The sequence below is a fragment of the Sphingomonas sanguinis genome, assembly GCF_019297835.1.
In the GTDB taxonomy this organism is placed as follows: domain Bacteria; phylum Pseudomonadota; class Alphaproteobacteria; order Sphingomonadales; family Sphingomonadaceae; genus Sphingomonas; species Sphingomonas sanguinis_D.
In genome coordinates this window covers 288356-340000 of the sequence record NZ_CP079203.1, presented here as the reverse complement: position 1 = coordinate 340000, position 51645 = coordinate 288356, and the positions used below count along the sequence as shown (strand labels likewise).

Genomic DNA, 51645 nt, shown 5'->3' with positions numbered 1-51645 from the left:
AGAATGCCGATCTGGCCCTCTACCGCGCCAAGGAGAGCGGCCGCGGCCAAGTCCTACTGTATGAGCCGGTCATGGACGAGAAGATCGAACGCCGCCGCCAGCTCGCCGCCGCGATGAGTGGCGCGCTGGAGCGGGGCGAGTTTCATCTGTTGTTCCAGCCGATCTTCAGGCTGGCGACAGGCGCAATAACATCGTGCGAAGCGCTGCTGCGGTGGAACAGTCCGCAATTCGGCCCCGTATCCCCCGCCGAGTTCATCCCGATCGCCGAGGAAAATGGTCTGATCGTACCCATCGGTGCCTGGGTGCTGGATCAGGCGTGCCGCGCGGCGAGCAGCTGGCCGTCGCAAGTGACGGTCGCGGTCAATCTGTCGCCGGTGCAATTGCGAACCGACGACCTCACCGTCACGGTCGAGCGCGCGCTGAAGGACAGCGGCCTGCCCGCAAAACGTCTGACGTTGGAGGTGACGGAGACGGTGCTGCTCGACGATGTCGAACGGTCGCTTGCGGCGCTGACCGCGCTGAACGAGATCGATGTGTGCACGACGCTGGACGATTTCGGGACCGGCTATTCCTCGCTGAGCTATCTGACCCAATTTCCGTTCCAGACGCTCAAGATCGATCGATCCTTCGTCATGGACCTGGAGCATAACAGCGCCTCGATCGCGATCGTCCAGACCATCGTCGAGCTCGCCGCCAAGCTGGGCATGAGGACGGTCGCGGAGGGGGTCGAAACCCCTGCCCAGCTCGAACAGCTGCGGCGGACGCGCTGCGATTCCGTGCAGGGCTATCTGCTGGCCCGGCCGATGCCCGCCGAGGAGGTGGCCGCGCTCTTCGCCCATACCGCAGCCCGCGAGGAAAGCCTCGGGCAGGCTGGTCCCCTGCCCGAGGCCGGTTGATTACGCCTGCATCTTGTCGCGCAGACGGCTTTGCGCCGCGACCAACCGTTCCATCCGCTTGAGATCGCCCTCCGTCAGGCGCAGTGCGGCGTCCGCCCAAAGATCGACCACACCCTCCAGTTCCTCCAGCGGCAGCGGATTGACCGCGCGTGACGCCTCATAGATGGCGCAATGCGCGCTGTGCCGCCGATCGTTCTGGCGAATATAGTCGGCGACCATCTGCCGCCCCCCGCCCCGCTCGGCCAGACCGTGGACGAGGCCCATCTCGTACAGTTCCTCGGCGCTATAGGTCCGACCGCTCAGGATCATCTGCTCGGCCCGCGCCGCGCCCAGCCGCCGCGACAGGAAGCAATGCGCCCCCATGCCGGGGAACAGACCGAACATCGTCTCGGGGAGCCCGAAGCTGGTGCCCCGCTCGGCAATGACGACGTGGAAGGACAAGAGCGCCTCGAACCCGCCGCCCAGCGCATCGCCCTCGACCAGACCGATGGTGACGATCGGCCGCTCCAGGCCACGCATGTTGCGGTAGAGGATATGGACGCAGCGATGCCCGTAATGGGCGAGCGCATCATGGTTGCGGTCCCGGATCGCCTGCGCGAACAGGTCCAGGTCGCCGCCCAGCGAGAAGACGCCGGGAAAGCGCGAGCCGAGCACCAGATAACGGATCGGCAGCTCGCCCGTATCGACCGCCTGGACGATACCGTCCTGCCAGCGTTCGAAGTCCCGCAACAGGTCGGGGTTGAAGCTGGGCCGGGTGCGCGGCCGCATGTCGGTCCAGAGAGTCTGCGTCCGGCCGTCATAGCGCGAGACGAGCTGATCGAAGCTCAGGGCGTGGGCGGCTTGGGACAGGGACGTGGCGCGATCGTCGCGAAGGTCTTTCACCAGGTTGGGGTCATAAGCGGTCATCGGTGATACTCTCAACATGCAGCACCATGCTGCCTGTCGAAGATAGCCCCGACGCCGGGCACGCCCTTTGCCGAAACTGGCACAAAGCCCCCATTTCGGCTTTATACTAAGTTAGTTAGTGGGCCATCGGCTTCTCTCTACCGTGCAAGGGGATCATGCGATGCTGTCCTCGACCACGCGTATTCCGCGCGCGTCGAGCTTCGCCAGCCGCGCGGGCAAAGCCTTGCTGATCGCCAGCAGTTTTGGTCGAGGTGCCTTCTTCCACTCGCGGCATTCCGGCAGGGTCCGTCCACATGCGACGCACCAGCCGGTGCGGCCGTCGAAACGGCATATGCTGATGCACGGGCTTTTCATCGCGATGCCTTTATCGTTCGGGACGCCCGAACGAAATGCCTGAGGCGTCGGCCCACGGAAATTTCGGTAATAGGCCTGCCTATACGACATGGTCCCCGGTGAAGGCGTCACCGGGGACCATGCTATTCATCATCCATGGCATGCGAATGGACGATCGCAGGCCATGGCATCGGTCATCAGAAATTGGTGGTGACCGAGAACTGGATATAACGGCCGTAGATATCGTAGAAATTGACGGGCGAGTTCTGCCACCCGTTGATCGAATATTGGCCGTAACCGCCTCGTGCCGGGATGATCGGCGGATCCTTGTCGAGCAGGTTGTTGATGGTAACACCCAGCGTCATCCGCTTGGCGATGTTCACGTTCGCCGCCAGATCGAAATAGCTGTAGGCAGGGATATGCGCGAACGTCTTCTGGACCTTGGTCGGATCGCGTAGCGTGCCGCTTGTGGTGCCAGAGATGTAACGCCAGTTCAGCGAGACTTGGAACACGCCCTCCGCCCCGGTGAAGGTGCCGCGCAGATTGTGGCGCCACTTCGGAATGGGATTGCCCACGCCGTCTCCGAAATAGCCGACATTGCCCGACTGGTTGGAAACCGACGCCGCGCTGTTGACGATGCCGCCGTTGAAGTCGGTGGCAAAGGTGCCCGAAGCGACCGGCAGGTCGTAATGCGCCTGGAAGTCGTAACCGGTCGTGCCGGTCTGGTTGGGCACATTGAGCACCAGCGAACTGACGAAGCCGGAATTCGGACTGTTGATGTTGCCGAACAGCCTGCCATCGCCGTTGCGCACGAATTGCTGGCAGGAGATGCGGTTCAGCTCGGTCGGATCGGTGGCATAGCCGATGCAGTTGCCGACGATGCTGTCCTGATCCAGACCGACGATCTGATTGGTATAGCGGATCTCGTAATGATCCACCGAGAAGCTGAACCGTGGCAGGAAGCGGGGCGTCAGCACCAGACCATAGGTCAGGGTATTGGCAGTCTGCGGGCCCAGCTTGGGATCCACGGCGCCGAAGCGATAGATACAGCCTTCCTGCGGGCAGTTCAGATAGGCACTGCCATAGGTCGACGCCTGGAAGCCGGGCTGCAACTGGCACGCCTGAAGGCTGGCGAGCGGCGCGGCGCCGTTCTCGCCGGGGCCGCACGGGTCGCGGAAGTTGATGTTGCGGCCGAAGTTGATGTTCTGCGTCGCCTCGAAGACATTGGGTGCGCGCGAGGCGAAATTGCGCGCCACGCGGAACCGGATATCCCGCACCGGCGCCCAGGTGCCTTCCAGCTTCCAGGTGCTGAAGAAGGTCCGCGACGAGGTATCGTAGTTCGACGCGCGATAGCCGCCGCTGACGCCGAGCAGATTGGTCCAGGGCTTGTCCTGCACCAGCGGGACCTGGATTTCGGCCGCCAGTTCCTTGGCCGTCTGCGTCCCCCGCGCCGACGAGGAGGGGTTGGGGGTGTTCTGGATGATGCTGTTATAGTCGGCGCTGGTGAAATTGTTCGCGATGTCATGCCGGATTTCAGCCCCGAAGCTGACCTGCACGCCATCGGCCGCCAGCGGTGAGCGAATGCCATAATGGCCTAGATCGCCGCTGATATTGGCCTGACCGTCCAGGAAATAACTGACGTTCCGGGTGGGTCCGTTCGGTGCGTATTGGAAGATATAGTTATAGGACGCCAGATCGCTGTTGCCGCCCTGGAAGATGTCGAGCGGGACGCAGTTGGGATCGGTCCCGTTGACCTTCGACACGCAGGTCGGCACGCCGTTCACGTTGACGACGTTCAGCGCCTTTGCGATGTTGTCGAGCGAAGGGTCCCAGTTGCGGTTGATCGAACTCTTGATCAGCGCCTTGGCCCAGACGCCGCCGACATCGTAATGCCAGGCTCCCCCAAAATCGCCACGCACCCCCAGGGTCGCCCGGTGGTAGAATTGCTGATAGTCGATGGTCTGGGTCGCAAGCTTCGCGAAGCGATAGCCGAAATCGATCGGCACCGTCGCCGAGGTGCCGGCCGCCGCGCCGCACAGAATCTGGGCCTGCTGCGCCGACATCAGCGGGTTGTTGCAGTTGAGCTGATAGCCGTTGTCCGTCGCGAAGATGGGCGCGGTCGCTGGGCTGTACGTACCCTGGCTGGTGTTCTTCGTGTACATATAGCTACCGTACAGCTCGGCCCAGTCGGTCATCTTGAACGACAGGAAACCGCCCGCATTGTAGCGCTCGTTGCCGCGCAGCATCTGATAGCTGCTGTCCATCCGGTTCTGCCGGTCGGTCGTCGCATCCTGCGTGTTGCGGTAGGGACTGAAGTTACGGCTGCCGTCGCGGGCGTTGGTGAACAGCGCGCCGTCGCTCAGCCTCTGGATGACGCCGTTGACCGAATAGAGCGTGCTGTCGCAGTTCAGCGGCTGGTCGATCCCCGCCTGGATCAGGTGACAGGCCTGGGTCGAACGCGAGGTATAGGGCAGGTTGTCGGTATGGCGATAGCTGGCATAGCCGGAGAGCGACAGTCGGTCGTCGAGCAGGCTGGTCCCCGCCGTCACGTTGATGGTCGCCCGACCGCCGTCATTGGTCATGCCCAGCGGCACCGCGAAGCCGCGCGACTGGGCGGTGTCGGTCACGACATTGCGGCGGTTGAGGTGGTTGAAGAAGCCGTAATTGGCGTCGACCTGCAGCCCCTTGAAATTCTTCTTCAGGACGAAATTCACCACGCCGGTCAGCGCGTCCGGGCCATAGACGGCCGCAGCGCCGCCGGTCAGAACGTCGATCCGCTGGATCAGCGCAGGCGGGATCGAATTGACGTCGGTCGCCACCTGGCCACCGAGACGCTGACCATCCACCAGCACCAGCGCCGCGCCGCCCGATCCACCGATGTTGCGCAGCCTGACCTTGGCGGTGCCGTTGCCCTCGTCATCCGCCTGGGGCGCGTAGGGAACGATCTGCGGCAATCGGTTCAGCACGTCCTCGACGTTCACCGCGCCGCTCAGCTTGATTTCCTGGGCGGAAATCGCCTGGATTGGCGCGGCCGAGGCGAGGTTCGGATTGACGATGCGAGAGCCGGTGACGACGACGTCGTTCGATCCGGTTTCCGACGCCTTGCCCTGATCGCCGCCATCCAAACGCGCATTCTGTTGCTCGGCGCGCTTCTGGCTCTCGCTCTTGGCCTTGTCGGTGTCGGCGCCAGACGTGATTTGCCCGATCTGCGCGGCCACCGGCATTGCCCATATCGCGGCAACGCAGCTGGTGGCGAGTAGAATTCCAATGCTTCTCATATAGTTACTCCCCCTTATATGGTAATATCTCTTACCATTCCCCGGGGCGGGCTAGCGCCTTTTGCCGCTTCCCCCGCCGCCAAACCTTTTGGATCATGTTTTTTTAGGTTTCGCAATGGTACGATACCACTTGTCACACTTCGTGGGCAGATCGATGATACGCCTTTTCAATGTTCATGATAGATCAACAACTTAGCCGATGGTTTTTGGCAAGTATTGATAGCGTTATCATTCATTATTCTTTGAAGCATATCGAGCATGAGACAACACAATGCTCGGAAGTCATCGGACTGGCCATGTCTTAAGCCGGACAGTATGGCCCTAGTCCGAAATATATTAACCATATGAAGTAAAAAGACAAAACTCGTCGAGTTAGCTGCTTCGGATGGGAAGCATGAGGAGAAGCGGCGACTCGCTATGCCTCGAGGCGATCGCTCCGGCACATCTCGACTCAGCCGCCATTCGTTCAGCGGTCGACCAGCGCCCCATTCCAGAAACGAAAGGACCAGCTATCGGACCCGCGCAGTCCGGCGAGACCATGTAAAGACCAATCACGCCCGTCAGTCGAAGGCTGTGCCAGCCGCAGATTATATCCCGGCCGTCGCCGCCCGCCGACTCAACGCAATTTCATGAAGGCGGCCACCGCGTTGCGCACGCCGTCGGCCAACCGGTCATAGATCATGCGCGACACTTCGGCGATGACGGGCTGGCGGTCGCGCCCTCCCCTCGCGAAGACGGCGATCGCGACGCGGCGGCCATCCGGCATGGTGATGAAACCGACATCGTTGGTGATGCCGTCGAGCGTGCCTGTCTTGTCCTCCACCCGCGTTCCGACGGGAAGCAGCGCGCGGATGCGCCGGGTGCCCGTCCGGCACTGGCTCATCAACCCCAGCAGATAGGCGCGGCTCTGCGCCGACAGCGCGGTTCCCCGGTCAAGCGTCCGGAGCAACTCGACCATTGCGACCGGCGTCGCCACATCCTTGATATCGGCCAGATGGCCCCGCTCGCGAAGCAGCTGCGCGATCGTCCTATCGATCCGCATTCCACTGATATTGTGCGACAACACCCATTGCTGGACCTTGGCCGGGCCCCCGAGCGTGGCGAACAGCTGATCGGCGGCGAGATTGTCGCTGCGCACGATCATCGCCTCCATGGCTCTGGCGGCGGTACGGCCGTTGACGATATCGTTCAGGCTACGGCGTCCCTGATCCACCTCCGCCAGATAGGCGCCCGCAATGGCCAGCTTCACCGTGCTTGCCATCGGAAAGGCGATCTGGCCGTTGACCGCAGCGGTCGAGCCATCGTCCAGGTCGATCGCCGCGATGCCATATTCGCCGGAACGGTTCGCCAGCAGCGCATTCATCTCCCTTTGCAGCTCGACCAGTTCGAAAGACCGGGCGGCGGCCGGGGCGGGGATGGCGCAGATTGTCGCGACACCCATCAGAAGCAGATGGGATAACGGGATAATACGCATACAGACTACTCGATCACGGACGGAATCAGCGAGCGGAACGCTAACCAAAAAAGTCGGGCACGTCGCGCAGAATGTGCGGCCCGACCTCCCCCCTGCCGCCCGGCCATGTTCGGCGACGCGGATATTGCTTTCCGCGCCCGACCCAGTAGCGTTCGGCCCGCAGGGGGAGTGCGCATGGGTCTGTTCGATTTTCTGAGCAAACAGTTCATCGACGTCATCGACTGGGTCGAGGCGCCGGACGACCTAGCGCTGCGCTATCCCATGCGCGACCATGCGATCCAGAATGGCGCATCGCTGACCGTTCGAGACGGACAGATCGCCTTTTTCTATGAGGAGGGGCGGATCGCCGACGCCTTCGAGCCCGGTCGCCATACGCTGGAGACCGATAACCTGCCGGTGCTGACCGCGCTGATGAACTGGGACAAGGGCTTCGTATCGCCGTTCAAGGCCGATCTCTATTTCTTCACCGTGCGCGAACATGCGGGCCTCAAATGGGGCACGGCGCAGCCAATCACCGTGCGCGACAAGGATTACGGACCGATCCGGGTGCGCACCTTCGGCAGCTATTCGTTCCGCATCGCCGACGTCCCACGGTTCAAGGCGACCGTGATGGGCACGCTGGAGCATGTTCGCGTTGGCGATCTGGAACCGCAGCTGCGTGGTGCGATCGCCACCGCCATCGCCAGTGAGCTGGGCCGCAGCGAGATCGCGTTCGTCGACCTCGCTGGCGACCAGCAGGCGCTGTCGGACCGCCTGCGTCTCGCGGTCGCGCCCGCCTTTGCGCAATGGGGGCTGGAGATGGCCAGCTTCTTCGTCGAAAGCGTGTCGTTGCCCGACGAGGTTCAGGCGCATTTCGACAAGGCGAGCGCGATGCGGGTCATCGGCAACCTCGACGATTATGTCCGCTTCCAGGCCGCCGACGCGATCGACGCGGCGGCGGGGCAGAATGGCGGCATGGCGTCTCTGGGCGCAGGTGCCGCTGCGGGGGCGGCGCTGGGTCAGGCGATGGCATCGGGTCTGGCGGGCGGAACGAGCGCCGCCCCCTCCCCGCCCGCCCCCTCCCCGCCTGCCGAAGACCCGTTCGCACTGATCGAGAAGCTCCACAAACTCCACGTCGCGGGAGCATTGAGCCAGGAGGAGTTCGAGGCGAAGAAGGCAGCGTTGCTCGCCAAGATCGGCTGACATGGACCAGCCTGCCTGTCCCCAATGCGGTGCGCCGGTCGCGTTCCGTTCCGCGCTGCCGAGCCGGGTTTGCGACTATTGCCGAAGCCTGCTGGTCCGGGATGGCGAAGCGCTGCGCCGTGTCGGCCAGGTCGCGGCGGTGCCCGACGACGTCAGCCCGTTGCAACTGGGCGCGCGGGGGCATTTCGACGGCCATCGCTTCGAACTGGTCGGGCGGGTGCGCTGGCGCTGGACGGACGGTGCGTGGAACGAATGGTATGCTGCCGTCGATACGGGCGGCTTTTGGTGGCTCGGCGAGGCGATGGGCCGCTATATGCTGCTCGCCGCCGCCGGAGAGGACGCCAAGCTGGCGAGTGTCTGGCGGAAGATCGCGGCGGGCGGCACGCCGTCGATCGGGGAGCAGGCGCAGATTGCGGGCGCCAATTACCGGGTCACGGATGTCCGCCACGTCGAATGCGTCGCCAGCGAAGGCGAATTGCCGACCCCATTGCCGAGCGGCGGCCAGGCACTGAGCATCGACCTGACGGGCGGCGGCGGCCGCTGCGCCAGCATCCAGCGGGATGGCGTGGGAACCAGCCTCTTTACGGGCCGATACGTGACCCTGGCCGATATCGCGGCCACGGGGCTGCGCCGGTTCGACGGCTGGCCGATGCCCGACTATGCGGCATGAGGACGCGTCGATGACCGACACCGTTCGCGCCCTTATCTGCCCGCAATGCGGCGGGACGATCGCGCTACGCGCGGGCGGCCTGACGGTGTCGCTGATCTGCGAGCATTGCGGCGCGACGCTGGACACCACGCGCGACGATGTCCGGGTCATCGCCGCCGCCCATCGGGCGATGCTCCGCCCCCAGATCCCCCTCGGAACCCGAGGGACCCTGCGGGGCGAGACGTGGGAGGTCATCGGCTATCTGGAGCGGACCGACGGATATGCGGGATGGCAGGAATATCTGCTGTTCAATCCCTATGCCGGTTATCGCTTTCTGGTCGACGATGGTCGCTGCTTCAGCCTGGGGCAGGTCGTCGATCGCACGCCGGATTGGGCATTCAAGGGCTGCACGCTCGATGGCCTGGGCTATCACAATTTCGGCGCGGCCTATGATGCGTCGGTGAACTTCGTCGTTGGCGAGTTCTATTGGCGTGTCGCGATGGGCGAACGGGTCAAGGCGAGCGACCATGTCCGCCCCGGCGCGATGCTGACATGCGAGCAGAACGAGCATGAGCGAACCTGGACGCTGCTGACGTTGCTCGACATGGGTGAAGCGGAGAAGGCGTTCGGTATCGAGCAGCGAGCGCGGCCATCCCACGGCACCCCGTCGCCGCACGAGCCCTCGCCCCATATGCGACCGCTCCGCGAGGCGGGTGTCGTCTTCGCCGCCGCGATGCTGGCGCTGATTGCCGTCCTGGTGGCCCTAGGTCCGGCGCGGCGGACGCTGCTGACCGATACCTTCGCGCTGACGGTGGACGCGGCCCCGATCGAACGCGTTGTAGCCCAGGTGTCGCTGCCCGCGCCCTATAATCGGGTGACGATCGCGGCAGAGGCGCGTGAGCTCGATAATGGCTGGGTCGATCTGGATTACGCACTGGTCGGCCGCAACACGCAGCGCCGTTTCGACGCTTATGCACTGGCCGAACGCTATAGCGGCAGCGACTCCGACGGCAGCTGGTCGGAAGGCGATCGCTCTCCCAACATCGCCTTCGCCAGCGTTCCGGGCGGCACCTATGATCTGGTGGTCGAGGCATCCTTCCATGGCTGGACGGGGGCGCAGGCGCCGCCTGCAACGGGTCAGGTGGTCCCCGTCACGCTGAGGCTGGCGACTGGGGGCAGCTTCGTCGGGCCGATGGTCCTCGCCATCCTCGCGCTGGCGCTTTGGCCGGTGCTGCTGGCGATCCGTCACCTCCGGTTCGAACATCGGCGGCTCGCGCCTGTCAGGGACGACGATTGATGCGCCTCGCAACGATCCTCTATGCGCTGTTCTGCTTGGCCGTCGTGGCGCTGTTCGCCCTCGCCACGATGCGCGGCTATTCGCCCTTCGCCGAGAGCGGAACGGGCACGTCCCATGGCGGAGGCGGCGTTCGTGGCGCTCATGGTCCCACCCACAAATGATGGAGCAAGGAATGCTGTCCACCACCGTGCTGCTCGCGACCCTGCTCTATGCCGGGCTGGGCATCCTCATCTTCGCGGTCGGTTTCTGGATCTGGGACCGGCTGACCCCGGCCGATCTCTGGGGCGAGATTTGTCGCGGTAACCAGGCGGTCGCGATCTTCGGCGGCGCGATCGCCATCGCCATCGCGATCATCATCGGCGCCGCGATCCACGGCTGATCGCATGTCCAGTCCCATGCCGACCGGCGCGCCGCCACCGCGCGCGGATGCGGCCCTGTTGCTGTCCGCGTTCGTGGTCGCGACCTGCGGCCTCGTCTATGAACTCTTGGCGGGAACGCTGGCGAGCTACCTGCTCGGCGACAGCGTCACGCAGTTTTCGACGGTCATCGGCACCTATCTGTTTGCGATGGGCATCGGGTCCTGGTGCTCGCGCTATGTCCGTCGCGACGAGTTGGCGGTGTTCGTCCGGGTCGAGATACTGGTTGCGGTGATCGGCGGGACCTCGGCGGCCCTGCTCTTCCTGTTGTTCGACCGGGTGGCGGATTTTCGCCTGCCCCTATACGGCATCGTCGTCGCAATCGGGACGCTGGTCGGGCTGGAAATCCCGCTGCTCATGCGGATCCTGAAGGACCGGCTGGAGTTCGGCGACCTCGTCTCGCGCGTTCTCACCTTCGACTATGTCGGCGCGCTGGCCGCGTCGCTGCTGTTCCCGTTGCTGCTGGTGCCGAAGCTGGGGCTGATCCGCACCGGATTCCTGTTCGGACTGTTCAACGTCGCGGTCGCCATCGCGCTGATCCTGCGTCTGCCGGGCCGCAGGCTGCGCGGCGAGCTGATGGTCGCGATCGCCGTTGCGGTCGGGCTGCTCGCCGGTCTTATCTGGTCGGAGAGGCTGCAACGCACCGCCGAGATCGCCGCCTATGGCGACCCGATCATCTATGCCGCCTCCACCCCCTATCAGCGGATCGTCGTGACCAAGCGACGCGACGACCTGCGCCTGTTCCTGAGCGGCAACCTGCAATTCTCGTCGCGCGACGAGTATCGCTATCACGAGGCGCTGGTACATCCGGCGCTGAGCCGTGTCGCGACCCCGCGCGACGTGCTGGTACTGGGCGGCGGCGACGGGCTGGCGGTGCGCGAAATCCTGAAATATCCCGCTGTGCGATCGGTCACCCTCGTCGACCTCGATCCCGCCATGACGGCGCTGTTCCGCAACAGCCCCATGCTGTCGGCGCTGAACGCCCATGCCTTCACCTCGCCCAAGGTGCATGTCGTCAATGCCGACGCGTTCAGCTGGCTACGCGGCAACCGGCGGCGTTTCGATGCGGCGATCGTCGATTTCCCCGACCCCACCAATTTCTCGCTGGGCAAACTCTATACCGTCAGCCTCTATCGCGAGCTGGCGCGCGGACTGGCCCCCGGCGCGGTCGTGAGCGTCCAGAGCACGTCGCCGCTGATCGCCCCCAACGCCTTCTGGACGGTGGCGACGACGATGGAGGCGGCGGGTTTCACAACGCGCGGCTATCATGTCTATGTGCCGAGTTTCGGCGAGTGGGGCTTCGTGCTGGCCGGTATAGGCCCCCTCCCCGCCCAGGGTCGGCTGCCCGGCGGTCTGCGCTTCCTCGATCCGGTGACCGAGCGGCTGGCCTTTGCCTTTCCGCGCGACATGGCACGGCGGCCGGTCAGCGTGAACCGGCTCGACAATCAGGTGCTGGTCCGCCGCTTCGAGGAAGAATGGGCGAAGGTAGAGGGATGAGGCTGACCCGCCGCACCCTGATCGCGGGCGCCGCGGCCGGTCTGCTCGACGGCTGTTCGCATCCGGCCATGCCGGGGACGCTCGGCGGGACGGATATGACGCGCGGACACCGATTGCGCGACGGCGGCTTTCCGAAGCCGTCCGAGGAGCGGCGCACCGATGTCGTGATCGTCGGCGGTGGCGTCGCAGGGCTGTCGGCGGCCTGGGCGCTGGCCGATGCCGGGATCGGCTTTCGTCTTCTCGAATTGGAGGACTCGACCGGCGGCAATGCGCGGGGCGGACGCAATGCCGTCTCCGCCTATCCGCTCGGTGCACATTATCTGCCCATTCCGAACCCGGAAGCGACGCGCATCATCGCGCTGCTCGAACGGCTTGGCATCATCACCGGCTGGCAGGGCGGAAAGCCCCTGTTCGATCCCTATCAGGTCGTCTCCAACCCCGAGGAGCGGCTGCTCCGTCTCGGTCGCTGGCAGGAGGGGTTGGTGCCGCGCGTCGCGCTGGGCGAGCGGGATCGCCACGACCTCACCGCCTTTTTCGCCGCGATGAAGGCGTTTCGCGATCGCCGCGACGACGGCAAGCCCGCCTTTGCCATTCCGATCGCGCTCAGCTCATCAGCGGCGGATCTGCGGGCGCTCGACCGGATCAGCATGACCGAGTGGCTGGACCGGCAGGGATGGCGTTCGCCCGTGCTGCGCGCGCATGTCCGCTATGCCTGTCGCGACGATTACGGCACCGAGCCGGATCAGGTATCGGCCTGGGCGGGCATCCACTATTTTGCGGGACGGCGTGGGGCCGCCGCCGATGTCGACGGCGAACTGGTGCTGACCTGGCCCGATGGCAACGCTCATCTGACCCGCGCCATGGCCGCGCGCGTTCGCAGTTCGATCGACACCGGGCGGATCGTCTGGCGGGTGGCGCGCGAAGGCGATGGGGTCGTGGTCGACAGTTACGACGTAGCGAGCGGACATTCGACCCGTTGGCACGCGAGAGCCGCGATCCTGGCGACGCCGCGCTTCGTGACGGCGCGTCTGGTGGATGGGGTCGACGCGACCGGTTTCCGATACGCGCCGTGGGTGGTGGCCAATGTCACCGTCGACCGACCGCCGGGTGGTCCCGGCTTCGATCTGGCATGGGACAATGTCTCGGCGACCAGCGAGTCTCTCGGCTATGTCGTGGCGAACCACCAGTCGCTGGACACGGCGCCGGGGCCGACCGTCCTGACTTGGTATATGCCGCTATCGAAAATGGCACCGGCCTCCGCCCGGCGGCTGATGCTGGAACGCTCGTTGGCCGAGTGGCAGAGGTTCGTGCGTGACGACCTGCTGGCGACCAATCCCGACCTGGACGGCGCCATCCGGCGGATCGACCTCTGGCGCTGGGGACATGCCATGATCCGGCCCGAACCCGGCTTCGTCTGGGGTGAAGCGCGCACGAAGGCCGCCGAGCCGCGACCGCCCCTGTTCTTCGCCCATTCCGACCTCAGCGGCATCTCGATCTTCGAGGAAGCGCATCACCATGGCGCGGTCGCCGCCGAACAGGCGCTGGCATGGCTGCAAGGCGGCCGGGCATGAACCAGGCGGGGACCCATCTGATCGCCGACCTCTATGGCTGTAGCGGGCTGGACGATGCGGCGCTGATCGAGGACACGCTGCGCGCCGCCGTTCTGGCCATCGGGGCGACGCTGATCGGACTGCACCTGCACCCCTTCGGCGAAGGACAAGGCATCACCGGCGTCGCGATGCTGGCGGAATCGCACATGTCGATCCATTCCTGGCCCGAGACGGGCTATGCCGCGATCGATATTTTCGTGTGCGGCACGGGTCAAGACCTCGACCAGGGACTGGCGATCATCGCGCAGGCGCTGAACGCCGAACGGCAGGAGATCCACTCCATCCGTCGCGGAATCCCACATAAATAAACCGCTGTAATCCAGATACATGGGCATGAGGCGCGACGGTTCTGTTCCGTATCGACAGCGCAGATGGACCACGCGCCTTCGCCCAGGCCTATGCCGCCGACCACGTCACAGAAAGCTCGTAAACGCCGATCGCTTCTCACGGCACCGCCCCGCGTTCCCCTTCCGGGGTTGCGCCTGCAAACGACTCTCGTTACTGCGAGCCAATAGCATTAAGGGGTCGATCGTGAATTCGTTGAACTATGCTGCCGGTCTGGCGGCGATGATGCTCTGTACGCCCGCCATGGCGGAAACGGCGAACGATCCGGTCGAGGGCGATGTGCAGACTGCCGACATCATCGTGACCGGCCGGGCACAGCATCTCTACCGCGTCGACACGACGACCGTCGGCAAGGCCCCCGAAGATCCGCTCAACATCCCGCAGGCGTTGCAGGTCATCAACGAAGAGCTGTTCACCGATCAGGGTGCTCGCGATGCGACCGATATCTATCGCAACATCTCCGGGGTCAGCGCCTTCAGCTATGCTGGCATCACCTTTCGCGGGTTCCGGCAGGACCAGTCCTTCTACGACGGCCAGCGCGGCAATCCGTTTATCGGCTTTTCCGTGCCGCAGCTGTTCACTGTCAGTCGGGTCGAAGTGCTGAAGGGACCGGCGGGCCTGTTCTTCGGCCCCGGCTCGCCCGGCGGCATTATCAACTACGTCTCGAAGACGCCCAGCGAGATCAGCAGCCTGCGCACGGTCGCGACGCTCGGCTCCTATGATCGCGCGGGGATCTCGTCGCAGGCAACGGGCAAGGTCGATGCGGACGGCGTCGTCGCCTATCGCCTGGGCGGCTTTTACGAGGCGATGTCGCCGTTCCGCTACAACACGCAAAGCAAATCGCTGATCGGCGATGGCGGCCTGTCGTTCCGTACCAATGAGGGCGGCAAGTTGACCGTCCAGGCCACGATCTACGACAATTTCCTGCGCGGCAATCGGCTGCGCGGCGTGCCGGTCGACAATGACGGCAATTTCCTGGCCGACATACGCTGGAACGCCAACGAGCCGACCGACTTCCTCCACCTGAAATCGCAGGCCTATCAGGCGCGCTATGCCACCAGCATCGGCGAGGCGGTGACGTTCGATGCGGGCGCGCGCTATTTCAAGGCCCGGGAAACGCAGCAATATCATGAAGCACGCGGCTTCGTCCCCAGCAGTTCCGACCTGATCGCGCGCGAGTTCCGCGACCAGATCCGCGACGTGGACGGCCTGTCCTTCATGGCGAACGCCACGGTAAAAGCCCGGCTGCTCGGGCTGGCCCATAAGTTTCAGCTGGGCGCCGACTGGTATGACGAGACGAGCATCTTGAACTCCCGCATCCTCCGGTCCGGCGTCACCCCGCTGAGCCTGAGCAAGCCGGTCTATACCGTCACGGGCCGCGACGTGGCGCGCGTCGCCGCCCTGCCCTTCGCCAAGACCGACACGCGCAGCAAGCGCAAGGGCGCCTATCTTCAAGATCAGATCAGCATCACCGATGCCCTGCTGCTGGTCGGCGGCGTCCGCTACGACAGGTTCGATGACGGGGTGACGACCAGCACCGCCGGGCGCATTGCGGCGAACCCGTCCTATGGCGACGGGCGCTTCACCTATCGCGCCGGAGCGATCGTCAAGCCGCGGCCGGACGTGTCGCTCTACGCCAGCTGGTCGGGGAGTTTCGAGCCACAAAGCGCCGCCAGCCAGAATAGCGATGCAGGCGGCCCCTTCGCCCCCGTGACGGGCGGGCAGATCGAGGGCGGGGTGAAATCGGTCCTGCTCGGCGGACGGCTTCAGGCCAATGCCGCCATCTATCGGATCATCCGCCGCAACCTGCTGCAGGTCGACCCCAGCCTCGCCCCCGTCAACGGGCAGGATCAGCTCCGCCCCATCGGCGAGGTGACGAGCAAGGGCTTTGAGATCGACCTGGCAACCGATCTGACGCCCAATTGGGTACTGCTCGCCAATTACGCCTATAACGACACGCGGATCACCGGCACGGTCGCCGGCCAGTCGCTGACCAATGCGGTCGGCAACCGCTTCGCCAACGCCCCCCGGCACCAGCTCGGTTTCTGGACCCGCTATCAAATAGCCCCGATCGGCGCCGCGATCGGGTTCGGCGGAGAATATCTTTCCAGCCGGGTCAGCCTGTCCGGACAAGCCGTGCAGCCCTACATGATCTTCGATGCGTCGATCACCAAGTCCCTGGGGATCATGGAGCTGCTGCTACGCGTCGACAACCTGTTCGACAAACGCTACGCCGCCTCCGGCTTCTCGCTACAAAGCGGCAGCTTCCCCGGCGAACCGCGCACTCTGCTGGCCGAGCTGCGGTTCCGGTTCTGAACGACGTTTCGCGGTTCTTTGGATATGGTCGGGGAGACAGGATTCGAACCTGCGACATCCTGCTCCCAAAGCAGGCGCGCTACCAGACTGCGCCACTCCCCGACAGGGGGTTGCCCTTAGGGGAAGCGGGGGTGGCGGTGCAAGGGCTAATTCGGCAGGCTCTACAGGTTGGCCTGTTCGTCCTCGGGCAGGTCGGCGTCGGGCGGGTAATAGAGCGCGGCGCATTCCTCGCGCAGGCAGCCGCCCTCGATCACGATGTCGTCGCGATAGGCATCGGCGATGAAGCCCAGCGTGTCGACATGCCGTGCCTCGAAATACATCGGGTGGACGTCATCGCGGCCTGCGCCATAGACGACCCGCCCGACCTTGGACCAGATCGACGCCATGGTGCACATGCCGCAGGGTTGCAGCGTCGAGTAAAGCGTGGCGCCGCGCAGTTCGAGTTCGCCCTCTCCTTCGCAGGCGCGGCGGATCGCCATCATCTCGGCATGGGCGGTGGCATCGGGGAGTTCCTCGGTCTGGTTGCGCTCGGCGGACAGGACTCGCCCGTCCAGCACGATCACCGAGCCCAGCGGCGAGGTCGAGGGATCGGAGCCCTTCGACCGCGCCACCTCGATCGCCATGCGCATCCATTTTTCGTCGTCCTGGGTCATGGCGGGCTTAACGCCTCCACCCCGCTTTCGGGCTCAAGCCTTTGGAATTCGGCCTATCGCTGCCCCGCCTTGGTTCCGTAATAATCGCTCAGCACCCCGAACGCCTCCTTGCGCTGCCCGGTTTCGGAGATCAGGCCCTTGCGGTTCCAGCCCTGCTGGAAATCGGGATTCTGGCGGCGGGGTGAGCGGAAGTCCTTGAGAATCCAGGGCGACATGCCGCGCAAGGTCGGTACATGGTCCGCCATGCCCAGCGTGGCGCGGTAATAATCGGCCTGGAAATCCTCAGAGAATTTCTGCTTGTTCGCCGGATCGTGGAAACCCGCCCGCGCATCGGCGCCGAATTCGGAGAAGATCAGCGGCTTGTCGGCGGGCACGCGCCATTCGCTGCGCGCCAGATCGGTCAGGCGATCCTGGGTGTACCAGCCATTATAGGTGTTGATCGCCATGACATCGAGCGCATCGGCCAGCGGATCGGCGAGCGTCATCACGGGATGATCGGCACCCTCCCCCCGCTCGACCAGCAGCGCGGCACTGACCAGCCGCGTATCGTCCAGCCGACGGACATCGCCGACCAGGGTGCGCAGGAAGACGTTGCGGGCATCGGTCATGGGCGTCTCGTTGGCGACGCTCCAGATCGCGATCGAGGCGCGGTTGCGGTCGCGCAGGATATTCTCGGCCAGCATCGTCCGCGCACGGTTCAGCGTGTCCGGGTTGGACCAGGCGACGCGCCAATAGACCGGCACCTCGCTCCAGACGATCAGGCCCAGCTCGTCGGCCAGCCGCACCGTGACGTCGGAATGCGGATAATGCGCCAGCCGGACGAAATTGCCGTGCAGCCCGTCCTTGATCTCACTGAGCAATGCGCGCGAAGCGGCCCGAGTCATGGCGCGGGTCGGATCGACGCCCAGTTCCTCCTCGTGCATCGAAATGCCGCGCAGGAAGATCGGCTTGCCGTTGAGCAGGATATCGGCCCCGCGCCGCTCGATGGTGCGGAAGCCGATGCGGTCGTGCCATTGGTCCTCGCCCGCCGTGACCGCCACGTCATAGAGCCGGGGCCGCTCGGGCGACCAGCGGACCAGCGCACGAGGGGCAGCCATGGTCGCGCGCCAGTCGCCATTGGCGTCGGTCGTGCCCGCGCGGTCCAGCCCCAGCTCGGCGATGCGCAGCCGCACCGGCCGGTTCGCCGCCTGCGGGCCGTCGAGATGAACGTCCACCACCATGCGACCATCGCGGGTCAGGCGGACCCAGGCGTCGTCGACATAGGTATCCGGGGTCTGGATCAGCCGGACCGGGCGGGTGATGCCGCCATAATTCTCCCAATCGGTGACGGGCGGCGGCACCGTCGCCTCGGTCGCCTGGCTGTCGACACCGACCGTGACCTGGTTGAGGCCGTCGCGCATCAGACCGGTGATGTCGAAGGCGAAGGGGGTGAAGCCGCCCTCATGCTTTCCGACCGGCTTGCCGTTCAGATAGACGATGGTCGCATAATTGGCCGCGCCGAAACGGAGGAAATAGCGCCCCTTGCGGACGGCGGGTGCGGCGAAGGTCCGCTGATACCACATCAGCCCGTCATAATGGCGAAGCTCGGGCGCCTGGGTCAGCCAGGACGACGGCAGCGAGGTCAGTGGCGAATGGGGGAGATCGAACTCGTAGAGGACGCGGCTGTCCTTCGCCATTTCGGCGCGGACGTCGACATCTTTCCAGCGCTGCTGCCCGCTATCGGGCATTCCGCCGTGGAACCCGGAAATGCCCGAGCGGAACGGGTCGATCGAATAATGCCAGGGACCGGACAGGTCGGTCCCGTCGCGCAGATCGGCCGCTGCGAGAACGGGACCGGGCCGGGGCGCGGCATCCTGTGCGAAGAGCGGCGTACCCGTGGCCAGCATCATGCCCGCCACGGCATATCCCCAAATGGTCCTGCCCATCACGTCGCTCTCCCGTCATTCGGCCGATCCTGACCGCCAGCCTAGGTCGTCGTTCTAAACCCTGTCCCGATTCATCGCCAGCCGGGGGCGGGGCGATATTCGAAGCTCATGCCGACCGCGCGGCCGGGCTGGAACCCGTTCCACACGGTAGAGGCGGGCGGGCCGGGGCTATACTGCGCCACCCGACCGACCGGCGCGCCCGGCCAGCGGCCCGCGTCCGACTGCACGGTCAGCCCGTTGAGATAGGCGTCTTTGCCCGTCTCACCCTTCACATAGCGGTCGAGAAAGGCGGTGATGAAATGAGTCTGGATGGGGAGCAGCCGGTCCTTCCGCCACACCGCATCCTCGAACCAGTCCATGTCCCAGAAGCGCTGCCGCATCGCAGGAGGTGCGGGGGGCAGCGCGATACTGTGCCCGGCTTGGGCGAAGGTGAGCAGGTAGCGCGGGGCAGGCGCGGGCGCCGTGAAGAGGGCGCGCACCGCCTCATGCCCGACGACGCGGTCATGGTCGCCGACGACGATCAGCGTCGGCACGGGCACGGCGCCCACCCCCTGCCCCGCCCAGATCGGCACCGCGCCGAAGCGGGCGGCGGGGGCGAGCGCGACGATGGCCTTGAGGTTGTTCGCGCGCAGTTCGCTAGCCCAATCGGCGGCAAAGGGCGTGAGGATATCCCGGCTGAGCTTGCCCATGGCCGGGTTCAGCGGCGCGCCACCGACCGTCAGCACGCCGTAACCGCCCATGGAATAGCCGATCAGCGCGGTCCGTGTCGGATCGGCGGCGGCGAATATGCCCTTATGCTGGTCGGCGCGGGCCTGCGCCTCGGCGGTGACGAAGGCGATGTCGAGCGGTCGCCGGGCGATCGGTCCGGCGCGAGCGGCATCGGTGCGGATGCTGATCGGCGGATCGCGAAAGGCCGGGGCAACGACGACATAGCCCTTGCTCGCCAGGTTTTCACCCAGCCAGGACAGGACTTCGGGTGTGTTGCCATAACCATGCGCCAGGATCACCAGCGGGAAACGACCCGCCGCGACAGGACGGTCGGGTGAGGCCAGGCCGGGCAGGTCGAACGCCACGTCTTGGCCATCCTCGCCGGACAAGGCGGTCTTGTAGGTGATCCCCCGCCCCGCCGAGGCCGCCGGATACCAGATCAGCAGCGGCAGCTCGCGATCGACGATGGCGGGCCGGTCCCTGCCTTGAAGCGGATCGGCCTGCCCCGGCTGGACGAACCGGCTGCGCTGTACGCCGACCGGATAGCGTCCCAGCCGGGCGAGTTCGGGGGCATCGACCGGCGGCCGGGCCGGGGCGTCGCCCTGCCCAGCCCCCGGCAACTGCGCCGTGGCAGCGACGGCGAGCGCCGCCGCCGCCAGCCCCAGGCCCAGACCGACCCGGCGCATTAGAAGTTCAGACCGAGGCGCATACCCGCATAGCGGCGGAAGTCACGCGGCAGCACCGCCTGGGTCGCGATATTGTTGCCGAAATTGCCAGCCGTGTTCACCAGCGACCCGTAATATTGCTTGTCGAACAGGTTGTTGACGAAGGCGACCAGTTCCCAGCGGCGATCCTCCTCGCGCACGCCCAGACCGACATTGACGATGCTGAAGGCGGGCTGAAAGGTCTGCGGATCGCGTGCCTGGAAATACAGGCTGCTCTGATACTGCCAGTTCACCTGCGCGACACCGCGCGTCGTTGCGGTCAGGCGCGGCGAGTAATCCAGATTGGCGTTGAACTTCCACTTGGGCGCCTGGATCGCGGTGGTGTCGGTCAGGTTCTGGCTGGCGGGGGAGCCGGTGCAGCCCTGCGCCGCCGTCTGCAGCGGATAGCATTGCGCCACACCGAACTCGGTATATTTCGCGTCGAGATAGGTGACGGCGCCGCCCAGGTTGAAGCTGTCGCTGAACCGCATCGATCCTTCGAACTCGACGCCCTTGGTGTTGAGTTTGCCGACATTGGTCAGGCGGTAATTGGACGTACCGTCGGCCAGCGTCTCGATCGTCTGGGCCTGAAGGTCGCGGTAGTTGGTGTCGAACAGCGTGACGTTGGCGGTCAGGCGGCGGTCGAGGAACTGGCTGCGAATGCCCAGTTCCTTGTCCCGCGACCGCTCGGGGCGGATCGGGCCGGCCAGCGCACGGTTGCGATTGAAGCCGGTCGTCAGGTCGTAGGTCTGGCCCTTATAGCCCGTCGCATAGGTGACGAAGCCGTTGATCGTCGGGCTGAAATCATAGCGCAGCGTGCCGCGATAGGTGCCCGCCGTGTCGCTGGCATGGCCCGCAAAGGCGGTGCCCGCCAGATTGTCGCGGAAGGTGTAGCTGACCCGCTCGTTCTGGACGCGCCCGCCGCCGGTGAAGGTCAGGTCGGGCACGATCGTCCAGTCGATCTGCGCGAAGGCCGCGACCTGCCGCGACTGCGAGGTGGCGTACCAGTTGGCGAGCGAGAAATACGGCCCGCGCTGGAACGGGCGGTTGAACTTCACATTCGCGCCGTACAGCCCGACCGTATAGCGGAACGGCTTGTCGGCATCGGATTGCAGCCGGACCTCCTCGGTCACCTGCTCGGAATTGAACACACCGATCTGGGTGTTGTTGCCGAGATTGCCGGGCGCCGAGGTGTCGTCATGGTCGAGATAATCGTTCAGGTGGAAACGGTCATAGGAGCTGATCGTGACGAGGTTCAGCGAACCGATGCCGAACTCCCCACGGATATAGCCGCCGCCGCCCTCGTACCGGGTGCGCGAGTCGTAATTGTTGCTGATCGTCTGGTTGTCCGGCCCGACGACCACGCCGGGCAGCACGACCGACGGGGTCAGCCCGGCGGTGCCGCGCAGCCGGGCGTTTGGCCCGAACGCCAGGAAGGGGCGACCGACCGTGGTGTTGCCGTTGACGTAATTGCCCGAGATGACGAGCGCGGCCGTATCGGTCGGCTCCCAGCGCAGCTTGCCACGCAGGTTCAGCGTCTCGCGGCCATTGACCCGCTTCCCGTTGAACAGGTTGCGGATATTGCCGTCCCAATTGTTATAGGCGGCCGACACGACATAGCCGAGCTGGTCGTTGATCGGGCCGGACACGCTGAAATTGACGCCCTGCTCGCGATCGGTTGTCGCGACCGCATTGGCGCGGATACGCAGCTCCGAGGTAGGGTTGCGGGTGATCAGGTTGACCAGACCGGCCGAGGCCGACTTGCCGTACAGCGTGCTCTGGGGGCCGCGCAGCACCTCGATCCGCTCGACATCGGGCAGGTCGGTGAAGGCACGCGCCTGGAAGGCCAGCGGCACTTCGTCGACCAGCACCGCGACGCTCGACTCCACGCCGATGCCAAAGGCGAAGGTGCCGACGCCACGCAGCGAGATGTTGGAATTCTGCGGCTGTTCGGCCGGGCGGACGACCAGCGAGGACGAGACCTTGCCGATATCGGTGAAGTTGCGGACACCCGCAGCCGCCAGCTGGGCCGGGGCGACCACCGACACGGCGAGCGGCACGCGCTGGACATTCTCGGCGCGCTTGTTGGCGGTGACGATGATGTCGCCGGCGCTGACCGGGTCGGGCGCGACGTTGGAGGTGGGGCCGCCGGGCTGTCCCTGCGCCTCCTGGGTCAGTTGCGCTTCGTCGCTTGGCGACGGTGCGGCCTGCTGGGCCGAAACCTGACTTGCCGCGGAAAGCCATACGATCATCGCCGTCAGGGCCACGGTGGAACGCAGCATCTTCATCCTTCCCTCCCATTGCCGCCGGTCTTGGCCGGTCTTGCCTTGTCAACCAAACATACCGAATGGCCTTACCAATGCAATGCTGTTGTTAGACCTGCGTCGGATTTGTCGGCACGGAGGCGCAAGCGATGGGAAGAATTGCAAACGTGTGCGACATTTGCGCATCACTGGGCAGCACCGGATACGCAAAAGCGCCCGGCCGAGGCCGGACGCCTCTTTCACCAATTCGACATTTGTCTTCCTTCTCCCCTCGCTGAGGGGAGAGGGTTGCGCAGACTTGGCCTTTGCGACAGCAAAGGCTTAGTCGGAGCTGGGTGAGGGGTGCAGCGCTCGCGTAAGCGAGCGCGCGAGCCGGTGGCTCGCTCAACCCCTCACCCAAGCTGCGCTAGCCAGCACGCTGGCAAGCTTCGCTAACCCTCTCCCCTATCCAGGGGAGAGGGATAAGGGGGGAGCATCAATGTCAATCCGCATCAAACGGTCAGGTGAAGGCCACGCCGTCCGTCCTGTTCGACCGGCATAGTATCCGCGCCCTCGACGATCAGAATCCGATCGTCACCCGGCGGCAGCAGCAGGGTCATGCCACCCTCCCCTTCCCCGTCGCGCGACAGGGTCACGACGACCCGCTCCGCATCGGCTTGGCCGGTCAGATGCCAGCTCGTGACCGGGCCATGGCCGTCGCCGCTATCGTCCATGCCGGTCCAGCGGACGGCCCCGGTCGAGGGCGGGAAGAGCCACAGCCCACGGCGATAGGGTTCGGGTCGCCAGCCGCCCCGGGCGAGATCGACCAGCATCGCCGACCCGCCCCGCGCGAACAACGGCGGCGGGCTATCGAGCGGTGCCGCGACATCCGCAGCCTCCCCACCGGCAAAACGCTCGCCGGTCCAGACATGGACCCATTCCACTCCGCTTGGCAGCTGTACCGAACGGCGCTCCGCCCCTTCGTCCATCACCGGTGCGGCAAGGGCGTCCGGTCCCAGCATATGCTCGTCGCGTTCGCCCCAGCTTGCCGGGTCCTGCGGGAAGTCCGCCCAGAGCGGGCGGATCATCGGCTCGTAATCGGCGTGATAGCGATGCAGCAGGTCGTAGAAGAACGGGATCAGCGTCTGCCGCAACGCCATCAGGCGGTGCATCGCGGGCAGCACCTCCGGATACATCCAGGGCTCGTTGACCGTGCGATCGTCATTCCAGCTATGGATGCTGAACCGGGGCATCAGCACCCCCGCCTGCACCCAGCGGATCAGCAGCTCGGGCGACGGCGCGGGGCCGGAAAAGCCGCCCACGTCATGCCCGCTGTTCGACACGCCCGACAGGGCGAGGCCGATCGACTGGCGCGCATTGTAGCGGATCGTCTTCCACGCGGTCCGGTTATCCCCCGACCAGGTCTGCGCATAGCGATGCAGCCCCGCCATGCCCGAGCGGGTGACGACATAGGGCCGGGTATCGGGCCGCGCGGCGACCTGCGCCTGACGCGAGGCGCGGGTCATCAGGATCGGCTGGACCGGGCGCATCTCCGACGCCGGGCGGGGCTGACCGAAGCCGTCGACCATCGCACGGGCGTCCCACAGCTCATATTCGTTGTTGTCGTTCCACGTCGCCTCCATGCCATGGTCGAGCAGCGCCGACGTCACCTGATCGCGCCACCACGCCGCCGCCTGTGGCCTGGTCATGTCGATATAGCTGCCGACCTCGTCCCAGAATTGCGCCTCGACCGGCTGACCGTCCGTGTCTGCGACGAACAGTCCGGCGGCCGCCACCTCGTCATAACGCGGGTGGCTGCGCAGCAGGGCGGGCTTGATATTGGGGACCAGCCGGACACCCGCCTCGGCATAGGAAGCGACGAAGGCGGCGGGATCGGGGAATTTGTCGCGGTTCCAGTGGAAGACGTACCGCTTGTCGCCGATCGAGGTGTAGCCCGACGACAGGTGGAAGGAGGTGCAGCCCAGATCGTGCCGCTCGCACAGCGCCAGAAATCCCGCCATCTGCGCCGCCGCATCGGGCGCATCGGTATAGGTCATGGTCGACCCCGAATAACCCAATGACCAGCGCGGCATCAGCGCCGGGCGGCCGGTCAGCCAGGTAAAGCGCCGCGTCACCGCCAGCGGGTCCGGCCCGGCGAGGATCCAGCGATCGACGTCGCCTGCGTCCGCCACGACATGACGGTACAGGCCGTGATAATTGTCGAGTTCCTGCCCCAGGTCGAAGGTGACGTCGGCGACGGTGTCGTAAAACTCGCCATGGCACCGCCCCTCGGCATCGGCGACCAGCAGATAGGGGATCGACTTGTAGAGCGGATCGCTGGTCTCGGCATCGAAGCCCATCGGATCGACATTGGTCAGCCGGAAGCGCCGCCCGGCCCGGTCGGTGTCGCCGGTGCGGTCGCCCAGCCCGAAGAAGCGCTCGCCCGGCGTCCGCGCGGCATAATGATGCGCACGGCCGTCCCACCAGCCAAAGTCATAGGCCTGGGTCGGGCGGTCCTGCGTGATGACGTGCCAGCCCTCGCCCGCCCGCTGTTCCCAGCGTCCGTGCAGACCAACGAGGGTCAGGGTGACACGAAGCCGCTCGGTCGCGACGATCAGGGTGCCGTCCGCTTCCTCGCAAGTGAAGTCGGGGCAGGCGAAGCCGGACACGTCCATCCGGTCGCGCCCCGGCTCGGCGATATCCTCGGCCCCCGGCGCGATGGCCCAGCTTGGCGGGCTGGTCACGCGCCCCTCGGCCAGCAGCAAGAGGCGCATCAGGTCCTCCTCCAGCACGAAGAGATGCGCGACCGCACCGGTATCGGCGGTCAGGGTAAGAAATCCGCGCGAACGGCCGGTGACGGCGAAGCGGGGCGGCTGGGAAAGGGTGGCGCGCCTCATTGGCCGGGCTCCTGAGTCACGGGGTTGGTGGCGAACGGCGTCAGCCGCCGGATGAAGATGATGAGCACCGCCGCCCCGATCAGGTCGAAGACCGCGAGCACGGCAAAGAGCGGGGCATAGCCGACCGTATCGGCCAATTGCCCGATCAGCAGCGAGAAGAGCAGCCCGCCGATCCAGCCTGCTTGGCCGATAAAGCCATTGGCGGTGCCGACTTCTGCGGGCGCGAACACATCGGCGGACAGGGTGTTGATCAGGCCGGAGATCATCTGATGCGCAAAGCCGCCGATGCAGAACAGGGCGATCGCGGTATAGGGGCTGGCGGCCAGCCCGATACACCCCGGCGCGATCATCAGCACCGCGCCCAGCGCCACGCCCGCCACGCGCGACGGGATCAGCGTGACGCCACGCTTCATCAGCCAGGGCGACAGATAGCCGCCCAGGATGCCGCCGACATCCGCCGCCAGGAAGGGCAGCCAGGCGAACAATGCGATCTGCTTCAGGTCCATGCCGCGCTCGCTGGCGAGGTAGAGCGGGATCCAGAAGCTGAAGGTCTGCCAGGCCGGTTCGGCCAGGAAACGCGGCACCGCGATCACCCAGAAGCGCGAGGTGCGTAGAATGTCCTTCGCCTTGGCGCGCTGGACCGGCCCCTTGGGCTTTTCGACCGCGATCATCGCCTTTTCCTCGGGCGTGATCGCGGGGTGATCGTCGGGCGAGCGATAGAAGACGTACCAGGCGGCCGCCCAGAAGATGCCGACCCCGCCGGTGACAAGAAATGCGGTGCGCCAGTCGGCCCAGAGCGCGACGGCCACCACTACGGGCGGCGCGATCAGTGCGCCGAGCGACGTGCCCGCGTTGAACCAGCCGACCGCCACCGAGCGTTCTCGCGCCGGGAACCACTCGGCCACCGCCTTGATGCCCGAGGGGATGGCGGCGGACTCGAACAGGCCCAATATGCCGCGATAGATGGCCAGGCTGACCCAGCCGATCGCGAGCGCATGCATCATGTTCGCCGCCGACCAGGCGAGGCCGAACAATGCGAACCCGGCGCGCAGGCCGAAGCGGTCGATGAACGCCCCCGCCACCGGCTGCATGATCGTATAGGCAAGCTGGAACGCACCAACGACATAGCTGTACTGCTGCGTCGACATGTGCAGCGCGGACTTCAGCTCGGGCGCGAGGACGCCCAGGCTGTTGCGCGCCAGATAATTGGCGATCGTCCCCGCGCAGATCAGCGCAACGATCCACCAGCGCAGATTGCGTACCCGCAAGCCCGTCACTCCCCTAGCCTCTCCGTACGCATCGCGGCGCCGGTGTCTGGGGCAAGCTTAACCGCTGGAAAGCGGCCTGTCCATATTGGTCTGGCCAATCATTCCAGCGATCCGATCAATCGTCGCCAAGCCGCTCGACATAATGGAAATATTGGAAGTCGGCGGGGTGGCCCGAACCGCTCATGTCTTGACACGCCATACCGACAAAGGCGCCGGTAAAATTGGGCAGACCCGCCAGCGTCGCCTCGTCGGAGAGGATGGAGGCATCGAAATCCCGGGACAGCCAGGTCCATTTCGTCGCCCCTTCGGCCCGGAAGGCGAAGCGCAACGCCTCATGATCGACCACCGCCCGCAATTCGAGCGGGCCTGCGGGAGCCGGGACGGCGGGCCCCATCAGGCTTTGCCCCTCGCCGTTTGGCAGGACCGACAGGACCTGGACGAGCTTCTCGCCCGCATCCCCTGCCGTGATCTGGAGAAAATGATATTTGGTGCTGTTGTAATAGGCGACGATCCCGGCCGCCTGCTGGAAATGCTCCGGCTCGTAATCGACGAGCGTTCGCACGTCATAGCAAAAGGCGGTCTGGCGGCGGGCGACCAGCGCCTGCTCGAAATGGCTGCCGATCGTCTCGCGTCCGAAGAGCCGTAAATGGCCGGGGCGCTCGGTCAGGCTGAAGATATGTTCCGATTCGGGCGTGCGCAGCCATTGGAAGGCGGCGGGCAGCGTAGGGCCGTCGAACCGGTTCCGTGCCTCGACCGGCGCGGGGTTGGCGGCCACCGGCGTGCGCTCGGCACAGCGCAGCCAGCCGTCCGCGCCCCACTCCATACGCTGGATCGCCGTCTCGCGCCCCAGCACGCAGCGATTGCTGACGGGCAGCGGGCGGCCGCACAGATAGGCCATCCACGTCTCGCCCTCCGGTGTCTCGACCAGATCGCCATGACCGGTACGTTGCAGCGGTGCGTCGGGCGTGTCGCGCGCGGTCAGCACCGGGCCGTCGGGATGCACCTCATAGGGCCCGAACAGATCGCGCGACCGTGCCATCGTCACGGCATGACCGCGCTCGGTCCCGCCCTCGGCAACCAACAGGTGATACCAGCCGTCGCGCTTGTAGAGATGCGGCCCCTCGGTAAAGCCCAGCGGCGTGCCGTCGAAGATGCGGCGACGCTCGCCGAGCAGGCGACCGGTGTCCATATCCATCTGCTGGATCACGATCCCGGCGAAGCGCTTGCGGTCGGGCCGATGGTCCCACAGCATGTTGAGCAGCCAGCTGCGACCGTCATCGTCATGGAACAATGCGGGGTCGAAGCCGCTGCTGTTGAGATAGACGGCATCCGTCCACGCGCCGTCGATCCGGTCGCACGAAACCCAGTAATTGTGGAAGTCGCGAAGCGACGCGCCCTTGGCGCCGTCGACGGTGGTGCGGCCATAGCGCTTCACATCGGTGAAGATCAGGTGGAAACGTCCGTCGGCGTAAGTGAGGTCGGGAGCCCACACCCCGCAGGAATCCGGATTGCCGCGCATGTCGAGCTGGGTGGCGCGCGCCAACGGCCGGGCGACCAGCGTCCAGTTCACCAGATCGCGGCTGTGATGAATCTGGACACCCGGATACCATTCGAAGGTCGAGGTCGCGATATAGTAATCCTCGCCGACGCGCACGATCGAGGGATCGGGGTTGAAGCCCGGCAGGATGGGATTGTTCGGGGTCATGCGGGTTTGCGCACCAAGGTCCAGAGGAGAGCCGCGCCCGCCAGATCGAGCAGGCCCAGCAGGATGAAGAAGGGCTGATAGCCGACCTGATCGACCAGCGAGCCGAGCGTCAGGGTGAAGATCAGGACGCCCAGATTGGCCGCCGTGCCCGACACGCCCGTCGCGGTCGCGACCTGATCCTGCGGGAACAGGTCCGAGCATAACGTGATGACGGTGACCGACAGCGTCTGGTGCGCGAAACCGCCCAGACACAGCAGCGCGACGGCGGCGACGGGGCTGTTGACGCTGCCGACGAACATCATGCCCGTCATCAGCACCGCGCCCAGAGTAAAGGCGCCGCGCCGCGCGTCGATCAGGTTGACGTCGCGCCGCTGCAGGAAGGCGACGACCGCCGGACCGAACAGGCACCCCAGATCGGCGGCCAGGAAGGGCAGCCAGGCGAACATCGCGATCTGGGTCAGGTCGAAATGCCGCGCCTGGACGAGATAGAGCGGCATCCACAGCGACAGCATGCCCCAGACCGGATCGGCCAGGAACCGCGCCGCCGCGATCGCCCAGAGATTGCGACGGCGCAACAGCTCGCCCAGCGGCGGACGGCGGCGCTGCTTGACGAGCGCGGCTTCCTGTCCCTCGACGATCAACGTCCGCTCGCGCGCGGACAGGGCCCGGTGGCGCGCGGGCGGCGCGTACCAGAACAGCCAGGCCAGTACCCAGAGCAGCCCCAGCCCGCCCGCCACGAAGAACGCCGCACGCCAGCTATGGTGGAAGACCGCCCAGGCGACGAGCGGGGGCGCGAAGACCGCACCGAACGAGGCCCCGATCTGATAGATGCCGCCCGCCACCCCGCGCTCGCGCGCCGGAAACCACTCCGCGACGACCTTCATGCCCGCCGGTTGCGCCGATCCCTCGACCAGCCCGAGCGCGCCGCGAAGACCGGCAAAGCTCAGCCAGCCATTGGCGAAGCCATGGCCGATGGTGATGCACGACCACACCGCGACGAACAGGGTGAAGCCGATCTTCAGGCCGATCAGGTCGAGCAGATAACCCGCCACCGGCTGGAACATGATGCCGAACTGAAAGGCGCCGGTGATCCAGCTATATTGTTCGGAACTGATATGCTGCTCGGCCATGATCGCGGGCGCGGCGACGCCCAGGATGCTGCGCGTCAGATAGTTGATGACCATCGCGCCCACGAACAGGGCGATGATCGTCCAGCGGATATAGGGAAAACCCTTCACATGCGGTCCTTCGGCCTGTTCGCCATATGTCGTTCCCATTGACCTGTCGGCCTCTGCCGGGGCACGGCTGTCGGCGAACATCGGCATAGCGTGAAGCCCGATGACGCGACAGGATGACCTTGACGAAGACCCGACGGCGCCCGCGCGGCGTGACCATCATCGACGTGGCCAAGGAGGCGGGTGTCTCGCCCATGACCGTCTCGCGCGTCATCAACGGCGATGCGGGCGTCCGCAACGAGGTGCGGGCGCACGTTCGCGAGGTCATCAAGCGGCTGAACTACACACCCAATCTGATGGCGCGCAGCCTGGTCACGTCGAGCGAGATCCGCATCGGCGTCATCTATTCCAACCCCAGCGCCGCCTTCATGAGCGAGCTGCTGGTCGGCGTGTTCGAGGAAGCCTCGACCCGCGCGGCGCAGCTGTTCCTGCTGAAGGGCGAACAGGGCCGCCCGCCCGCGCGCGAGGCGATCGAGGGGCTGATCGAGCAGCGGATCGCAGGCGTCATCCTGGCGCCGCCGCTCGGCGAGTCCGACTTCGTGCGCGACATCATCCGCGCGGCGGGGCTGCCCATGGCGGTGATCGGCGGCGTCGCGCCCGATGCCGTGTCCGTCTGGATCGACAATGCGCGCGCTGCCTATGACATGACCCGCCACCTGATCGGGCTGGGCCATCGCCGCATCGGCTTCGTCCATGGCAATCCCGGCCAGTCGGCCAGTATCGAGCGTCTGGCGGGCTTTAGCCGCGCGGTCGAGGAGGAAGGCGGGCTGGAAACGCGGGTCGTCCAGGGCGATTACAGCTATGCCTCGGGCCTGACGGCGGGCGAGACGCTGCTCGGCGGCGAAAGTCCGCCGACCGCGATCTTCGCCAGCAACGACGACATGGCCGCCGCGATCGTCTCGGTCGCGCATCGGCGGCATCTGGACGTGCCGGGCGATCTGACCGTGGTGGGCTTCGACGACAGCACCGCCGCGACGACGCTCTGGCCGCCGCTGACCACCATCCACCAACCGGTCCGCGCGCTGGCGACCGAGGCGTTGCAGAGGCTGATCCAGGAAATTCGCGGCGGGGTTCCGGCACCGAACGGCCAGCCGCGTGTCACGGTGCTGGAGCACCAGCTGATCGAACGCGACTCCACCGCCCCGCCGCGTTCGTAACTCTATTCCTCCCCTGTAAGGGGAGGTGGCAGGCCGCAGGCCTGACGGAGGTGTCTCGCCCTCTCGATAGCGAGACACCCCTCCACCATGCTGCGCATGGTCCCCCTCCCCTTGCAGGGGAGGAATATGATGGAGGATGCCGCCCCGTTCGAGGCGGCGATAACACGACCATCCCACCCCTACCGCGCCGCCGAAACACCGGCGTCGGTCTGCACCACCGGCTTCATCGTTCCATCCGGATTATAATAAAGCCGCTCGACCGTCACCGCGCGCCGTCCGATCGCACCGCTCTGGTCGCCGATGGCGAGGTTCGCATTGTGCAGGAACAGGTACGACTTACCCTTGAAGTCGGCGATTCCCGGATGGATGGTGAAGCTGTACTTGCCCGATCCGGTCAGCAGCCCGCGATAGGTCCACGGCCCCTTCAGCGACGGCGCGGTGGCGTAGGAGACATGCTCGTCCCGCTGCGTCGTCCGGTCGAGCGAGGCATAGGTGAGGTAATAGAGCTTGCCGCGCTTGTGCAGCCAAGGCCCCTCTTCGAAATGCGGCGGGGTGATCTCGGCGATCGGGCCGTCGATCTCGATCATGTTGGGCTTCAGCTTGGCGATATAGCATTGCCGGTTGCCCCACGCGATCCAGGTCGTACCGTCATCGTCGGTCATGACGGTCGGATCGATGTCTTCCCAGCTATGCGTCCCCTTTGGCGTCATCTCGTTGGTGATGAGCGCCGATCCCTTGGCATCTACGAAGGGGCCGGTCGGCTTGTCGGATACGGCGACGGCGATGGCCTTGCCCGGATGGCTATTGTCATGCTCGACGGCGGCGTAGAACCAGTATTTGCCGTTCTTGTAGATCGCTTGGCTGGCCCAGGCGTCCTTCTTGGCCCATTTGAAGTCCTTTACGTTCATGATGGGCTCGTGCGGCGTCCAATGCTTCATGTCGGTGGTGGAATAGACCAGCCACTCCTTCATGTTGAACATCTCGTCGCGCTGCGCTTCGTCATGCCCGACATAGAGGTACAGCCGATCCCCCACGACCAGCGGCGCGGGGTCCGCCGTGAACTTGTCGCGGATGATCGGGTTGCTCCCCGGCCGGTCGGCCGCCAGCGCAGCCCCCGACACGGCCAGCAGCATAAGGGACGCGATCGTCCGCAACATCGTCATGGTCTTCGTTCCCGTCAGAAATTGAAGCGGACACCCGCGCGGAACACCCGCCCGAGTACGTCATACAGCGCCGGATTGACGAAATAGGGCGAGCGGGCCGGGTCGCGGTTGAACACGTTGTCGACCTTGAAATAGGCCGTCACCGCCTTGCTAACGTTATAGGTGCCGCCAATGTCGAAATAGAAGGCGCCGGGAATGAAGTTGTTGTCGATGGTCGGCCGGTTCGCGGTCGAGGCGGGGCAGCCGGTGGTGCATTCGATATATTGATTGCCGAGCTTACCGTCGCTGAACCAGCGCTCCTGAAGCAGCAGCGACCAGTCGTCGGTGGCATAGGTCTGCACCGCCAGCCACTTCCACTTGGGCGTGTTGCCGATGTTCACGCCCGCCGTGTCGTTCGGGATCGTGTTCGGCAGGCCGGTGTCGGTGATGAAGCGGCGGATATTGGTCGCCAGCGCGCGCAGCGTCAGGCTGCCCGGCAGGCCCAGCGGATTGCGCCAGCGATAGCTCGCCTCGATATCGAAGCCGTCGGTCAGGATCGACGCCAGGTTGAACGACTGGACGTTGATGAAGTTCGGGCCGTTGGGGTTGTTCAGGTTGAACACGCCGCAGGTCTCTGGCGCGATATTGAGGTAGCACAGGTTGACGATGTCCTGCGCGCCCAGGCTGGAGATGACGTCGGTGATCTTGATCTTGTAATAGTCGACCGACAGGCTGAGGCCCGGGATCGCCTGCGAGTTGGAGAAGGCGATGCCCAGCGTCGTGTTACGTGCGATTTCGGGCGTCAGGTTGACGTTGCCGATCGTGTTCTGAAGCGCCAGCACATTGACGTTGCGGAACGGATCGAAAAAGCCCGGCAGCGTCGTGGTGACGGGCGCGGCGAACAGCTCCGACAGGTTGGGCGCACGGACATCGCGCGAGGTCACGCCACGGATGCGCAGGCCATCGACCGGCAGGTCCCAGGTGCCGCCGATCTTCCACGCCCAGACCGTGCCCGAGGTGCTGTAGTCGGTGACGCGCACCGCGCCGTTGATGTTGGCGCGGCCACCGGCATCCGAATTGATGATCGGCAGGTCGGCTTCGACGAACGCTTCCTTGACGCTATAGGCGCCGGTCCCGTTCTTGTAATTGCCCGCATACCAGTTGTTGCCGTCCGCCAGCAGCGCGGGGTCGGCGGGATAATTGGCATTGGCCGGGGTGTTGGCAAAGCCCGCGCCATAGGGATCGGCGCGCACGCGGTAGAATTCGTGGCGGAACTCGCCGCCGAACGCGATCGATACCGGCCCGGCCCAGGACGAGAAGGGCGAGCCCGAGAAGTTCAGGCTGATGACGTCCTGCGTCTGGCGGGTCCGCTGATAGGGCCCGTATTGCGGCATGATATAGCCGATCGCCGCCGCCGAGGGATTGCCGCCGAAGATGTTGAGCGGCTGACACCCGTTCGCCCGCGCGGTCGCATCGGCGCAGACGATCGCGCCGTTCAGCGTGGTCGCGTTGATCGCCTGGTTGAAGCGGCGCGACAGCATGATGTTGCTGACATCAACATCCGTATAATTGGTGCCGTGCTCGTAATACATGTCGTACGACCAGTCGGATCCGAGCACCGCCTCACGCCCCTTGGCGCCCGCGACGAAGCGGAACTGGCGGCGATCGGTATAGACCTGGGTGTTGCCCAGCGCGGCGTTGCTGGTGCCGTACTGGAAATTGGTGATGCCCGCCGTCGCGCACTGCGCCTTGACCAGCGCGGGGACATAAGGGTTGGCGCACTGGATGGTCAGGTTCGGGCGGTTCTGCCCGCCGACCGGCTGGTTGTTGGTCTTGACCTGGCCGATATTGATCGTGCCGTAGATTTCGCCATTGGGCGCGAAGTCATAGCCGATGCGGCCATAGCTGTTGACGCGCTGGATCTTCGACTGGAGCGAGCGGCCCGCATCGACGTTGCCGGACAGGTCGCCGCCCTGGCAGAAGCCGGGCAGACAGCCCCGGACATTGCCCGCCGCGTCGCGCGCGGGCACGCCGTTCGAGCCATATTGGAACTGGAACGGGTTGCCCGACTGGTCGAACGCAATGCCCTGAAGCGGCCCAGCGGTGATCAGGCCGTATTTGGTGTAATTATAGGACTGGGCATAGTCGCGGAACAGATATTGCGGCGACCCGTCGTTCAGGACGTTGCGGTTGATCAGCGTCGACTGACGGAACCAGTCGCGGCCGTTCGCCAGACCGATGCCGAAGTCGCCGCCGCCGACGCCGTCCTCATGCGCATATTCGGTGCTGGCGATCACATGCAGGCTGTCGTTCAACAGGCTGGTGCCGCCCGCCAACTGGACCAGCACCTGCTGATCGTCGCCATAGGTGGTGACGCCGCCCTGGATATTGCCCTTGATCCCCTTGAACCGGGTATCGGTGATGAAGTTGACCACACCGCCGACCGCATCCGAGCCATAGGAGGCCGAAGCGCCGCCGTTGACGACATCGACCCGCTTGATCAGCAACTGCGGGAACAGGCTGATATCGGGCACGCCGGTCACGTTCGCGCCGACGACGCGCTGGCCGTCGAGCAGGGTCAGCGTGCGGATCGCGCCGACGCCGCGCAGCGAGAAGGAACTGAGGCCCTGCTGCCCGCTCGACGTGCTGAAGGTGTTCGTCGCGGTGCCGGTCGAACCCTGGAGCGAGGGAAGCTGGGCGACGGTGGTGAAGACGTTGGGCTGGGCGTTGGCGGCGATCTGTTCCTCGCCGATCACCGTGGTCGGGGTCGGCGCGGTAAAGCCGCCGGTGGTGATGCGCGATCCGGTCACGATGATGTCGCGGGTCGGGGCTTCGTCGGTCTGATCCGCCTGAGGCGCGGCCGCCTGGACGGTCGCCTGATCGGATGACGTGTCCTGCGTTGCCTGGTTCGGCGGAACCTGCGCCCAGGCCGGTGCGGCGATCATCCCGCCCGCCAGAACCATCAGGCTGGCCGCCCCCAGCACACGACAGCGCAGCCGCCGGGTATGCATTCCCGTCTTCATCATGATCCTCATCCCTTTTCGTTTCTGTTTTATCTGGTAACGTTACCAGTAGTCATTTCCTGTTTTGGCGCTCGTGTCAATGTTGCAAAATGATACGTGCGTTAGGCAGGGCGCATGAAGCCGCAGACGGAGAAGCTTTCTCGCCCGGAAAATATTAGAAAGTGGCAACGCGAACCGCTGTGAAACTCCTCCCCTGCAAGGGGAGGTGGCAGGGCAAAGCCCTGAGGGAGGGGTGTCACCCTCTCGATAGCGGGACACCCCTCCACCATGCTGCGCATGGTCCCCCCTCCCCTCACAGGGGAGGAAAAGAAGGGCTCAATCCTTCGGACACTCCGCGCAGCGCCCACGCACCTCGATCACCGGACGCTCGGGGCGAAAGCCCGCACCCACGGCGGCGTCGCGGACCGCGCCGGTCAGGCGGTCGTCGTCGATATGCGTGATCTGCCCGCACTTGTCGCAGACCAGGAAGATGCAGTCGTGCAGGCAGTCGGGATGCGCATTGGCGACATAGGCATTGGCGCTTTCCACTCGCCGCGCCAGATTGGCGCCGACGAACAAGTCGAGGATTCGATAGACGCTGTTCGCCGCCACGCGCCGCCCCTGCGACTGCGACATGACATCGGCGATATCATAGGCCGAGGCGGGCTTATCGAACCCGGCCAGCGCCTCGAACACGCTGGCGCGCATCGCCGTCCATTGCTCGCCCGCGCGCTCCAGCGTGGCCTTGGCCGCAACGGAGAGGTCGGCCCCCTGGGGCTCCTGATGGGTGTGAGCATGCGCCATGGAGGGGATTTAGGCGGTGCGGCCCCGACGGGCAAGGTCCGGGCGGCGGGGGTTCGGGCGGCGGGGCATTCGGTCCACTATCGCGCGGGCGCGCGAGACCCTATCATGGCGTCATGCTGCAACCGAGCCCCGCCTTCATGATCACCGCCCGCCCCCGCAGCCTGGCCCGCTGGCTGTTCGCGGTCGCCGGGCTGATCGTCGCCATGGTCGTGGTCGGCGGCATCACGCGCCTGACCAATAGCGGCCTGTCGATCACCGAATGGAAGCCGATCACCGGCATCGTGCCGCCGCTGACCGATGCGCAGTGGCAGGCCGAGTTCGCCAATTACAAGCGCATCCCCGAATATTGGACCTTCAACCGCGATATGACGCTGGCGGGGTTCAAGGCGATCTTCTTCTGGGAGTATCTCCACCGCGTGCTGGGCCGGGTGATCGGCATGGCCTTTGCCCTGCCCCTGATCTGGTTCTGGGCGCGCAAGGCGATTCCGGCGGGCTACAAGCCGCGGCTCGTCGCGCTGCTGGCGCTGGGCGGATTGCAGGGGGCGATCGGCTGGTGGATGGTCGCCTCGGGTCTCGTCGAGCGGACCGATGTCAGCCATATCCGGCTCACCGTCCATCTGCTGACCGCGCTGTTCATCCTGGCGGGCATCGTGTGGACCGCGCTCGACCTGACGGCGCTGCACCGCAACCGGCTGGCGGCCCCTGCCCGGCTGACTTGGCTCGGCGCAGGCGCGGTGCTGACTCTGTTCGTCCAGCTGATGTTCGGCGCGCTGACCGCCGGGCTGGATGCGGGCTATGCCTTTTCCAGCTGGCCGCTGATGGGGGACGCGTGGTTTCCGGCGGGTACCCAGATGATGTCGCCCGCTATCGCCAATGCCTTCGACAATCCGGTGGTGGTGCAGTTCACCCATCGCTGGTTCGCCTTTGCGGCGGCGGGGATGCTCGTCTGGATGGCGGCTCGCGCGATCCGGGGCGGCGCATTGTGCGCCGGATGGCTGGTGATCGTGCTGGTCGCGGTGCAGATAGCCTTGGGCATCGCCACCCTGCTGTCGGGCGTGCAGATCGACATCGCGGTCGCGCATCAGGCCAATGCCGCCCTGCTGCTGATCGCCGCAACCGCCGCCGCGCACCGGCTGGGACGCACTGGTTAAAACGATAAGGTATTATAATACCCGTCAGCAAAGCCCCACTTTGCTTGACATTTTGGGGGGCCTCCAGCATTGGACCCTCGTTCGCGCCGCCCGGGTTCACGGGCGGCGTGTTGCATTTCAAACCGAAAGGTCTCACGCCCATGAAGGCGCTCATGAAGACCACCAAGGCGGCCAAGCCGCACGAGGTGGAGAAGAAGTGGCATATCGTCGACGCCGACGGTCTGGTTGTCGGCCGTGCCGCCACCATCATCGCGAACATCCTGCGCGGCAAGCACAAGACGTCGTTCACCCCGCACGTCGATTGCGGTGACAATGTCATCGTCATCAACGCGGACAAGGTGCGCTTCACCGGCAACAAGCTGGGTCAGAAGGTGTACTATAAGCACACCGGTTACGCCGGTGGTATCAAGGGCATCACCGCCGCCAAGGTCCTGGAAGGCCGCTTCCCCGAGCGCGTCCTGGAAAAGGCCGTCGAGCGTATGATCCCGCGTGGCCCGCTGGGCCGTCAGCAGATGCGCAACCTGCGTATCTTCGCCGGCACCGAGCATCCGCACGCCGCTCAGAACCCCGAAGTCCTCGACATCGCGTCGATGAACCGCAAGAACAAGGTGGGCGCATAATGTCCGATAACCGCCAGTCGCTCGCCGATCTCGGCGCCACCCTGAACCAGCAGGCCGCTGCCGCTCCGGCGCAGACCGCCGCTGCCGGTGAAGCGCCCGCCGCTCCTGCCGAGCGCGTCAGCACCACCCCGCTGCGTCAGCAGGAACTGGACAAGTTCGGCCGCGCCTATGCGACCGGCCGTCGTAAGGACGCCGTCGCTCGCGTCTGGCTGAAGCCGGGTTCGGGCAAGATCACGATCAACGGTCGTGACCAGGAAGTGTATTTCGCACGTCCGACGCTGCGTCTCGTCATCAACCAGGTGTTCGGCATCACCGAGCGCGAAGGTCAGTATGACGTGATCTGCACCGTCAAGGGCGGCGGTCTGTCGGGCCAGGCCGGTGCGGTCAAGCACGGCATCAGCCAGGCGCTGACCAAGTACGAGCCGATCCTGCGCGCGCCGGTCAAGGCCGCTGGCTTCCTGACCCGCGACAGCCGCGCCGTCGAGCGTAAGAAGTATGGCCGCGCCAAGGCGCGTCGCAGCTTCCAGTTCTCGAAGCGCTAAGACGCGGACCGCCTTGGATGGTGCAAGCTATCCAAGGACAGGCCACGAAGCACGAAGGAGCGGTCCGGCAACGGGCCGCTCTTTTCGTTTGGGGCGGACATGATCCCTCCGACAGGACCAAAACCCATGACGAACCCCTTATGGATTCCCGCCACCATCGCGGCCGCGACCTTTCAGGTCGGTCGCAACGCCCTGCAACGCGGAGTCATGTCGTCCTCGGGACCATGGGGCGCGACGCTGGTGCGGTTCCTTTTCGGCCTGCCCTTTTCGATCCTGTTCGTCACGCTGGCCCATTTGGTCATGCCGGGGGCCGATCTTCACTGGAGCGGCGCTTTCTGGCTGTCGGCGATCGTCGGCGCCGCGTCGCAAGTGCTGGCGACGGCTGCGCTGCTCGATGCGATGCAGCGGTCCGGCTTCGCGGTCGGCACCGCGCTCCAGCAAAGTTCGCTGCCGCTCGCGGCATTGCTTGGGTTGATCGTCTATCACGACCGGATCAGCGGCGTGGCCTGGGTCGGTGTCGCCATCACCACCATCGGTCTGGTCGCCTTGTCCTGGCCACCGCCCGAGCAGCGCCGCGCTTCGCTGATCGGGGCGGCGATGGGGCTGGCCTCGGGGCTGTTCTTCGGCTTTTCGCTCAACGCCTTTCGCCATGCCGCGCTGGCGCTCGATTCCGGCCATCCGGTCTTCGCCGCGCTGGTCTGCGTGGCGGTCGTGCAGGCGATGCAGACCGTCGCGCTCGGCCTGATCCTTGCCTGGCGCGATCCGGCGACGCTGGTCGAAGTCGCGCGGCGCTGGCGGCCGTCGCTGGGTGCGGGGCTGTGCGGGGCCTGCGCTTCGGCAGGCTGGTTCGTCGCGCTGGCCCTGTCGCCCGCCGCACCGGTTCGCGCGCTGGGCATCATCGAGGCGCCGATCGCCGCCATGGCCGGACACCGGTTGTTCCGCGAGCGACTGGGTGCGCGCCAGATCCTGTCGGGGATTGCGATCATCGGCGGGGTGCTGCTGACGACCCTGTTCTGACACGGACGGTGCTGGCGGGAATGTCACACCCGCTTCATGCGGGAGCCATCCGCCCTGACGCACATTGGCCCCGAGGGAGGAAGGCACATGAAGGCACGTCTTGGCACCCATCGCCCGCTTCCATGGCTTGCCCTGCTCGCGTTGCCCGCTATTGCCGCCGCGCCGCCACCCGTCGACCTTTCCAGTCTTGCCCCCGGCTGGCGACTGCTCGCGACCCAGGGACCGGATGTCGAAGACCCCGGTGGCAACACCGCGCCGGGCAAGCTACATCTCTGCCTCACGCGTGACGGGGGCAAGACCTGCCGCCCCGCGCTCGATGACCTGCTGACCAGCCCCGGACAGCCCAACCCGTTCGACGAAGCCCATTATCTCAAGGTGGCGAAGATCGTCCGCCCCGGTGCCGATCGCGCGCTCCTCTGGGTGCAGGTTGCAAGCGTCCATGGCGGCAATGGCGACCAGCGGGTCGGCCGCATGGCGCTGTCCTATGACCGGAAGGCCGAACGTTTCGTGCCGGTCTTTCGCCAGCAGACCAGCCGCAACAACAATCAGGAGGTCCGCTTCGTCGAAAAGGGGCCCCTGCGCGGCGCGATCGTCTCCGCGGTACCGACGACCGACGCGCCCTTCGGCTTCTGGATCACCGTGAACCGGATGAACGCCAGCGGCCGCTATGCGCCCGTCCTCCGCTATCGAAGCAGCACGCGCTACGGCGACGGCAATCCGCTGGCGGCGATCGATTCGGAAATGCCCGAAACCCTGCGCCGGTTGAAGCTGTGGCAGCCGGGATGCCCGCTTCCCCTGCCCGAGAGCGCCTGCCCCAAACCCCGCCTGATCGCGCACGTCCTATGGTGTACCAGGCCGCCTGCGAAAGCCGCCAGCTAGAGCCGAACGATGGCGGTGGCGAGCCGTTCGGCTTCCTCGGGATCGTGTGTCACCATCAGGATCGGGATGCCGCTGCGGTCGCGCACTGCCTCCAGCGCGTCCAGAATATCCCCCCGCCGCGCCCGGTCGAGCGACGACAGCGGCTCATCCAGCAGCAACACACGCGGGTTGCTAAGCAACGCCCGCCCGATCGCCACCCGTCGCGCCTCACCGCCCGAAAGGCTGCGCGGCCAGCGGTCGAGCAGATGGCCGATGCCCAGCATCGCAATGACCCCGTCCCAGTCGCTCCCGCCCCGCCCCATGCCATAACGCAGATTGGCCGCGACCCGCCGATGCGGGAACAGGCGTGGCTCCTGAAAGACATAGCCGATGCGGCGATGCTCGGGGCGGACGTCGATCCGGGCGGCGGCGTCGAACAGCGTCTCGCCCGCGACCCGGACATGGCCGCGCTCCGGTCGGACCAGCCCGGCGATCATTTGCAGGATCGTGGTCTTGCCGACCCCCGACGGCCCGAACAGCACGGTCGCGCCCGGCCCGGTGGCGAAGCGCGCCGCGATCTGCCCTTCGCCGCGCCGCACCGCGACGTCGACGTCAAAGGACATGCAGCCCCCGCCCCATCCGCCGTGCCAGCCATTCGGAGGCGACCAGTGCGACCAGCGACAGCACGACCGAGACGCTCGCCAACCGCCACACCATGTCCTCACCCCCCGGCCGCTGGAGCGCGGAATAGATAGCGAGCGGCAGGGTCGCCGTTTCACCCGGCACGTTGGAGACGAAGGTGATCGTCGCGCCGAACTCGCCGATCGACCGCGCGAAGCCCAGCACCAGGCCAGCCAAGATACCCGGCGCACAGAGCGGCAGGGTGATGGTGGCAAAGACCCGCGCCCGCCCCGCGCCCAGCGTTCGCGCCGCCTGCTCCAGCCGGGGATCGACCGCCTCGATCGACAGGCGGATCGCGCGTACCACCAGCGGCAGTGCCATGACGCCCGCCGCGATCGCCGCCCCCGTCCAGCGGAACAGCACGCTCACCCCGAACCACTCGGCCAGCCAGCGCCCGAAGACACCCTGCGGCCCGAAGGCGAGCAGCAATATCCAGCCGGTCACGACCGGCGGCACGACGAGCGGCAGATGGACGATCCCGTCGAGCAACACCCGCCCCGGAAACCGCCCCCGCGCCAGCGCCCAGGCCAGGATAAAGGCGATCGGCAAGGTGACGAGCATCGCCGTGCCGCCGACCAGCAGCGACAGGCGAACGATCCCCCATTCTTCGGCCGATAGAATCACGGCGTCATCGCGTGGAAAAGCCGTAGCGCCGGAAGATCTCCTTGCCCTCACCTGACAGGAGGAAGCGGCGGAAGCCTTCTCCTTCCACGTTGGTCGAGGCCTTCAACCGGGCGAGCGGATAGGTGATCGGCGGATGGCTGGCCGCCGGGAACATGCCAACGACGCGAACGCGCGGCGATACCTTGGCGTCGGTCGCATAGACGATGCCATAGGGGGCGGCACCCCGCTCGACGAGTGCGAGCGCGGCGCGGACATTCTCGGCCCGCACGACATGCGGTGCGACCATGGCCCAGGCGCCCAGCTTTTCGAGCGCCGCCTTGCCGTATTTGCCCGCTGGCACGCTGTCCGTATCCGCCATGGCGAGCGGCCCTGCGGACAGCGTCTTACCCAAAGTGCGCGTCGTGACCTGCCCGCCCTTGCCCATGGGTGCGATGACGACCAACCGGTTGCCCAGAAACGCGCTGCGGGTCTTGTCGGCAAGCAGCCCCTGCTTTTGCAGGACGTCCATCCATTCTTCATCCGCCGAGGCGAACAGATCGGCCTTGCCGCCAGCCTGCACCTGTCGCGCCAGTGCAGAGGAAGCTGCGAAGGAGATGACCGGGCGCGGATGGCCCTTATTCGCCCAAGCATCGGCGGCGGCGGTCATCGATTCCTGGAGGCTAGCCGCGGCGAGGACGAGGGGCGCGCGATCCTGCGCCAGCGCGGGGGCCGACACGCATAGCGCGCCGATCAGCGCGGCAAATCGTAATCCCATCATCAGCGTCCCCTTTTCGCCTTGATGGCGTCGAAAGGCTGTAACGCACAAGGAACGATTTTATCCCAGCAAATCCTCCCCGATACGGGGAGGGGGACCACCGCGAAGCGGTGGTGGAGGGGGCGTTCCACGAGACATGACCCTTGTGGAAGCCCCCCTCCGTCAGCCCTGTGGGCTGCCACCTCCCCGTGCCGGGGAGGATCATCACGCCTTTACGCCTCGTCGCCCATGCGCAGCGCGGCGATGAAGGCTTCCTGCGGGATGCTGACCGAGCCATACTCGCGCATCTTCGCCTTACCCTTTTTCTGCTTTTCCAACAGCTTGCGCTTACGTGTTGCGTCACCGCCATAGCATTTGGCGGTCACGTCCTTGCGCATCGCACTGATCGTCTCGCGCGCGATCACCTTGCCGCCGATCGCCGCCTGGATCGGGATCTTGAACAGGTGGCGTGGGATGAGTTCCTTCAGCCGCTCGCACATACCGCGCCCGCGCGTCTCGGCAGTGCCACGGTGGACGATCATCGACAGCGCGTCGACCGGCTCTTCGTTGACCAGGATCGACATCTTGACGAGGTCGCCCTCGCGATAGCCGATCTGGTGATAGTCGAAGCTGGCATAGCCCTTGGACAACGACTTGAGCCGGTCATAGAAATCGAACACGACTTCGTTGAGCGGCAGTTCATAGGTCGCCTGCGCGCGCCCGCCGACATAGGTCAGGTTCTTCTGGATGCCGCGCCGGTCCTGGCACAGCTTCAGGATAGAACCCAGATATTCGTCGGGGACGTAGATGGTCGCCTCGATCCACGGCTCGCTGATCGACGCGATCTTGTTCGGATCGGGCATGTCGGCCGGGTTGTGCAGGTCGATCTGCCCGCCGTCATGGCTCAGCTCGATCTGATAGACCACCGACGGCGCGGTAGTGATGAGGTCGAGGTCGTACTCGCGGGTCAGGCGCTCCTGGATGATCTCCAGATGCAGCAGCCCCAGGAAGCCGCAACGGAAACCGAAGCCGAGCGCGGCGGAGGTTTCCATCTCGAAGCTGAACGAGGCGTCGTTCAGCCGCAGCTTGCTGATCGACTCGCGCAGCTTTTCGAAGTCGTTGGCGTCGACCGGGAACAGGCCGCAGAACACGACCGGCTGGACTTCCTTGAAGCCCGGCAGCGCCTGCTCGGTCGGCTTCTTGGCGTCGGTCAGCGTGTCGCCGACGCGCGCCTGCGCCACGTCCTTGATCTGCGCGGTGATGAAGCCGATCTCGCCGACACCCAGCTCGGTCAACTGCTCGATCTTCGGGCGGAAACAGCCGACGCGGTCGATCAGATGGGTCGTGCCCGCCTGCATGAACTTGATCTGCTGCCCCTTTTTCAGGGTGCCTTCCATCACGCGGACCAGAATGACGACGCCCAGATAGGGGTCATACCAGCTGTCGACCAGCATCGCCTTGAGCGGCGCGGTCGCATCGCCCTTGGGTGCGGGGATGTTCTTGACGATCGCTTCCAGGATATCGCCGATGCCGATACCCGACTTGGCGCTGGCCAGCACCGCGCCCGAGGCGTCGATGCCGATCACGTCCTCGATCTCGGCGCGGACCTTTTCCGGCTCGGCGGCGGGAAGATCGATCTTGTTGATGACGGGCACGATCTCATGGTCGTGCTCGATCGACTGATAGACGTTCGCCAGCGTCTGCGCCTCGACCCCCTGCGCGGCGTCGACGACCAGCAGCGCGCCTTCGCACGCGGCCAGCGACCGGCTGACCTCATAGGCGAAGTCGACATGGCCCGGCGTGTCCATCAGGTTCAGCGTATAGGTTTCGCCGTCCTGTGCCTTATACGCCAGGCGCACGGTCTGCGCCTTGATGGTGATGCCGCGTTCCTTCTCGATCTCCATGTTATCGAGAACCTGCTCGCTCATCTCGCGGTCGGTCAGGCCGCCGGTGAACTGGATCAGGCGATCGGCGAGCGTCGACTTGCCATGGTCGATATGCGCGATGATGGAAAAGTTGCGGATCTTGTCGAGCGGCGTGGACACGGGGGGAATGGTTTCCTGAAAAGCTATTCGATCACGCCACTAGCAAAGATGCGGGCGGATGCCAAAGCGCTCTAGCGCGGCGATGCAATTTGCATAGCGGCTTTCGCCCTGCCCCTCGATCAGCGCGTAAGGAACGCCCCGCCGATCCAGCTCGGCGCGCGACAGCTCGAAAAAGCGTTGCCGCTCGGCGAGCGTGCCGAACAGGCGCGTACCGTCCTCTATCCAGGGCAGGTCGGGGGCGAAGAGCAGATAGACGTCGGACAGCCGGTTCCACTGCGCGAACCACGGATCGCGCGTCCCGAACAGCATATCAGCCCAGACGGCGGTCATCAGCGGATCGGTATCGGTGACGACCGGCCAAGGCCCGTCGGCCATCGCCCTGGCCAGCATCGCGTCATGCCCCCGCCCGATCGCCACCAGATCGGCCATGGTGAAGTCGGTGCCATGCGCCTCGGCATAGTCGCGGCCATATTCGCCCAGATACCGTCCGCCCAGCGCCGCCGCGAGGCGCGGACCGACGGTCGATTTGCCGGTGCTCTCGGGGCCGTGGAGGCAGATGCTCGTCATGCCCGTCCGCGCCATTCGCGATAGCCCCACAGGCTCAATCCCAGGAAGATGACATAGAGGATGGCGGTCAGCGTCAGCCCCTTCACCGCGTAAAGCGCGATGGAGGAGAGATCGACGACGATCCAGAGCAGCCAATTCTCCAGCCGTCGCCGCGCGAGCAGGATCTGGGCGGCAACGCTGGTGACGGCGTTGGCGGCATCCCAGAAGGGCATCGCCGCGTCGGTCCAATGCGCCATGGCCGCACCCCAGCCGAGCGAGGCGACCGCGATACCCGCAAACCATGCGACACGCTCGGTGGACGAAAGCCTCTCGACCCGCACCTCGCCCGCTTGCGCGACGCTGCGCCGCCAGATGATCCAGCCATAAAGATTCAGCGCGAAGAAGAAGAGCTGCAACGCGGCATCGCTATAGAGCCGCTCGCGCCAGAACAGCAGCGCGTAGAGCGACACCATCACCAGCGCGACAGGATAGTTCCACAGGCTGCGGCGCACGACCAGCGTGACGTTCGCGACGCCGAGGATGAAGGCGATGGATTCGAGCCAGGTCATGCCACCCGGTCGAGCCGGGGCGCCCTGCGGGCCGATTGCTATCGATGGGCTGGACCGCGTTTGGCGGCAGAAATGGTCGGGGAGAGAGGATTCGAACCTCCGGCCCCTGCCTCCCGAAGGCAGTGCTCTACCAGGCTGAGCTACTCCCCGACTAGAGAGTATGGATCGGTTTTCAGAGCCTCTCGGGAAGGCCGATCCATGCTGGAGGCGCGCCAATAGCCAGCGGCTCGGTACCGTGCAAGCGGTTTTTTATCCGTCGTCGAAATTATGACAGATTTTGCCCCAGCCGCCCCGCCAGATCGACGATATACTGCCACGCCACCCGTCCAGAACGGCTGCCCCGGCGCGTCGCCCAGTTGACCGCCTCGTGCCCGTCGAACGGCAGGCCGTAGCGGTTCGTATAGCCGCGCACGATCGCCAGATAGCCGTCCTGGTCGAGCGCATGGAAACCCAGGCTCAGGCCGAAGCGGTCCGCCAGCGCCAGTTGATCGTCGATCACGTCGCGCGGATTGATCGCGCTGTCCTGCTCGCTCAAGTCGCGGGGCAGCAGATGGCGGCGATTGGCGGTGACGAGCAGTCGGACATGCGCTGGCCGCGCCTCCGCCCCGCCGTCGAGCAGCGAACGCAGCTTGCGGCCCTCCCCCGCCTCGTCGAAGCCGAGATCGTCGATGAAGACGGCAAAGGCGCGGTCGACGCCCTCCAGCATCGCGAACAGTTCGGGCAGACTGTCGAGCGTATCGACCGATACCAGCGCCAGCCGTCCCGGACGATCCGTCTGGACGGAGGCAATGCCCGCCTTGACCAGTGCCGACTTGCCGGTGCCGCGCGCGCCCCAGAGCAGCACGTCCTGCGCCGCATGGCCATCCGCCAGACGGGTCAGATTGGCGATCAGAGCCTCGCGCTGCTGGCCCAGCCCTTGCAACAGATCGAGCGGCACCGGCGCGAAACCGCGCGCGGCGTGAAGCGCCCCGCCCCGCCATAGATAGGCCGGATGGGCGAGCGGATCGGCCGAGGGCGCTGGCGGCGGCGCCATTCGTTCGAGAGCGGCGGCGATGCGTTCGAGGATGGGGTTGGCGAGCTCGGTCATGGCGCCGCTGGTACGGCACCGCTCCCCTCCTGCCAAGCGCGCGTCCTCAGAGCTGGGCGCGGTGGGCCAGGATCGTTGGATCGCCCGGCGCGAGGGCAAGCGCCTTGTCGAACAGCTGCCGCGCAGCGTCCGGCTCGCCCGCCACGGCCAGTGCGCGGCCATAGGCATCCGCCACGGCGGCGTTCATCGGCGCCAGTCGATAGGCCGCCGCCGCATAAAGTCGCGCGACGACTCCGTCCCCCGCCCCGGCATAGGCGATCGCCAAGTCGTGAAGCAGCGCCACATCGCGCAGGCCGATCTGGAGGCGAAGCCCTTCCAGCGTCTCGATCGCGTCGTCCCATCGCCCGGCGGTCATCTGCCAGCGGGCCAGCAGGCGGCGCGCGACCACGCTTTGCGGGTTCTGCGAGAGATACAGTCCCAAGCTGACCGCCGCGTCTTCCGCCCGCCCGGTCCGCTGATAAGTGTCGACCAGCCGCAACATGGTCGGCTCGTCAAAGGTCAGGTCCGCCGCTTTTGCGTAAGGCCCCAGCGCGTCGACATTCCGCCCGGCGGTCGCCAGCACATCGCCGTAAGCCAGCTGCGCGGCAGGCGCGCCCGGGCTCACGCGGACTAGCGACTGGGCGACCCGGATCGCGCCAGCACGGTCGCCCTGGCTCGCCAGTCCACGGATCAGGCCAAGCGCATAAGTCGGGTCGGCCGGGGATTCGGCAGCGGCCATCTTCAGATCGGCCACGGCACGATCAGGCCGAAAGATGGCGGCATCTCCGCGCTGCCCCGACGCGGCGCGATCGATCAGCGCGGCGGCATCCTCTGGGTCGGCCAGCACAGCCAGTCGCAGCGCATAGCCATCCGCATCTGCCCGCGCCAGAATCGGGCGGAGGGTCGCCAGCGCGGTAAGCCGATCGCCCGCACCAATCTGCGCCGCCGCCAGCAATCGGCGTGCGGCCACGTTCATCGGCTGCATCGTCACCAGCCGGGTCCACGCCCGCACCGCACGCTGGGGCCGTCCCTGTGCATAGGCGATCGCGCCTTCCAGCATCGCCGTACCCGGGCGCATCCGCAACGCGCCGCCGGTCAGCTGGAGCAGTTGCTGCGCCAGACCATAGCGCCCCGCCCGAGCCGCAATCACCGCCTGAAGATAAAAGGCTTCCGGGTTGCCCGGCTGCGACACCAACGCCGAACGGGTCGCCGCCAGTGCCTCGCTCGACCTGCCCAGATCGCCCAACGTCGCGGCATATTGGATCAGCGCGCGCAGGTGATAGGCATCCCGCGCCAGCGCTGCCTGGAACCAGGGCAGCCCCGCCGCCAGACCATAGCGGGCGCGCAGCACTTCGCCTTGCAGGGTCAGCGCATCGGGATCGGCCGGAGCCAGCGCCGCCGCACGGGCGGCGGCCCGCGACGCGCCGTCCATATCGCCCGCGCCGAAGCGGCTGCGCCCCAGATCGGTCCAGATACGCGCATCGTTCGGATAGCGGTCGGCGAGCCGTTGCAGCTCCTGCCACAGGGGGGCGTCGCCATCCTCTTGCGCCGCTGCCACCTGCGCCGCGATCCGCGCCATCGCCGCATCGCGCTCGGCGGGCATCCGGTCCACCGCATCCTGCGCGCCCGCCAGATTGCCCTGGATCAGCTCTGCCTCGGCGCGCGCCGCCAGCGTCTGTTCCGGCGGCACGCCGTCCGCCAGCGCACGGTCGAGCGCGGCTTCCGCCGTCACGCCCTCGCCCAACAACAGGCTGGTCCGCGCCAGCATCATCTGCGCCGTCCGCGACCGGGGCGCCGCCTCCGCCGCTTGCCGCGCCTGATCGTGCGCCGAATGATAATTGCCCATTTCCAGCGCGGCCGTGGCGCGGCGCAGCGCCTGTGCCGGATCGACCGGGGGCTTGTTGCCGTGCAGCAGCACCAGCAATCCCGCCATGGCCAGACCGATGACGCTCAGAACGGCGAGGATGCGGATACGCCGCCGGATAGACCGCCGTCGCCAGATGCGCCGTTTCCGCCGCATCATGGGATAGGGATGCGACCGCCGCCGGTCACGCCCCCTGGGTGTCGCCCTCCGATCCTCCGTCACGATCAGCGCGCGCCCGAGGGCCAGAGGATGACCCGCAACGTCTGGAGCAGGATCAGCGCGTCGAGGAAGGGCGAATAATTCTTCGCGTAATAAAGGTCATATTCCAGCTTGTGCCGCGCATCCTCGATCGACGCGCCGTAAGGGTAGTTGAGCTGCGCCCAGCCGGTAATACCCGGCTTCACCATATGCCGCTCGGCGTAGAAGGGGATTTGCGCTTCCAGCTGCTCGACGAATTGCGGGCGCTCGGGGCGCGGGCCGACGAAGCTCATCTCGCCGGTCAGCACCGACCAGATCTGGGGCAGCTCGTCGATCCGTACCTTGCGGATGAAGCGTCCGATACGGGTGATGCGAGGGTCGTCCTTCTCCGCCCAGACCGCCTGCCCGGCCAGTTCGGCATCCTGGCGCATCGAGCGGAGCTTGGGAATGTCGAACGGCTGATTGAACAGGCCGACACGGCGTTGGCGATAGAAAGCAGGGCCGCGCGATTCCAGCCGGATCAGCAGCGCCGTGACCAGAATCACCGGCACCGCAAAAATCAACAGGATCAGGCTGACCGCTATATCGAAGGCCCGCTTGGCCATGGCCGACCACATGCGTCCCGACGAAAAGCCTTCGGAGAAGATCAGCCAGCTATGGCTGACCGACGCCAGATCGATACGGCCGGTCTGCCGCTCCAGAAAGGTAGAGATTTCGGACACCTGCACGCCGGTCGTACGAACGCGCAGCAGGTCCTGATAGGGCAGCGCTCCGCGCCGTTCCTGAAGCGCGAGCACCACTTCGATCGCTTCGCGCTCGACGACGAAGCCTGCCAGGCTGGGGATGGCGAAGCGCGGGACCGCGCCGGGAATCGCGTTCTCCTCCGGACCCATGGCGATCGCGCCTGCTACGATGAAATTGGCCCCCGGATTGTCGGCGAGGGCGGCGATCTGCGCCGCCCGCTGCCCCGCGCCCATCAGGACCACGCGCCGCTTGAACCGATCCCCGCCCAGGAACCGCCCGAGCAGGCCTCGCACCACGACCAGCAGGACGACCGCGATCACCATCGAGTAGAACAGGCTCGACCGCCAATAGGACACGGTGGGAAAGAAGAAGAAGATCAGCGACAGGAATATGACGCCCAGCGAGATCGCGACCATCAACCGCGCGGCGGCGAACCGCAGAGACAGGAAGGACGCGGCGGTATAGGCCCCGACCGCCAGCAGCGAAATCTGGAGCGGGATGGCGAAGCTCAGCACCTGCGGCAACCGCTCGAACAGCGTACCGACCGGATAGTGGATCTGATGGGCGCGCAGCATCCAGCCCAGCTCGGCGGCGAGCATCAGGAGCAGGAAGTCGACCACGCCCAGCAACAGCGCCGCATGGGGTACATAATGTTTGAACAGGCGGATCATCTACCGGACCGACATCCCCAACGCACACCGCAACCCCCGCTTTCGGGGCGACTTGTCCCAATTTTTGCAGAGAATGACAAACGAAGCATGAAGATATGCGTTATGCGATCGTTATAAGCGACCCGCCACCGTGTTATTCCTAGGTGGTACGGGCAATCAGAAGGGGCATTCATGCATAATCCGATCGTGCCGGTCATCCTGTCCGGTGGTTCCGGCACACGTCTCTGGCCGATGTCCAAGCCGGAGATGCCCAAGCAGCTTCTGCCGCTGACCTCCGACGAAACCATGCTGCAGCTCACCGCACAGCGGACCAATTCCAACGATTTCGCCGCGCCGATCGTCGTCGCCGGACAGCGGCATGCCGATCTGGTCGAAAGCCAGCTGACCGAGGCAGGCACCCCGCCCCAGTCGCTGATCCTGGAGCCGGTAGCGCGCAACACCGCGCCCGCCATCGCGCTGGCTGCGCTGGCCGCCAAGCCGGAAGACGTGCTGCTGGTCATGCCGTCGGATCACGTCATCGCCGATCTCGACGCGTTCCACGCCGCGATCCGCGCCGCGCTGCCCATGGTGTCGCAGGGCTGGCTCGCCACTTTCGGTATCGCCGCCGACAAGCCTGAGACGGGCTATGGCTGGATCCAGGTCGGCCGCGAGATCGCGCCGGGCGTCCATCAGGTCGCGCGCTTCGTCGAGAAGCCTCGACTGGAGCGGGCGGAGGCGATGCTGGCGCGCGGCGACTATGCCTGGAACGGCGGCATCTTCCTGTTCCGCGCCGACCGCTTCCTGGAAGAACTCGGCCAGCACGCCCCCGAGATGCTGGTCGCCGCCGAAAAGGCGATGCGCGCCGCCAGCCATGACGGCAAGCGTATCTGTCCGGACGAAAGTGAATTCTCGGCCTGTCCGTCGGACTCGATCGACTATGCCGTGATGGAGCGCGCCGACCGGGTCGCGGTCGTACCCGTCGCCATGGGCTGGAATGATGTCGGCAGCTGGGACGCACTCCACGCGATCAGCGAGCTGGATGGCTTCGGCAACGCGCATCGCGGCGAAGTGCTGGCGATCGATACCAAGAACTGCCTGATCCGCACCGACCGGGTCCGGGTCGCAGCAGTCGACGTGCAGGACCTGATCGTCGTGGCGAGCGGCGACGACATCCTGATCCTGCCGCGCGGCCGCAGCCAGGACGTGAAGAAGCTGATCGAGGCGATGAAGCGCTGATTCCCATGACCGGGCCGCCCATCGAGCGGCCCGGTCAGTCGGTGACGGCGAGTATCTCGTCGATCGTCGCTGCAGTCACGCCGTGCCTGGCCAGCCGGTCGAATACCGCATCCCACCACCGATCGAACAGCGCCCGGTCCCGTGCGTCGCGGACATAGGGCGTGTGCCCCGGCTCCAGCGTCGGCGAGTGGAAGGAAAAGGTCAGCAGCCGCACGCCATCTGCCACCGCGCGGTCGATACCCGCCAGCGCATCGCCGATCCCAACCCCCTCGGGCGTCAGCGGAATGCGGTTGAGCAATCCTGCCCTTGCCAGCATACCCCGCCCATGCGGCCAGCGCCCGGCCCTCCGATACAGTTCCGACCCGCCCTGCCGCAGCAAGCCGGTATAGACGCTCGTCAACGGCAGCTCGACCATGCCATCGCGGCGAAAACCATGGGCGTCGATGTCGCTGAAATCCATGCCGCCCGTCGCGCCATAATCGTGCAGCGCCCGCATCGAGCTGTCGATTCGATAGCCGCGCGAAGCGAGCAGCGACAGCGACGAAGCCCCCAGCCCATACCTGCCCGACCGGAAGATGCGCGGCCGGGAGCCGAAGGATGCCGTAATCGCATCGGTCAGCGTATCGAGCTTGGCGGTTTCCAGCGCGATCGGCAGATTGCCCGCATGGCTGGTAAAGGGATCGACGACCTCCTGATAAGGCGGCGTCACCCAGCTATGCAGCTGCGCCCCGATCTCGGAGCGACCGTCGCCCAGGCATTCGGACAATATGGCGATGGCGGCCGGGTCCACCGCGACCGGATAATCGACCATGCAGGCAAGGCCGACCCCGGCCTCGGCGAAGCGGCGATGCGCGGCCCC

At 65.9% G+C, this 51645-nt stretch carries 42 protein-coding genes and 2 tRNA genes (2 of these 44 only partly in view); 17 read left to right on the top strand and 27 right to left on the bottom strand.

The genetic code is table 11. The features are described 5' to 3' along the window. A protein-coding gene (locus tag KV697_RS01440) for a putative bifunctional diguanylate cyclase/phosphodiesterase (RefSeq protein WP_219019800.1) crosses the window boundary here: on the top strand, window positions 1-896 show its 3' end. It extends 1066 nt beyond the left edge of the window; the window shows 896 of its 1962 coding nt (coding positions 1067-1962); its start codon lies beyond the left edge, outside the window; its stop codon occupies window positions 894-896. Here KV697_RS01440 and KV697_RS01435 read toward each other — a convergent pair whose 3' ends face one another. From KV697_RS01435 to KV697_RS01420, 4 genes are all read right to left on the bottom strand, one after another. Then, window positions 897-1802, bottom strand: a complete 906-nt coding sequence (locus KV697_RS01435; RefSeq protein WP_219019799.1) for a crotonase/enoyl-CoA hydratase family protein — start codon at window positions 1800-1802, stop codon at window positions 897-899. 153 nt (window positions 1803-1955) lie between these two features. Continuing rightward, a complete protein-coding gene (locus KV697_RS01430; protein ID WP_219021168.1) occupies window positions 1956-2156 on the bottom strand; it encodes a DUF1289 domain-containing protein in 201 nt (66 codons plus the stop codon). Between the two features lie 176 nt (window positions 2157-2332). Next, window positions 2333-5413 carry a TonB-dependent receptor plug domain-containing protein gene (locus tag KV697_RS01425; RefSeq protein WP_219019798.1) on the bottom strand — a complete coding sequence of 1027 codons (3081 nt, stop codon included), beginning with the start codon at window positions 5411-5413 and terminating at the stop codon, window positions 2333-2335. 616 nt (window positions 5414-6029) lie between these two features. Further along, window positions 6030-6854 carry a serine hydrolase gene (locus KV697_RS01420; RefSeq protein WP_257575525.1) on the bottom strand — a complete coding sequence of 275 codons (825 nt, stop codon included), beginning with the start codon at window positions 6852-6854 and terminating at the stop codon, window positions 6030-6032. Between the two features lie 207 nt (window positions 6855-7061). On the opposite strand from KV697_RS01420, the gene KV697_RS01415 reads away from it, so the two are divergent. The 9 genes from KV697_RS01415 to KV697_RS01375 all read left to right on the top strand — a co-directional run bounded on the left by KV697_RS01415 (window position 7062) and on the right by KV697_RS01375 (window position 16199). Next, window positions 7062-8069: an SPFH domain-containing protein gene (locus tag KV697_RS01415; protein WP_219019796.1), complete on the top strand. Its 1008-nt coding sequence runs from the start codon at window positions 7062-7064 to the stop codon at window positions 8067-8069. A gap of 1 nt (window position 8070) precedes the next feature. Continuing rightward, the gene (locus tag KV697_RS01410; RefSeq protein ID WP_219019795.1) at window positions 8071-8739 is read left to right on the top strand and encodes a DUF4178 domain-containing protein; all 669 of its coding nucleotides are present in this window, start codon (window positions 8071-8073) and stop codon (window positions 8737-8739) included. Between the two features lie 10 nt (window positions 8740-8749). Further along, window positions 8750-10015 (top strand): DUF4178 domain-containing protein, encoded by a 1266-nt coding sequence (locus KV697_RS01405; RefSeq protein ID WP_219019794.1) that lies wholly within the window; start codon window positions 8750-8752, stop codon window positions 10013-10015. Further along, a complete protein-coding gene (locus KV697_RS01400) occupies window positions 10015-10176 on the top strand; it encodes a hypothetical protein (protein ID WP_219019793.1) in 162 nt (53 codons plus the stop codon). The genes KV697_RS01405 and KV697_RS01400 overlap by 1 nt, the downstream gene beginning before the upstream one ends. Window positions 10177-10187: 11 nt before the next feature. Then, window positions 10188-10394: a DUF350 domain-containing protein gene (locus KV697_RS01395; RefSeq protein ID WP_219019792.1), complete on the top strand. Its 207-nt coding sequence runs from the start codon at window positions 10188-10190 to the stop codon at window positions 10392-10394. Window positions 10395-10398: 4 nt separating this feature from the next. Continuing rightward, window positions 10399-11928, top strand: coding sequence for a polyamine aminopropyltransferase (locus KV697_RS01390; RefSeq protein ID WP_219019791.1), 1530 nt, complete (start codon window positions 10399-10401; stop codon window positions 11926-11928). Then, on the top strand, window positions 11907-13499 hold the full coding sequence (locus tag KV697_RS01385; protein ID WP_257575524.1) for an FAD-dependent oxidoreductase: 1593 nt from the start codon (window positions 11907-11909) through the stop codon (window positions 13497-13499). The genes KV697_RS01390 and KV697_RS01385 overlap by 22 nt, the downstream gene beginning before the upstream one ends. Beyond that, window positions 13496-13846, top strand: coding sequence for an adenosylmethionine decarboxylase (gene speD / locus KV697_RS01380; RefSeq protein WP_219019790.1), 351 nt, complete (start codon window positions 13496-13498; stop codon window positions 13844-13846). Before KV697_RS01385 ends, speD begins: the two co-directional genes overlap by 4 nt. A gap of 223 nt (window positions 13847-14069) precedes the next feature. After that, a complete protein-coding gene (locus tag KV697_RS01375; protein ID WP_257575521.1) occupies window positions 14070-16199 on the top strand; it encodes a TonB-dependent siderophore receptor in 2130 nt (709 codons plus the stop codon). Between the two features lie 25 nt (window positions 16200-16224). Here the strand turns inward: KV697_RS01375 and KV697_RS01370 are convergent. From KV697_RS01370 to KV697_RS01330, 9 genes are all read right to left on the bottom strand, one after another. Continuing rightward, window positions 16225-16301 (bottom strand) — tRNA-Pro (locus tag KV697_RS01370). Window positions 16302-16360: 59 nt separating this feature from the next. Continuing rightward, window positions 16361-16852, bottom strand: a complete 492-nt coding sequence (locus tag KV697_RS01365; RefSeq protein WP_219019789.1) for a nucleoside deaminase — start codon at window positions 16850-16852, stop codon at window positions 16361-16363. A gap of 53 nt (window positions 16853-16905) precedes the next feature. After that, on the bottom strand, window positions 16906-18777 hold the full coding sequence (locus KV697_RS01360) for a glycoside hydrolase family 2 protein (RefSeq protein WP_257575519.1): 1872 nt from the start codon (window positions 18775-18777) through the stop codon (window positions 16906-16908). Window positions 18778-18848: 71 nt separating this feature from the next. After that, on the bottom strand, window positions 18849-20171 hold the full coding sequence (locus KV697_RS01355; RefSeq protein WP_219019788.1) for an alpha/beta hydrolase family protein: 1323 nt from the start codon (window positions 20169-20171) through the stop codon (window positions 18849-18851). Continuing rightward, on the bottom strand, window positions 20171-22471 hold the full coding sequence (locus KV697_RS01350; RefSeq protein ID WP_219019787.1) for a TonB-dependent receptor: 2301 nt from the start codon (window positions 22469-22471) through the stop codon (window positions 20171-20173). The genes KV697_RS01355 and KV697_RS01350 overlap by 1 nt, the downstream gene beginning before the upstream one ends. A gap of 473 nt (window positions 22472-22944) precedes the next feature. Further along, window positions 22945-25329 carry a glycoside hydrolase family 31 protein gene (locus KV697_RS01345; protein WP_219019786.1) on the bottom strand — a complete coding sequence of 795 codons (2385 nt, stop codon included), beginning with the start codon at window positions 25327-25329 and terminating at the stop codon, window positions 22945-22947. Continuing rightward, the gene (locus KV697_RS01340) at window positions 25326-26597 is read right to left on the bottom strand and encodes an MFS transporter (RefSeq protein WP_219019785.1); all 1272 of its coding nucleotides are present in this window, start codon (window positions 26595-26597) and stop codon (window positions 25326-25328) included. The genes KV697_RS01345 and KV697_RS01340 overlap by 4 nt, the downstream gene beginning before the upstream one ends. Window positions 26598-26712: 115 nt before the next feature. Further along, window positions 26713-28302 (bottom strand): glycoside hydrolase family 43 protein, encoded by a 1590-nt coding sequence (locus KV697_RS01335; RefSeq protein ID WP_219019784.1) that lies wholly within the window; start codon window positions 28300-28302, stop codon window positions 26713-26715. Then, window positions 28299-29627, bottom strand: a complete 1329-nt coding sequence (locus tag KV697_RS01330; RefSeq protein ID WP_257575518.1) for an MFS transporter — start codon at window positions 29625-29627, stop codon at window positions 28299-28301. The genes KV697_RS01335 and KV697_RS01330 overlap by 4 nt, the downstream gene beginning before the upstream one ends. A 26-nt stretch (window positions 29628-29653) precedes the next feature. Here KV697_RS01330 and KV697_RS01325 point away from each other — a divergent pair, with 26 nt between their 5' ends. Continuing rightward, entirely contained in the window at window positions 29654-30694 is a 1041-nt protein-coding gene (locus KV697_RS01325) for a LacI family DNA-binding transcriptional regulator (protein ID WP_219019783.1), read from the top strand. A 179-nt stretch (window positions 30695-30873) separates the two neighbouring features. On the opposite strand, the gene KV697_RS01320 is transcribed toward KV697_RS01325, so the two are convergent. The 3 genes from KV697_RS01320 to KV697_RS01310 all read right to left on the bottom strand — a co-directional run bounded on the left by KV697_RS01320 (window position 30874) and on the right by KV697_RS01310 (window position 35642). Further along, window positions 30874-31857, bottom strand: a complete 984-nt coding sequence (locus KV697_RS01320) for a glycoside hydrolase family 43 protein (protein WP_219019782.1) — start codon at window positions 31855-31857, stop codon at window positions 30874-30876. Window positions 31858-31871: 14 nt separating this feature from the next. Beyond that, a complete protein-coding gene (locus KV697_RS01315; RefSeq protein ID WP_374011379.1) occupies window positions 31872-34862 on the bottom strand; it encodes a TonB-dependent receptor plug domain-containing protein in 2991 nt (996 codons plus the stop codon). Between the two features lie 312 nt (window positions 34863-35174). Continuing rightward, entirely contained in the window at window positions 35175-35642 is a 468-nt protein-coding gene (locus tag KV697_RS01310; protein WP_219019781.1) for a Fur family transcriptional regulator, read from the bottom strand. 113 nt (window positions 35643-35755) lie between these two features. Here KV697_RS01310 and KV697_RS01305 point away from each other — a divergent pair, with 113 nt between their 5' ends. The 5 genes from KV697_RS01305 to KV697_RS01285 all read left to right on the top strand — a co-directional run bounded on the left by KV697_RS01305 (window position 35756) and on the right by KV697_RS01285 (window position 39851). Continuing rightward, a complete protein-coding gene (locus KV697_RS01305; protein WP_257575516.1) occupies window positions 35756-36793 on the top strand; it encodes a COX15/CtaA family protein in 1038 nt (345 codons plus the stop codon). A gap of 140 nt (window positions 36794-36933) precedes the next feature. Continuing rightward, window positions 36934-37413 (top strand): 50S ribosomal protein L13, encoded by a 480-nt coding sequence (gene rplM / locus KV697_RS01300; RefSeq protein ID WP_042488064.1) that lies wholly within the window; start codon window positions 36934-36936, stop codon window positions 37411-37413. Next, window positions 37413-37955 (top strand): 30S ribosomal protein S9, encoded by a 543-nt coding sequence (gene rpsI / locus KV697_RS01295; RefSeq protein ID WP_175311017.1) that lies wholly within the window; start codon window positions 37413-37415, stop codon window positions 37953-37955. The genes rplM and rpsI overlap by 1 nt, the downstream gene beginning before the upstream one ends. A 126-nt stretch (window positions 37956-38081) precedes the next feature. Further along, a complete protein-coding gene (locus tag KV697_RS01290; RefSeq protein ID WP_219019780.1) occupies window positions 38082-38972 on the top strand; it encodes a DMT family transporter in 891 nt (296 codons plus the stop codon). A gap of 87 nt (window positions 38973-39059) precedes the next feature. Beyond that, window positions 39060-39851: a hypothetical protein gene (locus KV697_RS01285; RefSeq protein ID WP_219019779.1), complete on the top strand. Its 792-nt coding sequence runs from the start codon at window positions 39060-39062 to the stop codon at window positions 39849-39851. On the opposite strand, the gene KV697_RS01280 is transcribed toward KV697_RS01285, so the two are convergent. From KV697_RS01280 to KV697_RS01235, 10 genes are all read right to left on the bottom strand, one after another. After that, window positions 39848-40453: an ATP-binding cassette domain-containing protein gene (locus tag KV697_RS01280; protein ID WP_219019778.1), complete on the bottom strand. Its 606-nt coding sequence runs from the start codon at window positions 40451-40453 to the stop codon at window positions 39848-39850. The genes KV697_RS01285 and KV697_RS01280 overlap by 4 nt on opposite strands. Then, window positions 40443-41132, bottom strand: a complete 690-nt coding sequence (modB, locus tag KV697_RS01275; RefSeq protein ID WP_219021161.1) for a molybdate ABC transporter permease subunit — start codon at window positions 41130-41132, stop codon at window positions 40443-40445. Before modB ends, KV697_RS01280 begins: the two co-directional genes overlap by 11 nt. Window positions 41133-41139: 7 nt before the next feature. Then, window positions 41140-41892 (bottom strand): molybdate ABC transporter substrate-binding protein, encoded by a 753-nt coding sequence (modA, locus tag KV697_RS01270; protein ID WP_219019777.1) that lies wholly within the window; start codon window positions 41890-41892, stop codon window positions 41140-41142. A 209-nt stretch (window positions 41893-42101) separates the two neighbouring features. Beyond that, window positions 42102-43913, bottom strand: a complete 1812-nt coding sequence (gene lepA, locus KV697_RS01265; protein WP_056432949.1) for a translation elongation factor 4 — start codon at window positions 43911-43913, stop codon at window positions 42102-42104. A 39-nt stretch (window positions 43914-43952) separates the two neighbouring features. Next, a complete protein-coding gene (locus KV697_RS01260) occupies window positions 43953-44480 on the bottom strand; it encodes an AAA family ATPase (protein WP_219019776.1) in 528 nt (175 codons plus the stop codon). Then, a complete protein-coding gene (pnuC, locus tag KV697_RS01255) occupies window positions 44477-45028 on the bottom strand; it encodes a nicotinamide riboside transporter PnuC (RefSeq protein ID WP_219019775.1) in 552 nt (183 codons plus the stop codon). The genes KV697_RS01260 and pnuC overlap by 4 nt, the downstream gene beginning before the upstream one ends. Before the next feature lie 73 nt (window positions 45029-45101). Next, window positions 45102-45178, bottom strand: a tRNA-Pro gene (locus KV697_RS01250). A 115-nt stretch (window positions 45179-45293) separates the two neighbouring features. Continuing rightward, on the bottom strand, window positions 45294-46115 hold the full coding sequence (locus KV697_RS01245; protein WP_219019774.1) for an ATP-binding protein: 822 nt from the start codon (window positions 46113-46115) through the stop codon (window positions 45294-45296). A gap of 46 nt (window positions 46116-46161) precedes the next feature. Continuing rightward, the gene (locus KV697_RS01240) at window positions 46162-48117 is read right to left on the bottom strand and encodes a tetratricopeptide repeat protein (protein WP_219019773.1); all 1956 of its coding nucleotides are present in this window, start codon (window positions 48115-48117) and stop codon (window positions 46162-46164) included. 65 nt (window positions 48118-48182) lie between these two features. Then, entirely contained in the window at window positions 48183-49571 is a 1389-nt protein-coding gene (locus tag KV697_RS01235; protein ID WP_219019772.1) for a TIGR03013 family XrtA/PEP-CTERM system glycosyltransferase, read from the bottom strand. A 171-nt stretch (window positions 49572-49742) separates the two neighbouring features. Between KV697_RS01235 and KV697_RS01230 the strand changes: the two genes are divergently transcribed. Continuing rightward, complete coding sequence (locus KV697_RS01230) at window positions 49743-50786, top strand: mannose-1-phosphate guanylyltransferase/mannose-6-phosphate isomerase (protein WP_219019771.1); 1044 nt, start codon at window positions 49743-49745, stop codon at window positions 50784-50786. Window positions 50787-50820: 34 nt separating this feature from the next. On the opposite strand, the gene KV697_RS01225 is transcribed toward KV697_RS01230, so the two are convergent. Beyond that, a protein-coding gene (locus KV697_RS01225; protein ID WP_219019770.1) for a polysaccharide deacetylase family protein crosses the window boundary here: on the bottom strand, window positions 50821-51645 show its 3' portion. It continues 174 nt past the right edge of the window; 825 of the gene's 999 nt are visible here — the last part of the coding sequence; its start codon lies beyond the right edge, outside the window — the gene reads right to left on this strand; its stop codon occupies window positions 50821-50823.

What these genes read in the sequence shown, in the direction of transcription:
- KV697_RS01435 (WP_219019799.1), bottom strand. Translation starts at nt 1,802, where the DNA reads ATGACCGCTTATGACCCCAACCTGGTGAAAGACCTTCGCGACGATCGC.
- KV697_RS01430 (WP_219021168.1), bottom strand. Translation starts at nt 2,156, where the DNA reads ATGAAAAGCCCGTGCATCAGCATATGCCGTTTCGACGGCCGCACCGGC.
- KV697_RS01425 (WP_219019798.1), bottom strand. Translation starts at nt 5,413, where the DNA reads ATGAGAAGCATTGGAATTCTACTCGCCACCAGCTGCGTTGCCGCGATA.
- KV697_RS01420 (WP_257575525.1), bottom strand. Translation starts at nt 6,854, where the DNA reads ATGGGTGTCGCGACAATCTGCGCCATCCCCGCCCCGGCCGCCGCCCGG.
- KV697_RS01415 (WP_219019796.1), top strand. Translation starts at nt 7,062, where the DNA reads ATGGGTCTGTTCGATTTTCTGAGCAAACAGTTCATCGACGTCATCGAC.
- KV697_RS01410 (WP_219019795.1), top strand. Translation starts at nt 8,071, where the DNA reads ATGGACCAGCCTGCCTGTCCCCAATGCGGTGCGCCGGTCGCGTTCCGT.
- KV697_RS01405 (WP_219019794.1), top strand. Translation starts at nt 8,750, where the DNA reads ATGACCGACACCGTTCGCGCCCTTATCTGCCCGCAATGCGGCGGGACG.
- KV697_RS01400 (WP_219019793.1), top strand. Translation starts at nt 10,015, where the DNA reads ATGCGCCTCGCAACGATCCTCTATGCGCTGTTCTGCTTGGCCGTCGTG.
- KV697_RS01395 (WP_219019792.1), top strand. Translation starts at nt 10,188, where the DNA reads ATGCTGTCCACCACCGTGCTGCTCGCGACCCTGCTCTATGCCGGGCTG.
- KV697_RS01390 (WP_219019791.1), top strand. Translation starts at nt 10,399, where the DNA reads ATGTCCAGTCCCATGCCGACCGGCGCGCCGCCACCGCGCGCGGATGCG.
- KV697_RS01385 (WP_257575524.1), top strand. Translation starts at nt 11,907, where the DNA reads ATGGGCGAAGGTAGAGGGATGAGGCTGACCCGCCGCACCCTGATCGCG.
- speD (WP_219019790.1), top strand. Translation starts at nt 13,496, where the DNA reads ATGAACCAGGCGGGGACCCATCTGATCGCCGACCTCTATGGCTGTAGC.
- KV697_RS01365 (WP_219019789.1), bottom strand. Translation starts at nt 16,852, where the DNA reads ATGACCCAGGACGACGAAAAATGGATGCGCATGGCGATCGAGGTGGCG.
- KV697_RS01360 (WP_257575519.1), bottom strand. Translation starts at nt 18,777, where the DNA reads ATGGGCAGGACCATTTGGGGATATGCCGTGGCGGGCATGATGCTGGCC.
- KV697_RS01355 (WP_219019788.1), bottom strand. Translation starts at nt 20,171, where the DNA reads ATGCGCCGGGTCGGTCTGGGCCTGGGGCTGGCGGCGGCGGCGCTCGCC.
- KV697_RS01350 (WP_219019787.1), bottom strand. Translation starts at nt 22,471, where the DNA reads ATGCTGCGTTCCACCGTGGCCCTGACGGCGATGATCGTATGGCTTTCC.
- KV697_RS01345 (WP_219019786.1), bottom strand. Translation starts at nt 25,329, where the DNA reads ATGAGGCGCGCCACCCTTTCCCAGCCGCCCCGCTTCGCCGTCACCGGC.
- KV697_RS01335 (WP_219019784.1), bottom strand. Translation starts at nt 28,302, where the DNA reads ATGACCCCGAACAATCCCATCCTGCCGGGCTTCAACCCCGATCCCTCG.
- KV697_RS01330 (WP_257575518.1), bottom strand. Translation starts at nt 29,627, where the DNA reads ATGCCGATGTTCGCCGACAGCCGTGCCCCGGCAGAGGCCGACAGGTCA.
- KV697_RS01325 (WP_219019783.1), top strand. Translation starts at nt 29,654, where the DNA reads ATGACCTTGACGAAGACCCGACGGCGCCCGCGCGGCGTGACCATCATC.
- KV697_RS01320 (WP_219019782.1), bottom strand. Translation starts at nt 31,857, where the DNA reads ATGACGATGTTGCGGACGATCGCGTCCCTTATGCTGCTGGCCGTGTCG.
- KV697_RS01315 (WP_374011379.1), bottom strand. Translation starts at nt 34,862, where the DNA reads ATGATGAAGACGGGAATGCATACCCGGCGGCTGCGCTGTCGTGTGCTG.
- KV697_RS01310 (WP_219019781.1), bottom strand. Translation starts at nt 35,642, where the DNA reads ATGGCGCATGCTCACACCCATCAGGAGCCCCAGGGGGCCGACCTCTCC.
- KV697_RS01305 (WP_257575516.1), top strand. Translation starts at nt 35,756, where the DNA reads ATGCTGCAACCGAGCCCCGCCTTCATGATCACCGCCCGCCCCCGCAGC.
- rplM (WP_042488064.1), top strand. Translation starts at nt 36,934, where the DNA reads ATGAAGGCGCTCATGAAGACCACCAAGGCGGCCAAGCCGCACGAGGTG.
- rpsI (WP_175311017.1), top strand. Translation starts at nt 37,413, where the DNA reads ATGTCCGATAACCGCCAGTCGCTCGCCGATCTCGGCGCCACCCTGAAC.
- KV697_RS01290 (WP_219019780.1), top strand. Translation starts at nt 38,082, where the DNA reads ATGACGAACCCCTTATGGATTCCCGCCACCATCGCGGCCGCGACCTTT.
- KV697_RS01285 (WP_219019779.1), top strand. Translation starts at nt 39,060, where the DNA reads ATGAAGGCACGTCTTGGCACCCATCGCCCGCTTCCATGGCTTGCCCTG.
- KV697_RS01280 (WP_219019778.1), bottom strand. Translation starts at nt 40,453, where the DNA reads ATGTCCTTTGACGTCGACGTCGCGGTGCGGCGCGGCGAAGGGCAGATC.
- modA (WP_219019777.1), bottom strand. Translation starts at nt 41,892, where the DNA reads ATGATGGGATTACGATTTGCCGCGCTGATCGGCGCGCTATGCGTGTCG.
- KV697_RS01260 (WP_219019776.1), bottom strand. Translation starts at nt 44,480, where the DNA reads ATGACGAGCATCTGCCTCCACGGCCCCGAGAGCACCGGCAAATCGACC.
- pnuC (WP_219019775.1), bottom strand. Translation starts at nt 45,028, where the DNA reads ATGACCTGGCTCGAATCCATCGCCTTCATCCTCGGCGTCGCGAACGTC.
- KV697_RS01245 (WP_219019774.1), bottom strand. Translation starts at nt 46,115, where the DNA reads ATGACCGAGCTCGCCAACCCCATCCTCGAACGCATCGCCGCCGCTCTC.
- KV697_RS01240 (WP_219019773.1), bottom strand. Translation starts at nt 48,117, where the DNA reads ATGATGCGGCGGAAACGGCGCATCTGGCGACGGCGGTCTATCCGGCGG.
- KV697_RS01235 (WP_219019772.1), bottom strand. Translation starts at nt 49,571, where the DNA reads ATGATCCGCCTGTTCAAACATTATGTACCCCATGCGGCGCTGTTGCTG.
- KV697_RS01230 (WP_219019771.1), top strand. Translation starts at nt 49,743, where the DNA reads ATGCATAATCCGATCGTGCCGGTCATCCTGTCCGGTGGTTCCGGCACA.